Genomic DNA, 57,671 nt, shown 5'->3' with positions numbered 1-57,671 from the left:
CCAGGTCTTTGACTATCTGACCGGCGTTGAGGCCGCGCGACTTGATGAGGCTGTCGGGCAGCATCACGGCGAGTTGCGGTTTGCCGTTGATGTCGGCACCCAGCACCAGGGCGATGTTGTCTACTTTGGCTTTCAGGTCGTAGGCCAGTTGCTTCAGTGCATCGGCGTTGGGCACGGTTACGCGCTCCACTAAGAAGCTCAAAGCTGCTTCTGTTTTTCCTGCACCAGTTGGAGCTTCAATTTCTGAATCTTTTACGAAAATAATTTTTCCAAGCAACTCATTTTTAAGCTGTTGTATCTTTTCGTTCTCCAGCAACTCCACCTGCTTCTGCAACGCGGCCCGTTCGTCCAGCAACGTCTGCACAGCCTTGACTACGTCTTTGGGAGCCTTCAACAACTCTTTCAGCGCGCTATTCACGGCTAACTGTTCATTGATAACCGTCCAGGCGCCTTCCGACGTTTTAGCCTCGATCCGGCGAACGCCTGTTGACACCGATCCTTCCGAGGTGAGTTTGAACAAGCCGATTTGGCCCGTACTGGGTACGTGGGTGCCGCCGCAAAGTTCTACGGAATAGGTAGGGTCGAAGGTGATGACGCGGACGAAGTCGCCGTATTTCTCGCCGAAGAGGGCCGTGGCCCCCATAGCGCGGGCCTGATCGATGGGCACATTGCGCTTTTCATCGAGGGGAATATTCTGCCGAATGCGCTCATTCACAATAGTTTCCACACGGTTGATTTCCTCGTCGGTCATCTTGCCGAAATGGCTGAAGTCGAACCGAAGGGCATCGGGACCTACGTACGAGCCTTTCTGCGCTACGTGCGGTCCCAGCACCTCGCGTAGGGCCGAGTGCATCAGGTGCGTAGCCGAGTGGTTGTCGGCAATCAGTTCGCGGCGGTGGGCGTCTACTTCGGCAGATACACCGGCCGCGTGCTGTCCGTCGGCGAGTTGGAGCAGTTCGTCCAGGCCGGGTTGATCGGCCAGGATATGGATAGTCAGGTTGTTTTCTTTGCGCGTATCGAGCACCGGCACCGAGGTCATCTCGCCGCCGTTGTCGAAGTAGATATCGAACCGGCCTGTGTCGCCAATCTGCCCGCCACTTTCGGCGTAGAAGGGCGTCTTGTCAAGCACCACCTGCACCTGCGTACCCTGCTTGTTTTGCACCCGCCGGTACTTCACCACCTGCGACCATGAACTAAGCTGGTCATAACCCACAAACTCCACTGTATCCACGTCCTGCAACTCGATCCAGTCGCCTGCTGAGTAGGATGCATCTTTGCGCGAACGCTGTTTCTGGGCTTGCAGCGCCGTTTCGAAGCCCAATTCGTCAATCGACAGCCCCTTTTCGCGGGCAATGAGTGCGGTCAAGTCGGCGGGGAAACCGAAGGTGTCGTTCAGTTCAAAAACCGTTTCGCCGGGAATCGTTTTGGCCCCGCCAAGTTGCTCGATGATCTGATCCAGCCGCGTGAGGCCTGTGCCCAGGGTGCGCAGGAAGGCCGTTTCCTCTTCGCGGATGACCGTGGCTACAAACTCCTGTTGCGCGTCCAGTTCGGGAAATACGTCGGCGAATTGGTCGGCCAGTAAGGGCACTAGTTTGCACATAAACGGCTCAGTGAAGCCCAGGTACGAATAGCCGTAGCGGATGGCGCGGCGCAGAATCCGACGAATCACGTAGCCCGCCTTGGCATTGCTCGGCACCAGCCCGTCGCCAATGGCAAAGCTCACCGCCCGGATATGGTCGGCAATGACGCGCATGGCCACGTCACTCTTCTCCATCTTGCCCGTGTAGGTACGGCCCGATAGCTGTTCAATCAGGTTGATCGTGCCCGAAAACACGTCGGTGTCGTAGTTGCTCTGCTTGCCTTGGATGGCCATGCACAGCCGCTCGAAACCCATGCCGGTATCGACGTGGCGGGCGGGCAGTTCTTCCAGGGAGCCGTCGGCCTTGCGGTTGAACTGCATGAACACGTTGTTCCAGATCTCGACAACCTGCGGGTGGTCGGCGTTCACCAGTTCCTTGCCCGATTTTGCCGCCACCTCTTCCGGCGAGCGCAGGTCGATATGGATTTCAGAGCAGGGACCACAGGGGCCGGTGGCACCCATTTCCCAGAAATTATCTTTTTTGTTGCCCAGAATAATCCGGCTGTCGTCCGGTTCGCCGGACCGCCCGATAATGCCTTTCCAGATGTCCCACGACTCCTGATCGAAGGGTACGCCGTCGGTTTCGTCGCCCTTGAAAACGGAGACGTAAATGCGGTCTTTGGGCAGCTTGAAAACGTCCGTTAGCAGCTCCCACGACCATTCCAGGGCCTCTTTTTTGAAATAATCACCAAACGACCAGTTGCCCAGCATCTCGAACATGGTGTGGTGGTAGGTGTCGAACCCCACGTCTTCGAGGTCGTTGTGTTTGCCACTCACGCGGAGGCACTTCTGGGTGTCGGCTACGCGCTTGGCGGGGGGCGTACCGTTGCCCAAAAAGAAGTCTTTAAACTGCGCCATCCCCGAGTTGTTGAACATTAGGGTAGGGTCGTTTTTGGCCACAAGCGGGGCCGAGGGGACAATGAGGTGGCCTTTCGAGCGAAAGAAATCGAGAAACTGGCGGCGTATTTCGGAAGAAGTCATGTGCGAAGAAAGTGACCCCACCCCCAGCCGAATCGTCGGACCGCCCTCCCCCTAAATACAGGGAGGGGAGCCGTACACCCTAGTATTTTAAGTACAGAGCCGACAAGGCGAAGCTCTTGTAGAACGGCTCCCCTGTATTTAAGGGGAGGGCGGTCCGACGATTCGGCTGGGGGTGGGGTACCACAAAATTACGCTATTTTCGCCTTTGGGTTGGCATCCACAGGCTGTAAAGGCCGTCAAATCATAACGTAACGCAGGTATGGAATCGGGCGAAAAGCGGTACTACAGCATTCGGGAAGTGGCCGATATGTTCAACGTGAACATCTCGCGGCTGCGGTATTACGAAAAAGAATTCCCGACGCTCAGCCCCAAAAAAAACCGCTCCGGCGACCGCGTGTACACCAAAACGGAGATAGACCACCTGCGCGAAATTCTGGATCTGGTTGAAAACCGCGGGTTTAAGCTCCAGGGTGCCCGCGAGTACCTGAACAAAAAACAGGGCGTACAAAACGAAACGGCGGCCGTGCTCGACAAGCTCAAAGAAATCCGTCAGTTTATGGTCAGCCTGCGCGGGCGAATGAACGACTGACCCCAGCCTTGCCCTTTGCAACTCAACGAATAGATGAAAGCCTTTTACTGCATCCTGCTGCTCACGCTGTCTAACATCTTCATGACGCTGGCGTGGTATGGCCACCTTCAGCTGAAACAGTACCCCACGCTGGCCAAACTCTCGCTCTTTGGCATTATCATGCTTAGCTGGGGTCTGGCCTTTTTCGAGTACATTTTTCAGGTGCCCGCTAACCGCGTCGGCTCGGTCGAGACGGGCGGGCCGTTTTCGCTGTTTGAGCTAAAAACCATCCAGGAGGCCGTGTCGCTGACGGTCTTTACGCTTATTACGGTCTATTTTTTCAAAACCGACAAACTGGCCTGGAACCACCTGGTGGGCTTCTTCTTCATGGTCGTGGCCGTGTTTTTTATCTTCAAAAAGTGGTAGGTGCCCCGCCAGCTATGGCAGTTGCTCGGCGGTATACCGTTTAAACACCCGACCAATCCGCAAGGTCTGCGCTCCCACCTGCACATGATCGGCGTCGAGTCGCTGAGCCTGGGTCAGGTTAACAATGTGCGACTTACTGATGCGGACAAACTGATCTTTGGGTAATCGCAATTCGGCCTCCTTCAGCGTCATCCTGACCACATGCATCTGGCCCGCCATGAAGATCTTGATGTAATTCTCCAGCCCTTCCACATACCGGATGGTCACCACCGGAATCTGCTGCGGCACCCCGTTGACGAGACATGACAGATACGTTGGTTCCGTTGGTAGCGGAGTCTGCGGCGCAATGGATGCCGGAGGGTTGGCAGAGGTGGTGGTTAAGTAGCGGTAAGTCACGTAAACGCCCAGCCCCGTTACGGTGTCGGAATAATAGCGCAGCAGGTGCGGCACCACGTTATCAACACCAAATAGCTGCCGAAGAATCAGCGTCATGTTGACCGTGCCAACAAGCATACATAGCCCCAGCCAGCCGAAGTAAGCAACGCGGTTGCCACCCAGAAACAGCCGCTCGAACAGCACACGGTTGTGAAACACAATCCAGCCGTACATCAGCACAAGAAACAAGTAAGGAGCGTAGTCGGTCCAGTCGGTGCCGCCATGCAGTATATACTGGTCCACAAAATTATGAGCAAGCAACAGGGCCGATAAGCCGAGCAAGTTGCGCCCCACAAACGAAAGCCATTTCATCTTGCTAAAATACGCTGCTAAACGCCTGCCCTGCCGTGGCATCTGCCGGGATGTGACAACCGGCTTTTGTCAATAACCACCGCCCAACGTCACACAAAACGGCCGCAATTGGATTGGTGAGTCGAGTTTTGTCTGTCGCCGGGCCAACACCTCCCGGTGCCATAAATAGCGATGCACTGGCTACATACGGTAAACATAGTGATTCATGTCGCCTGCGGAACGGCGGCGTTAGGGGTTGGGCTGGTGGCTCTTTGGCTCAACAATCGGCCAGCCGCACACAGGCGTTGGGGGCGGTTGTTTCTGCGGTTACTCGTGGTTGTTATTGTGACGGCAGCTTTGGGGGCCGTTGGCTTCAAGCCCAGGCCTTTTCTGATTATCTTGACCGCTTTGGCTGCCTATCAGGGCTATTCGGGTTATCGGGTGGTGCGTCGGCGCGAGCAACGGATGGTTCCTTTCGACCGATGGCTGGCGGTGGCCGTACTTACCTGCGGCGTTGGCTACGGTGTCTTGCTGCCGCGCTCGGGCGTGACCTGGTCACCCACCGTTATCTACTCCACTATTGGGGGGCTAGTGGTAGTGGCCGGCTATGACAGTGTGAAGGCCTTTTGGCTGCATGAACGGTTGAAAAGGGGCTGGCTCAACGAGCACATCTGCAAACTGCTTGGTGCCCTCGACGCACTCACCTCAGCCTTTGCCGGCAATGTGTTACCTGCCTACCAGCCCTACAGTCAGCTTGGGCCAACACTACTTTTTCCGCTTGTCATGGTCTATTTCATACGGCTCCGCCGTCGCCAACAACCACATCAGTCCTCGCTAGTAAGTTGCACAGACAGCCTGCTGGAAATAAATATACCTGCGCGTTTCGCTGATAAATCCGTCGATGACAATAGCCGATCTGATTGGTTTGCCGGCCGCAATTGACGAACCGTTGCAGATAGTTTAACAAAAATGCCCCAGACGCTTGTCTGGGGCATTTTTGTTAAACTATCTGCAACGGTTCGTTAGAACAGTCGCCCTAGAAAGATTAGTACCACAGCCCCGCCGAAGGCGATGAGCAGGTTCATAAACAGGCCGTCATTTTCGGGGTCGTTGCCCAGGCGCTTGGCAATGAAGCCGCCCACCAAACCACCCACAATACCCAGGATGATGTTGACCAGCATCGTGTTGTGACTGCCCATGAAGCGGCTGGCCAGAAAACCGGCGATGCCACCAATGATAATTGAATACAGGAAACCCATGTGTGTAGTTGTTTTAGGGTGAAAGGAAAAATGCTACTTGCAATGAACTAACTTACGAATGCTGGAATATGGCCCGAAACTTGAGCAAACGGCCTGATTTTGACTAACTTGCTGTGGCTGATATACCTACCAACGATCTGCCAAAGTAATGCATAACGTATTAATCATCAATCAGTTGTTTTCCCTCGTCATGAACTCACGTCTTTGGTATATACCCTGCCTGCTATTGCTTGCTGCCCCGGCCGTGGCCCAGCCCGCTATGCAGAAGAAAATCCAGACCGACCTCATTATGGTCGAAGACGGGGCCACGGTAGATCTGCCTGCCGGGACGTTTTCGCTAGCCAGCAGCCTATCCTTGCAGGACAAGAAGAACGTGACCATCCGGGGGGCGGGCGTGGGTAAAACCGTGCTGTCGTTTAAAGGGCAAACCGAAGGGGCTGAGGGCCTGCGCGTGACCAACGGCACCAACATCACCATCGAAAACATGACCCTGCAGGATTCCAAAGGCGACCTCATCAAGACCATGAACGTAGACGGTATCACGTTCCGCAACCTGCTGGTCGAGTGGACCGGCGAACCCAAAACTACCAACGGCTCGTATGGCCTCTACCCGGTGCAGTGCCAGAACGTGCAGATCCTGAGCTGCACCGCTGTGGGCGCCTCCGACGCAGGCATCTACGTGGGGCAGTCGCGGCAGATTGTGGTTCAACATTGCACGGCCTGGCACAACGTGGCGGGCATCGAAATAGAAAACTCTATCGGGGCCGACGTCTCTGAAAATCATGCCTACGAGAACACCGGGGGCATTTTGGTGTTCGACCTGCCCGATCTGGTGCAGAAAAAAGGCGGACAGGTGCGGGTGTTCAACAACCTGGTGGAACACAACAACCTCGACAATTTTGCGCCGAAAGGCAACATCGTGGCCCGCGTACCGGCGGGTACGGGTATGATGATTCTGGCCACCAACGACGTCGAGATTTTTAATAATCAGATCATCGACAACAAGTCGCTGGGCACGGGCATTATCAGTTATTTTATCACCGAAGAACCCATCCGCGACAGCCTATACAACCCATACCCCACCAATATTGCCATCCACGACAATACCTACAGCCGCCTGCCGGGCTACCCCACCCGCAAAGGGCGCATGGGGCTGATGTTCCGGTTTAAACTGCGCTTCGGCAAAAACGTGCCCGACATTATCTGGGACGGCATAACCGACGACAAAGCCCCTGCGGGCCAGCGTACTGTCTGCCTGAAAAACAACAAAAACGCCACCTTCGCCAACATCGACGCGGCTCATAATTTCAAAGCCATCTCGCGCAATGCCGCCCCGTATACGTGTGATCTGCCCCCGGTAGCGGGAAAATGAGTGGAGAGGCGACACGGAGTGGGTTGTTGTCGCACGGCCCTTAGACAGGCCGTGGCTGTGCCAGATTTGCAATCTGGCACTTTTTAACAGCGCGTTTGTAATGCGCGTTATGCAACAGCAGTTGTTTTTAGCAGTAAATCAACGCGCGTTACAAACGCGCTGTTAAAAAGTGCCAGATTGCAAATCTGGCACAGCCCCAATCTATGCAGACTAAAAAAACCTTATTGCTGGCTTGCTGCGGCTTGTTTCTGGGGATCGCGCTGTTGTCCATGCGCCACCGCCCAGCACCCACAGCCGTGCCCGACCGGCTATCAGCTTACGGTTTTTTTGCGGGCAACATCGCCGATCAGCGGCCCGCTGAAGGTGTGGTACCTTACCGGCTTAACACGCCCTTATTTTCTGATTATGCCGAGAAACTGCGTTTTGTCAAACTGCCCGCCGGACAGGTCGCCCGCTACAACGCCACCGAGGTCATGGACTTCCCGGTGGGCACCACCATTATTAAAACCTTCTATTTCCCCACCGATTTCCGCGATGCCACCAAAGGCCGACGGCTGATGGAAACCCGGCTGTTGGTGCGGAACGAGGCCGGTTGGAAAGCCCTGGAGTACGTCTGGAACGACGACCAGACCGATGCCGTACTGGAGGTGGCGGGCGACCGGAAAACGGTGGCCTACACCGATGCCGAGGGCCGTAAACACGAGCAAGAATACGTGATGCCCAACCTGAACCAATGCAAAAGCTGCCACAACCGCAACGAGGTCATGACACCCATTGGTCCCTCGGCGCGGCAGCTAAACGGCCTATTGGATTATGGACAAGCGGCTGAAAATCAGTTGACTGCGTGGCAAAAACGTGGCCTCCTGACCGATCTGCCCGACCTGGCCAGTGTGCCCAGGGCACCCGTCTGGAACGACCCCACCACCGGCACCCTGACCGACCGCGCCCGGATCTGGCTCGACATCAACTGTGCGCACTGTCACCGGCCCGAAGGCCCCGCCGGCACCAGCGGCCTGAACCTGTCTGTGCACGAAAAAAGCCCCGCCGCCCTGGGTATCCTGAAGACACCCGTGGCAGCGGGGCGTGGGTCGGGCAACCGTCGGTATGACATCGTGCCTGGCCATCCCGACCAATCTATTTTACTCTACCGTCTCGAATCGACTGACCCCGGCGTTATGATGCCCGAAGTGTCACGGAAGGTGACCCACCGCGAAGGCGTGGCGCTGGTTCGGGAGTGGATTCAGTCGTTAGACTGAGCCAACTATTTGGGCATCAGTACACTGTCGATAGCATGAACAGTACCGTTGGTGGCCTGAATGTCGGCAGTGGTCACGGTGGCCGAACCACCTTTGGCGTCTACCAGCATCACGGCACTGCCCTGCTTGCGCACGGTAAGTGTACCGCCCGATACCGTTTTAATTTTCTGACCATCTTTCAGGTCAGCAGCCATCACGTTGCCAGATACCACGTGGTAGGCCAGAATGTTGGCCAGCTTGGCCTTGTTGGCGGGCTGCGTCAGAGTCTGCACCGTACCGGCGGGGAGCTTGTCGAAGGCGGCGTTTGAGGGCGCAAACACAGTAAACGGACCAGCTTCTTTGGCGTTGCTGCTTAAGCCAGCGGCCTGTAAGGCTGTTTGCAGGGTTGAGAAATCGGTGGCAGAAGCCAGGCTACCCGCCAGGTCTGTGCCGGTTGATTTTGAACTCATACCCGATTGGGTGGGCCGATTTGCCGAATCCGACATAGTCGTTGACGGCGTTGAACCTACCGGCGTTGGGCGGTTCATGGTGTTGGTCTGGGCCAGGGCCGAGCCTGCCACGAGCGTAATAGCCGAGAGGGCTACAATGTTCAGGAGCTTTTTCATACACTTAAATTCTATTAAATCTATTGAGTTAATTTACTGTGATTATAACTAGCTCATTCCTAAGATTGTTTGCCTTTTTTTGTTTTAGCCACAGCACCAGTACAAACTAGTCAGCACGTCGTTAAATCAATAGTCGACAGGGGGTAGGCCCTTTTTTTTACCTTTGGCAGGGAAGTATTTCTATATACAAACCCGGTTGTCATATGCGCTCACACGTTAGATCATTGTTTTTTGGGGGAATGTTATTGGTAGTCATGCTGTTTGGCTGCAAGAAACCCACAGACCCGGTAGGCCCCACCATCCCCGACCCCATTACCCCCACGCTGGTAGGTAACTGGGGCATCACTGCCATCACGTTCAGCCCCGCCTGGGTTGAGTTTACCAACGCAACCCCCGTTCCTGATTACATTCCTTACCTGACTGCCAAGGGCCAGACGTGCCTTACCGACTTAACCGTGTCGTTTACGGCGGCAGGGGCGTACACCACCAATTCGGCCAACTTGCCAGTCTGCGGGAACGTGCGCGATTCTAAAATAATACTGGATTATCTCTTTGGCGAAGGCCGAACGTTCACCGAAACCAACACTAGTGCGGTGCTCTACGCAAAAGATAAAGCCTCGTCGATTCCAGTTGTTAAGTCAGGTACAAACCAGGTGCTCTCACTCCAGTTTGTGAACGATCAGGACCTGAGTGGGCAGGCGGTGAAGACCACCTACACCGTTACGCTGACCCGCCGATAGTGGCACCTTGCGCTGTTTGCCTCTACAGCGACTTTAGAAACGCTACAATGGCTTTTTTCTCAACTGATGTCAGGTTCAGTTTGTCACTGGGTAGGGTCTGATTGGGCAGGTTGAACCCCAGTCCCACACCCCCACCCCGGTCATAAAAATCAACCACCTCGGCTAGTGACTGGTACACGCCGTTGTGCATGTAAGGGGCGGTGTTAGCCGTAAAACGAACCGTGGGTGTTTTAAACGAATGCCGGTGCAGGTTGATGTGAGTGTTGCCAAACTTGCCCAGATCGGGGTCGAGCGTTTGGTTGGCGGCTGTGGCGGGCGTACCCAGCACTTCGCTTTCCGTTTTCTGAAATGTGGGAGGCACCGTACCGTTGAACAGCGGATAGAAATGGCAGGTACCGCATTTGGCTTTGCCCATAAACAGGTTAAAGCCCAGTTGCTCCTCAGCCGACAGCAGGGTTTCCTGCTCTCGTTTGTCGGTGGTGCGCATGGCCCGGTCAAGGCGGGTGTCGAGGCTGGTGAGCGACCGGATATAGCTGGCAATGGCATTTTTCAGGTTTCGCTCGGTCACGCCGTCGGGGTAGGCCCGCACAAAGGCCGCCCGGTAGGTGGCGTTGGTCTTCAGGGCGGTCACGGCCCTGGGCAGCGAGCCGTGCATCTCGTCCTGATTCTGAATTACGTCGCCTGCCTGATCTTCCAGAAACACCACCCGCGAGTCGGCAAACTGAGCGGCCTGAAACGCTGCGTTGAGCACCGTGGGTGTGTTGCGCCTCACCTGCCGACCACCTACGGCGAGGTGTTTGGTTTGTCCGTCGGTAAACGTGTTGGCGGGCTGATGGCAGGTAGCACAACTGCGGTTTGGCGCGCCCGACAAAATTGGGTCGTAGAATAGCTGCTTGCCCAGGGCCGTTCGGCTGGGGGTAGCGCGGTGGGCCGTGGCATCGACAAAATAGCTGGGGTCGAAAGCGTCGGGGTCGTTAAGGGTACGTGCAGCTGCCGACAGCAACCTGCTTTCCTGAAATACCGGGATAGACAGGGCTTGCTGGGCGTCCAGTAGTTTGCTGCTCAATACGTTGGCGTGATGCTGGATAAACGTCAGCCGGTCGAAGCGGTTGAAAGAACTGGCCTGGTTCAGGTAGGTTATGGCCCCGGAAAACGCCTGTTCCAGTTGCTGCGTCAGTGCACTGTTGTGGTCAGGCAGGGGATAATAGGCCAGGTGCCGTTGCATACTGGCCAGGGCCTCGGCGGTTTCGGGCAATGACGTGTTGGCAATGGGCGCATCAAAACCCGTAATCCCCAGCGTAATAAGCCGGAAAACCTCCAGCCGCAGCGCATCGAACACGTGGCTGTCGGTCATGGGATTACTTACCGACACCTTGTGCAGCCGCCGCACCGCCGATTGCAACACGCCCGCCTGCTGCACCAACTCGGCCCGATTGACCGGATCGTAGGGAAATAGTCCCTCTTCAAGTACCTGTAGGCCAGTGCCCTGTAGTTCGTTTTGCAGGCCGTCATCTTCCTCTACTTCAGCCAGGGCCGGTCCGTTAATGGCCTTCGACGTTTCGGGATTATACACCTCGGCCAGCCATTCAACCCGTTTCCAGGCCAGCCGGGTTTGCCTGAGAGATTGTTGCAACGCCACTGCCGGTTGGTTGGTAGCCAGCAGACGGTGCAGTTGCGTAGTGGCCGAATCGAGCGCGACAATGTCAGCCAGGTACTGTTTCCGCACCTGCTCAAGTGGGGTAGGAGTGGGGTGTGTATAGCGGTACAGCCCAGCCACGGCAGCCACGAGCATACTAACCCGTAGCCACCACGACTGGGTGCGCTGAACCCGTTTCGCTTCTATTGGCGGAAGCGTTTGTTCCATAACTAAATACAAAATCCTGATAATGATGTGTTTACCATTTTATCTAGGCAAGCCACGCACTAAAATCAACTGGCTGGCCTGCTGATTTGATACATCACTCGTGCTTTTCACCGAGCGTAGCTTACCGCCATCTGGACCCAGGTACTGGTCGCCGATCCAGGTGTGGGGCTGGAGTGAAATGATGAAGGAGTCAGGTACGCCAATTGTCTCCGACACGTCGATCATAGCGCCGTATTCCCAGGTACCAAACTTCGACAGCCCCCCTACGTTATACTTGGCGGCATCAGTAGCGGTGCGGCGGTGGTCCAGGATGATGGCGGGCTTCAACGCGCCCGTAGCCAGATTATACTGGTAGATGTATGAGTCGTGGGTTTCGTCGCCGTAGCTGTTGGGGTCTTCCTGCACATAGAGGTAATTAGTGCCCACATAGATGTTGTCGACGTTCTGAAACGTTTTGGCAATGCCGTTGCGGTCATCGCCATCCAGAATCACCTCCAGCGAGCCTTTCAGCGGGTCGTTGGCATCCATGGTGAGGCGGTATGTACGGCCATATTTAGAGCGTGAATAGTCGGCGTTTACACCCGTATTGGCTTGTCCTGTTACGTTGAAAAACACTTGCCGGTTATTGGCGGCGCTCCCTTTCCGGTAGTCGATATCTTCCACCCGACCAAATTTGATACCTTTCAGGTCATTAACCAATGCGTTGATCTGCGCACCCGTCAGGGTTTTGTGGTTGGCGATCTGCACAAACTCAACGTCGAATTTGGTGCCCGCTTTCATGTCCATTTCGCGGGCGTTACCGTCTTTCCGGCGCAGCATATAGAGCGATCCGTTTTGCAAATCGCCCACGGTGTTGGTCAGGTAGAGGGCCAGTTGACCACCGTTGGCACCGCTGTCGTCGTCGCCGATTAGGATGGCCGTTTTGCCAGGGTAGGCGTTTTTGTTCAGCGGAACGGCGTTTTCGGCACTCCAGCGGCCCAGCCCCTCCAACTCACGGCTGATGGCGTTCTGGCTGGCGTCGCCGTAGGGGTTCACGGCGTGGGTACGCGATTCCTGCCCACTCTCGCCGCAAGTGAGGTAAAGCGGACCAAAGCCGTGTTCGGCGGGGGTAGCCATCGTGGCCGAGCAAAGCCGCCATTGCCCCCCGTCTGAGTTCAGAATGTAGTCGCCTTTAACGGGCTTCAGCGTTTTGTCAAACGTAAGGCGCGACACGGAAAAATTGTCTTCGTGGTTCACCAGCATCGTAAACGTGCCGTCGGCATTTTTCAACAGACCCGACCCGTCGGCCGATCCGCCAAAGACAAAGTTCGGCGACTGGGGGAGCTTGTCGTCGCTGCTGATGAGTGAGTACACATTCGCCGATTCGAAACCGGGCATTGTCTGGGCCAGTACGGGGTTCACCGACTGATTCACTAGCTTGATGTCCAGATTGGGATTCTGGGGCCTGTCGAGGTGGTCGCAGCTTTGCAATGAGAGCAGGAGCGCGGTGGCAGCTACTCCGTAAAGGGAGAAGTGGCGGTTGTACATGTGGGGAGTCTATAAGTTTTGCCCTCAAAGTACGCCCCCAGTTGTTAACCCCATTTTAATGTCAGATTACCATATGGTCAAGTTAATCAAGCCAAGCTAATGTATAAGTTATGTTAATATAACATATAGATAACCGTCTGATTATATGGCACTTACTATCTATCTCATAAGATAAAATTAATGAACTGACTGGCAGATAAATAGCGATAGTAAGCGATGTATAGACGGGCACAAAAAAACCACCGCCGTCTGCTAACTAAGCAGCAGGTAGGGCGGTGGCGTTACGGGTCGGGGTACAGAATCGGCACTTACTTGGGCATTAACACACTATCGATGGCATGCACGGTGCCGTTGGTAGCCTGGATATCGGCGGAAGTGACCATAGCCGACCCGCCTTTAGCGTCGGTCAGCATCACGGAGTTACCTTGTTTGCGAACCGTCAGCGTACCACCACCCACGGTTTTTAGCGTTTGGCCGTCTTTCAAATCGGCTGCCGCAAAACTGCCCGACACCACGTGGTTGGCCAAAATTCCGGCCAGTTTAGCCTTGTTGGCCGGTGCCGTCAGCGATTCCAGGGTGCCAGCGGGTAGTTTATCAAACGCCTCGTTCGACGGGGCGAAAACGGTATACGGACCCTGTTCTTTAGCTTTATCGGCCAGGCCAGACGCGGTCAGGGCCGATTGTAGGGTCGAAAAATCGGTAGCACCAGCCAGACTACCGGACAGATCTTTATTGGTAGCTTTCGCTGATGACTGGCTGGCAGACCCCGCCGACGCAGATTTGATCGTGTCGTTTTGGGCATAGGTGCCACCCGCTACCGCCAGGAAAGCCAGCAGGAGAATAGGCTTGAGTTTCTTTTTCATTGGAAAAGTAGTTTAGTCCTATCAACAATATCGTCTTATTCTAAAAACTGCCTGCCTGCATTTAAAGTATACCGTTAGATAAGTGGGACGCTGGACATTGGATGCTGGATATTGGATGATGGACGTTGGACATTGGTAGATGATTTGGCTCAGCGTCCAATGTCCAGCATCCAATTCTTTTAGCAATTCAGGGCGGAAATGCATATGATTGTAGATCAGGATTTTCCACCGTAACACCGCTCGTGCCTACCTATAATATCCACCAGATTGCGCTCTCGCTGGTACCCGGCGTGGGCGGCGTACTCATCCGGCAACTCATCAGCTACGGTGGCTCAGCCGAGGCTATACTGGCCATGCCCCCGGCCCGGCTCATGAAAATTCCGGGCATTGGCGAGGTCACGGCCCGCGCCATCCGCCAGCCAAACCTGCTCCCCGATGCCGAAAAGGCCGTTCGGCTGCTGGAAAAAACGGGCACGTCGGCCCTGTTCTACACCGACGCCGACTACCCCGCCCGCCTGAAAACGCTCTACGATGCCCCGGCGCTGCTCTACAAACTGGGCAACGCCGACCTGAACGCACCGCGCACCCTGGCCCTGGTAGGTACCCGGCAAGCCACCGACTATGGCAGGCGCATTACGGAAGAGATTGTGCAGACCATGCAGCCCTACGGTGTCTCCATCATCAGCGGACTGGCCTACGGCATCGACATTGCGGCGCACCGCGCCAGCCTCGCGGTGGGGTTGCCTACGGTGGGAGTAATGGCCAGTGGCATCGACATTATCTACCCGGCCACCCACGCCCGCACCGCCCACGAGATGCAGGAACTAGGCGCTTTATTAACCGAACACCTGCCCGGCGTAAAACCCGACCCGCGCTTTTTTCCCGCCCGTAACCGCATCATCGCGGGCTTGTCCGATGCCATTGTGGTAGTAGAAGCGGCTGCCAAAGGGGGTGCGCTGATCACCGCCGAATATGCCAACAACTATAATAGGGAGGTATTTGCGGTGCCGGGGCAAGTGACGCAGCAGTTCTCGGCGGGCTGTAACAAGCTCCTCCGCGAAAACAAAGCCCAGATCTACACCAGCCCCACCGACCTGATCGAAACTCTGAACTGGGACGTAGACCCCGCCCAGCAGGTAGCGGCCAAATCGTCGGCCTCCACGCCGCTGCCCCTCGATTTCACCACTCAGGAAACGCAGGTGGTGTCGTTGCTGCGCCAGAACCCCGCCATCCACGTTGATGAGCTAAGCTGGCAGTCGCAGATTCCGATGGGGCAACTCGCCTCGCTACTCCTCAGCCTCGAGTTTCGGGGCTACGTGCGCACCCTGCCAGGCAAGCGCTATGAGGTGGTGTATGTGTAAATAAGTCCCGCGTCCGGGCCAGCCGTCAGCCACTACAGCGCGAAGCCACTTACGACTTTTTTACGACTATCCCTCCACGTCAATATCCTCGTAAACTGCTGTCATTGATAGCGTTACGTCAATGTTGGTGAGCGAAATTTGCGTGTCGATGCCTTCATAAATGCGGTACGCCCAAAAGTCGGCAGCGCGTTCGTAGACTTCCACTTTATAGGCATCCTGATGCACTAACAGGTAATACTGGAGCGTGGGAATTTTAAAATAGTGCAACTGTTTTTTGTGGTCATCATCGGCCCCCGTCGAGTCCGATAATACCTCGATTAGGAGGCATGGGCTCGTAATATAAATACCCTGATCGTCTTTCAGATCGTCCGGCTCGCAGGTGTAAATCACGTCTGGATAAACGTACTTTTCGCTCGCTGGTAGCCGCATCCGTACGTTCTCAGAAAAGGCTTGACAGCCGCTTCTACGGGCAAACGCTCGGAGACTGAACGTGACATTTTGCACCAGCACGTTATGCCTCTTGGTGGCTCCGGCCATAGCGACAACGTCGCCATTCCAAAACTCATAGCGAATACCTTCTGCGCGTTCCAGCGCCAGGTATTCATCAAACGTGTACTTCTTTTTCGGAATGGCTACCATACTGGATTGGCTTGGATGGCGAAAAACAATTCGGCTCGGGCGGGCACGACCGATTCGGCCCGGCCCGCCCCTACGGTTACCGCTGCGTGTAATCTGACAACGGCATGGGGTCAGCGTCTTCGTTGAGGGCGTCGAGCATGCGTTCTACTTCCTGCATCCGCACCTTGTCGCCGTTGCGGTCAAAGGAGAGCATCAGGTTGCGCAGCGTACGGCGGATAATATCGACGTTGGAACAGGGCTGGTAGAAGATAGGAGCCGGTTTCAGGTTCAGCTGGGCAATGTAATGATCAATGTCTTTGGTCGAAAACACCAGGCCGCGGTTAAATACGTTGATATAAAACTGCACACCCGTGGGGGCTTTGTAAGTCAGTACAAAGAGGTTGGGCAGGTTGACGCCGTAGATGGGTAAGCCCAGTTTCTGGGCAATCATCATGTAGATCAGGCAGAGCGAAATGGTGTTGCCCTTCCGCGTTTCCAGCACCTGATTAATCATCGAGTTGGCGGGCGAATGGAAGTTTTTGGTGTTGGGCGAAAACTTCATTTCGTTATAAAACACGTTGTTCAGCCCCTTCACCTGATCGGCCGGATGCACGTCGGTGCGCACCACCAGCCAGGCATCGTAATAAAGCTGCTCCAGTGTTTGCCGAAGTTTGTCGAGCGACAAATCGGGGTATTGGTAGGTGGCCACGATCCAGAGGCCTTCCAGCAGGTCCATGCCGCCGGTTTCTTTCCAGGTCAGCAGCCGTTCCAGTACGGTGGTATATTGCAGGTCGTGGATCAGTTCCTCAATGCGCTTCTGCAAAAAGGGGTTAAAACTGGTTTCCCACTCGGTTTCCAGAAACGGAATGGCCGAGTGCCCAAGCTGGCGAATGCGGCCTTCCACGTGCTGAGTTACTTCCTGATCGTCATCGTCGAGCAGCGAGACGAGGGCTTTTATTTCGTTATCGTTCATTAGCAATGCGCGTAGGAGAGAGGGCCTTACACGAAATTAAGGTTTTCCAATCGTTGCGTTTTGGTTAGTTTTGCCCCACTTTTCGAGGCCTGCCTGTTGCAAGTAACAACAGAAAATTACAAAAAACGATTTGGATTCCCAAGCCACAACCACCCCTAAAATTATCGTAACCGGCGGGGCCGGATTCATTGGTTCACACACCGCCGTAGCCCTGGTCGAGGCGGGTTTTGAACCGATTATTGTCGATAATTTTTCCAACTCCGAGCCATCGGTACTCAGCGGACTGAAAACCATTTTGGGTCGTGAACTGACCACCTACCAGATCGACTGCAACGACCGCGCCGCCATGACGCAGGTGTTCGAGCAGCAGCAGGTGGCCGGTGTCATTCACTTTGCGGCCTCCAAAGCCGTAGGCGAATCGGTGGAAAAACCGCTGATGTACTACCGCAACAACCTCGATTCGCTGCTGCTGTTGCTGGAACTGATGCCGCAGTATAACGTACCGAGCCTGGTGTTTTCGTCGTCGTGTACGGTCTATGGTCAGCCTGAAAAACTGCCCGTTACCGAGCAAACCCCCCGGCTGCCAGCGCAGTCGCCCTATGGCAACACCAAGGCCATTGGCGAAGATATCATCCGCGACAGCGTAACGGCTAAACTGCCCGTTAAGGCCATTGCGTTGCGGTATTTCAACCCCATCGGCGCGCACCCATCGGCCCTCATCGGCGAACTACCACGGGGCGTACCGGCCAATTTGGTGCCGTATCTGCTTCAGGTGGCGGCAGGCAAACGCGCCAACCTGACTATCCACGGCAATGACTACAACACCCCCGACGGCACCGCCATCCGCGACTACATTCACGTGATGGACCTGGCCGAAGCCCACGTAAGTGCGCTTACCCTGCTGAACAACAGCGCTGAAACGTCGCTGTACGATATTTTCAACATCGGTACGGGCCGGGGTGCGTCGGTGCTGGAACTGATAAACACCTTTGAATCCGTTACGGGCATCAACCTGCCTTATACCCTCGGTCCGCGCCGGGCTGGCGACGTCGAGCAGATTTACGCCGACGTCACTAAAGCCACTACCGGACTGGGTTTCACCACCCAACGCTCCCTCGCCGAAGCCCTCACCGACGCCTGGCGCTGGCAGCAGAAAATCAGTTCAACGTCCAAAGTCTAAGGTTTAACGTTGCTCCGCACGTTACAGTAGGGTGCGGAGCAACGTTAAACCTTAGACTTTGGACGTTGAACAGCAAGCTATGAAAACAATCACCATTACCGGCGGGGCCGGGTTTATTGGGTCGCATGTGGTGCGGCTGTTTGTGAACAAGTACCCCGACTACCGCATCGTCAACCTCGACGCGCTCACCTACGCGGGTAACCTCGCCAACCTGAGCGACATCGAAAACGCACCGAACTACACCTTCGTGCGCGGCGACATCACCGACGCGGTTTTCCTAAGTCAGTTTTTCGCCGAATATCAGCCCGACGGTGTCATTCACCTCGCCGCAGAGTCGCATGTAGACCGGTCCATTACCGACCCCATGTCGTTTGTGATGACCAACGTGGTGGGCACTGTTAACCTGCTCAACGCCGCCAAAGCTCACTGGCAGGCTGGCAGTGGTTTTGATGGAAAGCGGTTCTACCACGTCTCGACCGACGAGGTGTATGGATCGCTGCACAATGACAACGAGTTTTTCACCGAAGCCACCGCCTACGACCCTCAATCGCCGTATTCGGCTTCGAAAGCAGCCTCGGATCATTTCGTGCGGGCCTACGGCAATACGTACAAACTGCCCGTGGTACTGAGCAACTGCTCGAATAACTACGGTCCGAATCACTTCCCTGAGAAGCTGATTCCGCTCATGATTCACAACATCCAGACAAACAAGCCCCTGCCCGTATACGGCAAAGGCGAGAACGTCCGCGACTGGCTGTATGTGGTGGATCACGCCCGCGCCATCGATGTTATCTTCCACAACGGCAAGCCAGGCGAGACCTACAACATCGGCGGTTTCAACGAGTGGAAAAACATCGACCTCGTCCAACTGCTTTGCCGGATTATGGACCAGAAACTCGGTCGCCCCGAAGGCACGTCGGCCCAATTGATCACCTACGTCACCGACCGCGCCGGCCACGACCTGCGCTACGCTATCGACGCCCACAAGATCATGAACGAACTCGGCTGGCAGCCCTCGCTCCAATTCGAAGAAGGCCTTACCAAAACCGTCGACTGGTTCCTGGCTAACCAGGACTGGCTCCACAACGTCACGAGTGGTGCGTATCAGGGGTATTACGAAGGCATGTACGCGAATCGTTAACTGCGAAAGGGTGAAAGACTGAAAGAGTGGTCATTACTTCTGCGGGTCATCACCTAGGGAGATAAGAACCACTCTTTCGCTCTTTCGCTCTTTCGCTCATTCACAATCATGAAAGGAATTATACTCGCCGGCGGTTCTGGAACTCGCCTCCACCCGCTTACACTGGCTGTGTCGAAGCAGCTAATGCCGGTTTACGACAAACCGATGATCTACTACCCGCTGTCTATTCTGATGCTGGCAGGCATTAAAGACATCCTCATTATTTCTACTCCCCACGACTTGCCTCATTTCGAGAAGCTCCTCGGCGATGGGTCGCGCATTGGGTGTACATTTACTTACGCCGTGCAGCCCGAACCCAACGGACTGGCGCAGGCATTTGTGATTGGAGCCGATTTTATTGGTACCGATAAAGTGGCCCTGGTGCTGGGTGACAATATTTTCTACGGGTCAGGCCTCTCGAAGCTGCTACAGGCCAACAACGACCCCGACGGTGGCGTGGTGTATGCCTATCAGGTGCAGGACCCCGAACGCTACGGCGTGGTCGAGTTCGATGCCGATTTCAACGTGTTGTCGGTAGAAGAAAAGCCAGAGAAGCCCAAGTCGCACTACGCCGTGCCGGGGCTGTACTTCTATGATAACGACGTGGTGGAGATTGCCCGGAATATTGCCCCATCGCCCCGTGGTGAATATGAAATCACTGACGTAAACCGGGTGTATCTGGAGCGGGGAAAGCTGAAAGTAGGCGTGCTGGACCGGGGTACCGCCTGGCTCGATACTGGCACGTTTGCGTCGCTGATGCAGGCGGGGCAGTTCGTGCAGGTTATTGAAGAGCGGCAGGGATTGAAAATCGGGTGTATCGAAGAGATTGCCTATCGGATGAAATTCATCACTAAAGAGCAACTGATCGACATTGCCAAGCCGTTGGTGAAGAGTGGTTATGGGCAGTATTTGCTAAGCATTGTGTAACCATTTGTTCCACTGAGGTTCCAGCCCAGAAACAACTATCCCCTGCCAATCAGAACGTTAGCAGGGGATAAGCTACCTAACCTATGAGATGAGAAAACTTGTACGCGTAGAAAAAACTGTTGCTGGTGTGGATGCAGCCGGATCAGTTATCCGCTGATTGTGAGACAAAGGTAAGTGACCCTGGCGGGCAGCGTCAGCGCATTATTACCCATTTTTCTACAATTGTAAACAATGCGGGTTTACCCGTACTCGAACACGTAGTTCTACGTAACCGATTAGTTAACGGGCAATAAATCAACCGCATAGTCAATCCATTGGATGGTCATTATTGAGATTGAGTCGGTTTAGGTAGCTTGCCACCTAAATCACAATGTAACCTTCCAATGACCGACAGAAAAGACAAATTCCACGGCGACGTGGGTAGTTTCATTACGGGCCACGACGCTCGTGCCCGCACTACGCGCTTCAAAAAACGCAAAGAAGAGCAAGGCTACAAACCTGACACGTTCACGCGTGCTGAGTTTTTCGGTAGCAACCGCATCAATCATCTCTTGGGCCGCAAAGACTGCGTAGGGATTCGAATTTACTACGGCAAACGCCACGAAGACGCCGACGAAAATCCCGTTGGCGATGGTGAAGGCGAGCTCAAATCGCGCATGGTCATCGTGGGCGTCCGCGCCGACGGCTCCGATATTTTCGACGACCCCACCGGCCTCAAAGACGGCGGCGACGGTGATGCATTAGCCGATGGAAATACATGCCCTCGGCATTGTCCAACACGTTAACCGACAATTATGACAGAGCGGCTAATCCACTTTTTTCTCAAGTATCCGTTCGATTTTATCAGTAATATTTTTTTGCTTCTGCCTGTATTTATTGGTATATACAGGCAGAAGTATCTGACCACTGTGCTTAAATTATTTTTGATTGTTTTCTTGGTACGTTTTGTCGAAGAAAGCGTTTTAATTTATGCTGCCCTGGCCAATGGAACTAATATTGCTGAGCAAAAAGTAATCATGCTGATTGACGTTTTACTGATTTCAATACCATATCTATTACTGTTCAGACACAAACCATCTTACCTTAAAATAACCTACTTCATTGGTGGTATAGTTGAAATAGCACTGCTGGTATATGTCATTTTTTATGAACAAACTGGCCTTAGTGGATCAGTGATGCGCCTTTTTATCATTGTCATATCCTTACTTTACTATAATCTTATTTTGGCTGAAAATAAGATAAAGAACATACTGCATCATAGCATGTTCTGGATCAACGCCGGTATGCTAATATATGCTATGGGTACCTTTATGACTTTCTTATTTATTGATTACTTGTACGATCCATCGAAAGTGTCGGATCAAAATTTTGATATATTCTGGAACCTAAGTCAGCTCATTGTTTGTATACAATGCATTTTGACTGCCGTTGGTATGTATTTCGCCAAAGAAGAACGTACTAATCAGCTTAGTAGAATTTAGAAATGAGAAGCAAGAAGTGAGAAACAAGAAATAAGAGGCACGTCCACAGTTCCTGTTCCTTGTTTCTCACTTCTTGTCTCTCATTTCTTGATTCTCACCTCTCAAAACGCTACTGCTTTCAGACGCAATCCAGCATCTTCAGGGAGGCCGAAGACGAGGTTCATATTCTGCACCGCCTGCCCCGACGCGCCTTTGGTGAGGTTATCGATAACGCTGCTGATGAGCAGCTGGCCGTCATGGTGTTCCAGGCTCAGCAGGCACTTGTTGGTGTTCACCACCTGCTTCAGATCAACCGGCGCACCGCTCACGTGCGTGAACGGGTGGGTAGCGTAATAGTCCCGATAAAGCTGCTTAGCTTCGTCGAACGTGCCGGAGAACGGGGTGTATACGTTGGCCATAATGCCCCGCGTGAAATCGCCCCGGTAAGGCACAAAATTGATGGCCTCGCCGAAGGGTTGCAGACTGCTTAGGCTCTGGCGAATTTCGGCCAGGTGCTGATGCGTAAAGGCCTTGTAGATAGACAGGTTGTTGTTGCGCCAGGTGAAGCCTGTGGTGGGCACCAATGCCTGCCCGGCACCCGTGCTGCCCGTTACAGCGCTCACGTGCACGGCATCAACCAGCCGCCCGGCATCGGCCAGGGGTAGCAGGGCCAGCTGAATGGCGGTGGCAAAGCAGCCTGGGTTGGCAATACGCTCGGCCTGCTGAATGCGTTCGCGCTGTAGTTCGGGCAGGCCATAGACGAAGTCGTTGCTCTCGTCGCGGAAATCGGTGCTGAGATCAATAATCGTAACGCCATCGGGCACCTCGTTTTCGGCCAGAAACGCCGCCGACTGCCCGTGGCCGGAACACAAAAACAGCACATCCAACTCACCGTCCAGCAGGGGTTGTACGGCCCCGCCCGCAAACGTCAGGTCGGTGTCGCCCAGCAGGTCGGTGTGGGTAGCCCAGACGGGTTTACCGGCCTGACTTTGGCTGTGGATGAAGGCGATAGACACAAACGGGTGGTTGAGTAAAATGCGGAGCAGTTCGCCGCCGGTATAGCCCGCGCCGCCAATAATACCTGCGTGAATGGTCATGGACTGGTCAGTTTTCGGTATAAATCAATGTGTTGGCGGGTGTACTTTTCCCACGAAAACAGCTTCGCCCGCCGCAACGAATCGTCGCTCAACTGCTTCTGCAACGTGGTTGACTTAACCACCCTGAGAATGGCCTGACACAGCGCGTCGGCATCAGTGGGGTCAACAAGCAGGGCGGCATCGCCCACCACCTCGGGCAGCGACGACACGTTGGACGTGATGACGGGCACGCCACACTGCATGGCTTCGAGCGGGGGTAGGCCAAAGCCCTCGTAGAGCGACGGAAAAACAAACGCGGTGGCGGCAGAATACAACGGGGCGAGAGCTTCGTCGGGCATATAGCCGGTGAAAATAATGCGCGCCATCACTTGTTGATCTGTCTTTAAGTCGCTAAGCCAATCAGCTGTTTTCCAGCCTTTTAAGCCCACAAGTACCAGCTTCAGTTCGGCTGGTAGCGCGTTTTCGGCTACCAGCCGCCCGAAGCAACGGATTAGGTGGCGTATGTTTTTGCGGGGTTCCAGGGTGGCAATGCTCAGCAGGTAGGGTTCGCCGTGCAGGCCATAGCGTTCCTGAGTTTCCTGAAGCCGGCGGGGGTCGGTGACGGGGTAAAACAACTGCCGCGAGGCTGCCAGGCAAATAGGCACCACCCGGCCGGGGTCAACACCGGTATATTCGCAAAACTCGTTTTTGGTCGCCTCCGACACCGTCACCACGTGGGCATCAGCAGAGAGGGTGCTGATGGCCTGCCGCACCGCCTGTTCGCCCGACAAAAACCATTCGGGGTGGTGAATGGGAATCAGGTCGTGCACGGTCAGCACCTTTTCAATGCGCCGGTCGGCCCCGATGTTGGTGGGAATGGCAAAAAATGGCGAATGGTAGATGGTCCGCGCCGGGTACCTGTCGAGTACAATCTTTGAGGTGTCGAGCCGGAGCATCCAGCGGCCTTTGTAGAAAAACCAGCGCAGTATTTTCGACCCTATACTGCTCTTGTCGAGTCCCTGAAGCAGTTTTTTCTCCACATCGGCCACTTTCATTTCCAGCGGATTGTTGGCAAACGGCAGTCTGTAGTCGGGCATTACGTCGTGTGCCCAGCTCAGGGTTTCGCTCAAGTGCGATGGAGCCGCTAACGACAGCGTCACGTCGGGCGAGTCGGCCAGGCCCCGCACCAGGTGCTCGGCTACGCGGTTAACGCCCGTTCGCGCCTGCGGGTGGTACTGGCCTAAGCCCAGCAAACTGGCATCAAGAATGACGTTCAAAACTTGGGTAGATGGTAGATACTGGATGTTGGACGTTGGACTGCTTTCCGACATCCAGTATCCGACATCCGGCGATCTTGTTAATTATCTGCTTTTACTCGTTCGTAGATCATCACCTGGTTAGAGGCTACCTTCGAGAAGCCGCGCACGTCGTCGCCGGTCCAGGCGTTGTTCATTTCGCCATACGACCCAAACTTCGCCGACATCAGATCATAGGGTGATTCGATGCCCAAGACCATAAACCGATACGGCGCCAACTGCACGTGTACTTTGCCCGTTACGTGGCCCTGGGTGTCGGCCAGGAACGTTTCGATGTTGCGCATTATGGGGTCCATAAACTGCCCTTCGTGCAGGGTGGTGCCGTAGAAATTGGCCAACTGCTCTTTCCAAGCCAGTTGGCTTTTGGTCAATACGTGCTTTTCCAGGGTGTGGTGGGCTTTTATGATAATCAGCGGAGCGGGTGCCTCGAAGCCCACCCGGCCTTTGATGCCAATGATGGTGTCGCCCACGTGGATATCGCGCCCAATGCCATACGGACCCGCCAGCTCGGTCAGGCGTTGGATAGCTCCCACCGGATTCGGGAATTTTTCGTCGCCATAGGCCTCGCTCCTGATGCCTTTCAGCTCACCGTGGGTGAAGGTCAGCGTGATCGTCTCCTCGCCCGACTTGGTCACCGGCGTTGGCCAGGCCGATTCAGGCAGGTATTGGTTGGAGGTAAGCGTTTCTTTGCCTCCTACCGACGTGCCCCACAGGCCTTTGTTGATAGAATAGGCCGCTTTGTGCCACTCCTGATCCACGCCTTTGCTTTTGAGGTACTCAATTTCGGCATCGCGCGAGAGGCGCAAGTCACGGATGGGGGTGATGATCTCGGCTTCGGGCATGATAATCCGGAAGGCCATGTCGAACCGCACCTGATCGTTGCCCGCGCCGGTGCTCCCGTGCGCAATGGCCGACGCCCCAATCTGCCGGGCATATTCGGCGGCGGCAATGGCCTGAAAAATCCGCTCGGCCGATACACAAAGGGGGTAGGTGTTATTTTTCAGGACGTTACCAAACACCAAAAACTTGAGGCAATCCTGGTAATAGTCGTCGGTTTTGGTCACTACCGCGTGCGACACCACGCCCAGCGAGTAGGCCCGTGCTTCGATGGCGGCAAGGTCGTCGGCCGAAAAGCCGCCCGTGTCCACCAGCACCGAGTATACATCCATACCCCGACCGCCCGCGGCCCGATCTTCGGTGAGATATTTTACACAAAACGAGGTATCGAGACCCCCACTAAATGCCAGTACAACTTTTTGCTTATCAGCCATCTACAAAACAATTAATCTTACTCCCCAATGCGCTTTTCTGCCAATGACAGCGGATGTTTTCGACCAACCTGTTGGTCTGAATGAATGGGCAAATATCGGGCGCTTAGGCGGATAATCAGCCCCCAACGACCAACAATTGCCCCGTCGGTCGGGTTGACTTACCAAAATGATCTGACACCATCATGCACCGCACGTTCAGCGTTTCGCTGCCCAGTAGCCATACCGATCGCCTGCTTGACCAACTGCGCCCACTTGCCTACGTGGTTGGCTTAAGTATAGAACGGGGTTCGTCTATTAAACCCCCCGGCGACGTGCTCACGATACAAGTGCTCAACCGAGGTGCCGACGAGGTGCTGCGCTGCGTAGCCGACGTGTGTCAGCAGCAGTCTTTCTCCGTTGCCACCGCTGAACTTGCCAGCCTGATTGACCTGGAAAATCACGCGCTGATTGAAAAAGATTATGACGAGGCCGTTTGGGAAGAAATCGAGACAGGCCTGCGGCACAACGGGCGCTTAACCCCAAACTATGTGGCGCTGATGGGCATTGGTGGCGTAGTGGCGGCGGTAGGGCTGGTGTCTGACCCCGCCCCGCAGGCCGTAAGTATTGTGGCGGCGGCGGTGCTTGCCCCCGGTTTCGACCCGCTGGCCAAAGTGGCCCTGGGGGTGCTCAATCGTCGGAAACAGCTAATCTTAATGGGCTTGCGGAATACGCTTATTGGATACGGCGTACTCATTCTGTGTGCGGGGCTATCGTTTTGGCTTATGCGCCTGACGGGTGCTACCACGGTAGCTGATTTCATCAACAACCCAGAAGTAAAGAGCTTGTCTGACCCCGACATGAAGCAATACCTGATGTCGATTGGTGGTGCTATTGCGGGCGGCATCATCGTGGCTTCCTACCGCGACAGTTTCATTGCGGGCGCACTTATGGCGATGGCTTTCATTCATGCGGCAGCCATGGTTGGGGTCAGTTTGGTAGCGGGCCAATGGCACTACGCCGTGCAGGGCCTCGAACGATTTGGCCTGGATGCCCTGTTCATCGTGGTAGGGTGCTACCTGGTTTTTGGGCTGAAACAGGTGTTGGTACACAACCGGAAGCCTATTGTCTAACGCAAAAAAGGCCCGAAGGCCTTTTGCTGTCAAATTAGTGTAGCCCCACGCTCCCTAAGCCGTTTCCAGTTCGCGGTTGCGCTTTTTAGGAATGGGGCGGTCGGTAAAGCGGAGCAGGACGCGCTCTTTAAGACGCTGCCAGCGTTCGTACAATTTCGATTCTTTAAGGAAATTCCAGTGCGGCTGTTTCTCCGGCTTTTTCTGCTCGTCGGGGTCGTAGAGCATACCCGTGCAGAGGCAGTGTTTGCGCTCGGTGCGGGTCAGGATATCGTAGTTCACGCACGTCTGGCAACCCTTCCAAAAAGCCTCGTCGCCGGGTAACTGATTGAGGGTCACGGGCTGATACCCCAGGTCGCTGTTAATTTTCATCACGGCGAGGCTAGTAGTGAGGCCAATGATTTTGGCGTCGGGGTATTTTGTGCGTGACAATTCGAAGGCCTTGGCCTTGATGCGCGTGGCAATACCACTCTGGCGATAATCAGGGTGAACGATCAGCCCGGAGTTGGCCACAAACCTACCGTGGCTCCAGGTTTCGATGTAGCAAAAACCAACCCATTTGCCTGACAAGGTCTGGGCAATGATGGCTTTGCCTTCCAGCATTTTTTCGATCAGGTACAGCGGCGATCGCTTGGCAATGCCGGTGCCGCGGGCTTTGGCGCTTTCGGCCATTTGCTGGCAGATCGTATCGGCCAGGCCAATGTGATCCTGGCCGGCCACCTGAACAATGTACTCGTCGTTAACTATTTCGTGCGTGATCATCGTCATTTATTGAACGCCCGACAACGGGTCGGCGGCGGCCTCAAACGGAGACGTTTTTTATCCGGTGAAAAAAAAGATGAGCTAGAAAGAAAGGGGGTGTCGAGAAGGGCCTGCTACGAGGGCAGGACAGCGTTATAGGGTCCTCACGGACCTGAACCGGAAGGGCGTCGTGTGGCACATTGCCTGTATGTAGACGAACTGGTTCATATGCTGAAATTAACGCGGGCAATATTCGACAAATTGCCCGGTCTGTGCAATGAATAAACAGATTATAATTGTAATCGTTCAGCAACGTTGAGGCTGTGGCCAACGGAAAAGCCTGTTTGTCAGGTAGAATAAGTGGCAAACAGCCGTGGCCGCTCACCCATACATCAACGTGGCTCACAGGCTTATCAATTCGTTAACAGGCACTTGCGCCTCAGGCCCTTGTTTTCTATATATTTGTGATACAACGCATCCCTTTCGGATAATCATGAATAAGCTGACTGCCGACGATCTTATCTATGGCTACATCAACGGCATCTTCCCGATGGCCGATGCCGACGGTACGCTCTACTGGTACTCGCCAGACCCCCGCGCCGTTATCCCAATTGGGGGATATAAACCGTCAAAGTCGCTCCGGCCAACGCTCAACAAGCAGCAGTTCGATATCCGGATCAACGCCAACTTTGAACAGGTGATGCGTTACTGCGCTACCCCCCGGTCTATTGACGACAGCACCTGGATCTCCGCCGAAATTATTGAGGCCTACACTGACCTCCACCAAATGGGCCTGGCCCACAGCGTAGAGACGTATATAAACGACCGGCTGGTGGGTGGGCTGTATGGCGTAGCTATTGGCGGCGCTTTTTTTGGGGAATCGATGTTTCACCACGTACCCAATGCGTCGAAAGTGGCGTTTCATCACCTCATCCTGATTCTGCGCGAACAACAGTTTTCCCTGCTCGACACCCAGTTTATCAACGACAACGTGAAGCGTTTCGGGGCCATCGAAATCAGCAAGCGCGACTACGCCGACCAGCTCAAACGGGCACTCAAACAAAAAGCCCGCTTCTCTGAACCCGCCGTCGAACATTTGTTTAGAAGCCACGCGGGGGATTAGTGAAAGAGCGAATGGTGAAAGAGCGAATTGGCGCTGCTTAGGAAGGTAGCTTTACCTTTGCAGTACGCTCTTTCACCATTCACTCTTTCACCAAATGCCCCGCCCTGTTCTTGTTCTGAAATTCGGTACTGCGTCTATTACCAAACCCACGGGTGAACTCCACGAACCGGCGCTGGTCGATATTGCCCGGCAGGTGGCGGCCCTGCGCGACCGGTATGACGTAGTGCTGGTGTCGTCGGGGGCGGTGGGAGCGGGGCGGGGTACCATTCGCGATTACCGGGGCGAGATTAGTCAGCGGAAGGCGGCGGCGGCGGTGGGTAACTTGTTGCTGCTCAACGTGTATAGCCGGTTTTTTGGGGTCTACGGCGTCACCATTGCGCAGAGCCTGTGCGAACGCCACCACTTCGCCAACCGCGATCAGTTTCTGCAACTCAAGGACACTTACGAAGAGCTGTGGGCCAACGGTATCATCCCTATCGTGAATGAAAACGACGTGGTCAGCAACCGCGAACTGAAGTTTTCGGATAACGACGAACTAGCCACCCTGCTAGCCGTGGGGTTTGGGGCAGAGGTGCTTATGCTCTGCACGTCGGTGGGTGGGTTGCTGGACCCCGACGGTAACTTGATTCGCTACGTTCCCCGCCTGACAGAAGCTGTTTTTGCCGTGGTCCGTACCGACAAATCATCGATGGGGCTGGGCGGGATGGCTTCGAAGCTGACCTTTGCCAAACTGGCCACGCGCATGGGTATCCGGGTGGTTATTTTTGGCCTGGCCGAACCCGACAGTATCCGTAAAGCCCTTGACGGTGAGTTGGGTACGCAGATCGAACCGCAGCCCATTACGATGTCGGCGCGGAGCCGGTGGCTGGGTAGTGGCAGCCTGGTGGTAGGGCGCGTGCGGGTTGATGCAGGTGCGGCGGCGGCCCTGCAACGACGCAGTAGCCTGCTGGCAGTGGGTGTCAGCGAGGTGCTGGGCGAATTTTCCGCAGGCGAGGTCTTCGAGATTGTCGATGAGGCCGATGTGGCCGTGGCCGTAGCGCGGGCCAAACTGTCGTCGTTTGACCTGAGTGCACTTAGCAGCCGCCAAAACGTGGAGGTCGCCAACGCCAACGATATCGTACTTTTGTGAGCATGACGCCCATTACGCCCCTCCTGCAAGCCACCAAACAAGCCGCCGCCGCCGTTCGCCGACTGAGCAGCGACGAGAAAACGGCTCTCCTGAATCGCCTGGCCGATTTGCTGTTGGCTGAAGTTGAAACGGTACTGGCTGCCAATCAGTTGGACTTAGATCAGATGCCCGCAGCCGACCCTAAAAAGGATCGGTTGCGCCTAACGCCCACCCGCGTGACCGATCTGGCCGCGAGTTTGCGGCAGGTGGCCGTGCTGCCCGACCCGGCGGGGGTATTGCTGTTGCAGCGGGAGATTGAGCCGGGCCTGACCCTGAAAAAACTCGCCGTGCCGCTGGGTGTAGTGGGGGTGATCTACGAGTCGCGGCCCAACGTAACTATCGACGTGGCGGCGCTCTGTCTGCGGTCGGGCAATGCGTGCGTGCTGAAGGGTGGCAAAGAGGCTGACCACTCAAACAGGGCACTGGTAGGCCTGATTGGGCAGGTACTGGCCGAATTTGGCGTACCTCAGGAGGCGGTGTTGCTATTGCCACCCGACCGCGCCGTGGTGAACGAACTGCTCACCGCCACCCGCTACGTAGACATCCTGATTCCCCGCGGCTCGGAGTCGCTGATTCAATACGTGCGCACTCATTCGCTCATTCCAACCATTGAGACCGGCGCGGGTGTTTGCCACACATATGTAGAAACCTCGGCCGATCTGAACATGGCTGCCCGCATTGTGATCAACGCCAAGGTATCGCGGCCTTCGGTCTGTAACTCACTCGATTGTGTGCTGGTGGATGCCGCCGTAGCCGCCCATTTTCTGCCCAAACTAATGCCCGATTTTGGGCAGTATAACGTCGACGTCTTTGCCGATGAAGTGGCCTTCGACATCCTGCAACAGGCTGGCTATCCCAACCTATACCCCGCCAAACCCGCCGATTTTGGCCGCGAGTTTCTTGATTATAAATGTGCCATCAGGGTAGTCAATACCTTCGATGAGGCACTGTCGCACGTACAGGCCTATTCATCCCGGCATTCTGAAGCTATTGTCTCCACAAATCCGGCGCTGATCGAGCAGTTTCTGAGCGAAGTGGATGCCGCCGCCGTCTATGCCAACGCCTCTACCCGATTTACGGATGGCGGTTGCTTCGGGCTGGGAGCTGAAATTGGTATTTCCACTCAAAAGCTTCACGCCCGCGGCCCGTTTGCGCTGGAAAAACTCGTGACAGAGAAATGGGTAGTAGCAGGTAACGGGCAGGTTCGTTGAGGTCACTATCTCCACGGCAATTCATTTTCCAGTAAAGCAGCTTTCTACGTATATAATTAGCGACTGAAGGGGAATATAAACTCTGCACCGGTACCGATAGAACTATTCCAATATAATTTTATACGCAGAGTAATATGTGGGAGTACTTTCCTTAGTAGTTTTAGGCAACAGCTTGTTCTGAGTTGCTATTTCTACTTAACTCCTAACGTAATCTCTCTATGAAAATTCTACCTCAAGTGACCACTTGTTGTGGGGTGCCTGTATCCAGAAGGGGACGGTACCTTTCCCATTGGCTGGCGCTCTTGCTTGTCGTTATCTCGTTCACGACATCTTTAGCAGCCAGGCCCGTTGATATAACGATCAAGGGTAAAGTGACAGACGAAGCCGGGGCCACGTTGCCAGGCGTTAGTGTAGTAGAGAAGGGTACTACCAACGGAGCCAACACTAACGTCGATGGGCAGTTCACGATCAATGTGAGAAGCAACAAATCGGTGCTGGTGTTCTCATTTGTTGGTTACAAGGCGCGGGAAATAACGGTGGGGGCCGAGACAAACCTTAACGTGTCTTTGGAGCCTGGTACGGCCACCCTTGATGAGGTGGTGGTTGTGGCCTACGGGACGCAGAAAAAGGCGACTGTAACGGGGGCTGTGGTGGCCGTGCAGGGCGACCGGTTGGTTCAGGCACCTGTAGCCGAACTGGGTAGCGCACTGGCCGGGCGCTTGCCAGGCCTGGTGGTAGTACAGACAAGCGGTGAACCTGGTCGGGACGCCGCCGCTATCAACATCCGAGGTACCAATACCCTCGGCAACAGCAGCCCGCTTGTGGTTATCGACGGTATCCCTGACCGCGACGGTGGGCTTAGCCGTCTGTCGCAGTTCGATATCGCGTCGATTTCGGTGCTGAAAGATGCCTCGGCAGCTATTTACGGTGCCCGCGCTGCCAATGGCGTAATCCTGGTGACGACCAAGCGCGGCAAATCGGGTAAACCGACTATTAGCTACGACTTCAACCAGGGCTTTACCCAGCCAACGGTGATTCCGAAGATGGCAAACTCATTCGAGTATGCCAACATCATGAACGAGTTGCCAATCTACAAGTCTATTCCTCCGGGCGAATGGACTGCTGCGCTGAGCGCCATCAAATCGACGGGTACGTACACCTCACCTACGGCGGGTATTACGCCACTGAGTGCCAACTTCAGCCCCGAAGCCGTGAAGAAATTTGCCGACGGCTCGGACCCCTGGCGGTATCCTAATACCGACTGGTTTGGCGATGCGTTCAAGACATGGGCACCCCAAACGCGGCACAACCTGAGCATTTCGGGCGGGTCCGAAACTATACGATACGCCGCATCATTGGGCTATATATATCAGGATGCTGTGTATAAAAACTCGGCAACCAACTATAGCCAGTATAACCTTCGGGTGAACGTGGACGCCAAAATAAACCAGTATATCTCGGCCAATATTGGTGTGATGGCCCGCCGCGAACAACGCCGCCTCCCGACGGAAGGCTCTGGGTCCATTTTCAGGATGCTGATGCGAGGCCGCCCCGGCGAACCCGAAGTGTGGCCCAACGGCCTGCCCGGCCCCGACATTGAGAACGGTCAAAATCCCTACGTGATTACGACCAACGCCACAGGATATGTTGATAACCCAACCGACTACCTCCAGACCAACGCCGCCCTCGACATCACGAACCCCTGGGTTAAAGGGCTGAAATTGACGCTCTCGGCAGCCGTCGATAAGAATAATCAGGTGTATAAGACCTGGCAAACACCCTGGAAGCTGTATTACTGGGATAAGAAAACGTTTGAAACGGATGGCGTCACGCCAAAACTCGTGGGTGCCACCCGGTCGAACTTCACCGACCCCCGTCTGCAACAGGAATATAGCGACGTGCTCAACACCAACCTGACGGGCCTGCTGACCTACGACCTGAACTTCGGCGAGGGCCAGAAAATCAACCTGCTGGCCGGGGTTACGAAAGAAAACTTCAACGGTTCTAATTTCTTAGCCTACCGGCGTAATTACATCTCGCCCGCTATCGACCAATTGTTTGCGGGCGGTACACTCCAGCAAAACACGGGCGGTAGTGCCTACAACCGGGCGCGGCTGGGTTATTACGGGCGGGCGCAGTATGCTTATAAAGAGAAGTACCTCGCTGAGTTCCTGTTCCGCTACGATGGCTCGTACATCTTCCCTGAGTCACAGCGGTTTGGGTTCTTCCCTGGTGTATCGGTGGGCTGGAACATCAGTCAGGAGCCGTTCTTCAAGGTACCAGCCATCGACTACCTGAAACTGCGCGCCAGCTACGGGCAGATGGGGAACGACCAGGTAGCGTTTGACCGCAATAACAATGGCGTGATTGACGCGGGTGAACTACAGGAATATGCGTACCTCTCGACCTACGGCTTCGGGCAGTACCCCATCAATGGACAGTTGGCAACAACACTACGCGAAACGATTTTGGCAAACCCCAACTTCACCTGGGAACGGGCCAACAACTATAACATCGGTCTCGACGCGACGCTGTTGAACAATATGTTCGACCTCACACTGGAGTTTTTCTACAACAAGCGCGACCAGATTCTGATCCAGAAAACAGGGTCAACGCCTGCTTCGTCAGGAATTACATCGTTGTTACCGCCCGTCAACGCGGGCCGGGTTGACAACCGGGGCTTCGAGTTTAGTCTGAACTACAACCATAAGACAACCAGTGGCCTTTCGATGCGGATGGGTGTCAACGGTGGCTACGCCAAAAACAAGGTCGTCTTCATGGACGAAGTTCCCGGCGCACCCGACTACCAGCGGCAGGAAGGCAAGCCTATTCTGGCTCCGCTCGTATTTCAGGCCGATGGGGCTTTCCGCGATCAGGCGGCCATCGATGCCAACAAACTCGATTACAGTGGCGTAACGGGTAAATTGTTGCCCGGCGACCTGCGGATTAAAGACACGAACGGCGACGGTAAAATCACCGCCGACGATGCCGTGCGAAGCGACAAGAACAGCACGCCGACATTCAACTTCGGGGCTAACTTCGATTTCCGCTACAAAAACTTCGACCTGAACATCCTGTTTCAGGGTGCAACGGGGGCTATCTTATTTATCCAGACCGAGTCGGGCGATATTGGTAACTACCTGAAATACAGCTACGACAATCGCTGGAGTATCGATAAGCCGAGCGATAAGTACCCACGTTTAGCCAGCCGGGGCGATACCTACTATACGGGTGGCAATTTTGGTACGAATACCAATTTCATGTTCAGCAAAGACTACGTTCGGTTGAAAAATATTTCGCTGGGCTACACGCTACCAAATACGCTGATCAGCCGCGTTGGGCTAAGCAACTTGCGGGTGTTCGTGAGCGGGCAAAACGTGCTGACGTTTGCGGCGCAGGACATCTATGACCCCGAAAACAATGTTGGTAGCGGACAGATTTACCCGCAGCAACGCATTCTGAACACTGGTGTTTCGGTCAGTTTCTAAATCATTCTCAGACTATGAAAAGAATAATCAATTCAACGCGGGTCCTCATTATTTCGACCTGTGCGCTGGTGGCAGTGGTGGTATCCTGCAATCAGAATTTTTTGAATACGCAACCCTTAGACAAGATTTCGAGCGATGCAGCTTGGGGCGACGGTGCCCTCGCACAAGCGTTTGTCTTCAATATCTATTCGTTTCTAGGCTATGGTGGCTACGAAGAACAAGCTCTCGCAGCCTACACCGACGAGGCGATGTTTACGCACGCAGGCCGCAACATCAATACCTTCACCGAAGGCACCGAAACGCCCGGCAACCTTGCCTGGACAAGCGCGACCTATGAGTGGGGGAATATGTACCTCGCCATCCGGCAGGCCAACGTAGCTCTCGATAAACTCCCCAACTCGTCGTTTGCCGATAAGGGCCTGCGCGACCAACTGATGGGCGAAGCCTACTTCATGCGCGCCTATTTCTACCAGCAGTTGCTGCGCTTCTACGGTGGTGTTCCGCTCATTAGCAAGCCCTACGGCCTCAACGAAGACTATGCGGTGGCCCGAAATACGTATGACGAATGCGTGAAATTCATTGTCGCCGACCTCGACAATGCCGCCAAGCTGCTCGACGGCAAGAGCCCGGAGGCGGGCCGCGCTACGAAGCTCGCTGCCCTGTCGCTGAAGGCCCGTGTGCTGCTCTATGCCGCCAGCGACCTGCACGATGCCGCGAAGGCCAAAGCAGCGATACCGGCCCTTGCGTCGGCCACGAACGCCGAGTTGTTTGTCTATACGTCGGGTGATCAGGCTTCACGCTATCAGGCAGCCCTTACGGCTTGCAAGGCAGCCCTCGACGCGGGCACCGGCCGGGGGTACAAACTGGGCCTCACGGCACCAGCAACGGCTTTAGACGGGCGCAACAACTACGTTGCTATTGCGATGGGTGGGCAGAGCGGCGCAGCAGATGCCTCGGCAGCGTCGGAACTGATTTTCTTCCGCACGTTGTCGGCTCTCTGGACGGCAGAAAGCAACTGGCCGCTGGGCGGGCTGAACTACGGCATCAACAACGGCCCGAACGGCTATCACAACTGGGCTGGCAACACACCCGTTCAGCAACTCGTAGACGACTACGAGATGATGGACGGTACAAAGTTCGACTGGAACAACGCAACACAGAAAGCCGCGCCCTTCACGAACCGCGACCCACGTTTCTACGCCACCATTCTGTACGACGGAGCCGACTGGAAACCGCGCCCCTCAGACGTAGCGGGTCTCGACCCGGCGAATCAGGTGCAGACGGGTTACTACGACGATGGTAAAGGCGGTACGGTGAACGGCATCGACACCCGCGAATCGGCCGTCGAAAACTGGAATGGCACCCGCACGGCCTATTACACCCGGAAGTTTATCGACCTGAATCCAGCCCTGCCCGACAACCAGTCGAACACGCAGGTTATTCCCTGGCCGTTTATCCGATACACAGAACTGGTGCTGAACTACGTAGAGGCGGCGCTGGCAACGGGCAACGAAGCCGAAGCCCGGACGTGGCTCAACCGCATCCGGTTCCGGGCAGGGATGCCCGCCACCACCGAGTCGGGAGCTGCCCTGCTGGCTCGCTACCGCAACGAACGGCGTATTGAACTTGTCTATGAAGAGCACCGCTACCACGATGCCCGCCGCTGGCTCATTGCCCCTACCACCGTAGGCCGGGGCATCAAGTCGATCAATACACGGGCTAAGTTGAAAGCTGGTGCGGTGGCCAATAGCCCATATAAGTTCGACCGGACGAAGTACGACTACACGTATACTGTGGTCGACAATACGCAGAATGAAACGCGGAAATGGGTCGATAAGATGTATTATCGGCCTGTAAGCCGCAACGAAATGAACCGCAACGCGAAACTGACCCAGAATCCAGGATATTAAGGTAGTTTAGAGTTTTCAGTTTAGATGGAGTACGCTTGCGTCAGCCAACTCTAAACTGAAAACTCTAAACTGAAAACTCTTTTTCTTTAAAAGACGCTATTTCCCGATATTGGGGGGTAGCGTCTTTTTTACTTGTACTATGCCCACCCTATTTAGATTGATACGTCTTGTATTGCCTCTTTTTGCCCTCACTATACTGCTGGCCTGCCAGGATAAACCTAATGCCGATGCCGGTGAGGCTGGCGATGCTGCCTATGATGGCCCGACCTTATTTGCGGCACTACCCGCTGAACAGACCGGCATCACCTTCCAAAATACCCTTACCGAAGGCCTCAATACCAACATCTTGCTCTACGAATACTTCTACAACGGCGGCGGCGTAGCTACCGGCGACTTCAACGGCGACGGCTGGATCGATGCCTATTTCACCGCTAACCTAAGCGACAACAAACTGTATCTGAATAAAGGCAAAGGGCAGGATTCGCTGCAATTTCAGGACGTAACCGACGCATCGGGCGCGGGTGGGCGGCCGGGGCCGTGGAAAACAGGCGTGACCGCCGTAGACATCAACGCCGACGGTAAGCTAGACCTCTACGTCTGCTATTCGGGCGCGTTGCCTCCTGAAAAACGGACGAACCAACTCTTTGTCAATCAGGGCAATGACGCTAGCGGTATCCCCCATTTCGAAGAGCAGTCGGCCCGTTATGGGCTGGACCAGCCGGGTTTTAGTAACCAGGCTTATTTTCTGGATTATGACCGCGACGGCGATCTAGATATGCTGTTGCTGAACCACAACCCCAAAAACCTGCCGATCCTAAATGAAGCCAGCACCGCCGAGTTGCTGAAAACCGACGACCCCGAACGGGGGATGCGGGTGCTGAAACAAACCGCCGGGCATTTCACCGACGTGACGCAGCAGGTGGGCGTGAACGGGTCGGCCTTGAGCTACGGGCTGGGGCTGGGCATTGGCGATTTCAACGACGACGGCTGGCTCGACTTCTACGTCTCCAATGACTATGCCGTGCCCGATTACCTCTACATCAACGGGCAAAACGGCACCTTCCGCAACGACGTGCAGCAGAGTATGGGCCACACCAGTCAGTTTTCGATGGGCAACGACGTGGCCGACGTCAATAACGACGGTCGCCCCGACATTTTCACGCTCGACATGCTGCCCGAAGACAACCACCGGCAAAAGCTCCTGCTCGCCCCCGATAATTTCGCCAAGTTCGACCTCAACGTGCGGAGCGGTTTTTATTACCAGTATATGCGGAATATGTTGCAGGTGAATACAGGGGGAGGAAGGGGAGGAGAGGGACAAAGGGGAAGAAAGGGATTGCTGACGCGTGATCAAAAATCCCCTTCTTCCCCCTCCTCCCCTTCTTCCCCCTCCTCGCCTCTTTTCTCAGAAGTGGGCCAACTGGCGGGGGTATCCAATACCGACTGGAGTTGGGCGGCGTTGCTGGCTGATTTCGACAACGACGGCTGGAAAGACCTCTACATCACCAACGGCTATTTCCGCGACTATACCAACCTTGACTTCATCAAGTACATGGACGATTACGTGCGCAGCAAGGGCCGGTTGCAGCGCGAAGACGTGCTGGAGATCATCAGCCACATGCCCGCCTCGAATGTGGTCAACTACGTGTTTCAGAATCAGCAGGGGGCTTCGTTTGCCAACCGCACCCAACCCTGGGGCATGAACACGCCTTCCAACAGCAACGGCGCCGCCTATGCCGATCTGGACAACGACGGCGACCTCGATCTGCTGGTCAACAACATCAATCAGCCCGCGTTTGTGTACCGCAATGATGCCGACAAATTAGCCAAAAGTCACTACCTGCAAGTGCGGTTGAAAGGGGCTGCGGGCAACACCCTGGGCATTGGCACGGGTGTGACAGTATATGCTAATGATCAGCAGCAGAGCCAGCTACAATCACCCACGCGGGGGTATCTGTCGTCGGTGTCGCCGGTGTTGCAGTTTGGGTTGGGAGCAGTAAGCAAGGTTGATTCGGTGGTGGTGACGTGGGCGGGTGGTAAGCGCCAAACCCTGCGCAACGTACCGGGTAATCAGGTGCTGGACCTCGACGAAAGCAAGGCTAACGAACGTCGAAGTACGGCCCCAATTGCTCCTGCGCTGGCTCAGGCGGTGCCCTCGCCGGTGGCGTTTGAGCAGCCCGTTCAGCCAGTGAATGACTTCGACCGGCAGCCGCTGCTCACGCGGGAACTGTCGCACGAAGGGCCGTGTCAGGCGGTGGGCGACGTAAACGGCGACGGGCTTGCCGACCTGTTTGTGGGGGGTACGCCGGGGCAGGCCGCCGCGCTCTTTGTGCAACAGGCCGGTGGTCGATTTGCCCGGCAGAACATACCGGCACTGGAGGCCGACAAAGCCCATCAGGATGCTGCCGCAGCCTTTTTCGATGCCAACGGCGATGGCACTACCGACCTCTACGTGGCGAGTGGCGGGTATCATAACCTGACCCCCACCGACCCTTTGTTACAGGATCGGCTCTACCTGAACGACGGGAAGGGCCACTTTGCCAAAAGCCCCAATGCCCTGCCGTCGATGCCGACGAGCAAAGGGTGCGTGGCTGTGCAGGACATCAACAACGATGGCCACCCCGACCTGTTTGTGGGTGGGCGCGTGATACCCGGCCGTTACCCCGAAACGCCTACAAGCTACCTGCTCATCAACGACGGCAAGGGGAAGTTCACAGATCAAACCGTTCAATTAGTCCCTGATTTACAGCGAATTGGCATGGTGACTGACGCCGCCTGGTCCGACCTTGACGGCGATGGAAAAACGGAACTGGTGGTAGTGGGCGAGTGGATGCCGGTGTCAGTATTTGGCCGGACAGGTGCCAAGCTGGCCAACAAAACCACCACCTACCTGGGCAAAGCCTACACTGGCTGGTGGAACAAACTGACCCTGGCCGACGTCAACGGCGATAAGAAGCCCGACTTGCTGGTGGGTAACTGGGGTGAAAACTCGCAGGTGCGTGTCAGCCCCACCCAACCCGCCGATCTGTACTACGCCGATTTCGACAAAAACGGCTCGGTCGAACCGGTGTTGTGTTGCTACGTGCAGGGCAAGAGCCACCTGTTCCTTACCCGCGACGAACTGCTGAATCAGATTGGTGGCTACCGCGCCCGCTACCCTACCTACGCGAGTTATGCCGACGCCACGGTGAGCAACGTGTTCGAGGGTGATGCATTGTCGGCGGCGGGGCATTTAAAAGCTAACCGTCTGCAAACCAGCTTGTTTCTGAGCAGCGCAACGGGCAAGTATACGCTGGGTACGTTGCCCGCAGAAGCCCAATATGCCCCCGTACACACGATCACGGTGCTCGACGCCAACCACGACGGGCAGTCCGACGTGCTGTTGTGCGGCAACGACAGCCACGCCAAAATCAGGCTGGGCAAGCTGGATGCCAACTACGGGGTGTTGCTAACCGGCGATGGGCGGGGTGGGTTCAGGTACGTGCCGCAGCCACAGTCGGGCTTTGAGATCAAAGGCGACGTGCGCAGCGTGACCTTGTTCAATAACCTGCTCCTGTTTGGCATTAACGAACGCAAAATGGTTGCCTATACACTCAGAAAATAGCTGGTTATGAAGCACTTATTGCTTTGTTCTCTGCTGGCGGTGCTGCTTGGGGCAGGGTGTTCGGCACCCAAAAAACCACCGCTGACCGACTCCGACGTGGCCACGGCCTGGGCCGATATGACGCTGCGGCTCACCAAAACCACGCCCGCCAACACGCCCACCTACGCTTCGCGTTGCCTGGGCTACATTGGCCTCACGATGTACGAATCGGTGGTGCCGGGCTACCCTGCTTACCGGTCGCTGGAGGGGCAGCTCAATGGCCTCGACAGCCTGCCCAAACCCGAAACGGGCAAGCCCTACAACTGGGTGCTGGCCTTGAACGCCGGGCAGGCCTACATCCTTCAACACATCTACAACCAAACCTCCGACGAGAATAAACACCGCGTCGATTCGCTGGCGCAGGTAGTGGCGGATCAATTTGCGGAAGATGTTGATAAAGAGATTATTACGCAGTCTGTTGAATTTGGGCAGGCCGTGGCCGAGCGCGTGTTTGCCTGGTCGAAAACCGATGGTGGGCACCGGGGCTATCTGAAAAATTTCGACAAAACCATGACGTACCCGGACCACCTGGGTTGCTGGAAACCACCACTCTATGCGCAGTCGTTCAGCCACTACCCGCTGCACCCGCACTGGGGCAAAAACCGCACGTTTCTGGCGCAGGACGCCCGCATTCCGGCCCCGGCCCGCATTCCCTACAGCACCGACAAATCGTCGGCTTATTATCAGCAATTTCTGCAGGTGTATGAGAAAGAGAAGACACTCACTCAGACGGAAAAAGAGATTGCGATCTGGTGGAGCGACGACCCCGACGAGACCTTCACGCCACCCGGTCATTCGTATTACATGGCCACGCTCGCTGTCAGGAAAGCGAAGCCAAGCCTGATTCGCGCTGCCGAAACCTACGCCCGCGTGGGTATGGCCGTGGCCGACGCGTTCATCGACTGCTGGAAGTGGAAATTTCAGTTTTTCACCGAACGACCCAACACCTTTGTGCCGCAACACATTGATCAACAGTGGGATTCGTTCTGGCCCGACCCGCCGTTTCCCGCCTTCCCGTCGGGCCACGCCATTCAGGCCGGGGCCACCGCCACCGTGCTTACCGACCTCTACGGCAACCAGTTCGCCTTTGCCGACAGTGCCCACGTGGGCCGCAAACCCGACCGCCTGCGGCAGACCAAATTCAAAGCCCGACAGTTCACATCCTTCCGGCAAGCCGCCCAGGAAATCGCCGATTCCCGCTTCTACGGCGGCATCCATACGCCACAAGACAACCAGGCCGGTCTGGAGAAAGGCGATGCTATTGGATTGAATATCAATAGGTTGAACTGGAAGAGGTAATTTTTGAAAATGTTGACCTGATGTTAATCTGATATGCACTACCACCCTAGCCTGCACACCCGCACACCCTGGCCTGTGTCTCCACAGGCCTGCTCTGGCGCAAGCAATATGAACGCGTAGGCTGACGCGAGCGTAGGCCTGTGTCTCCACAGGCCAGGGTGCGCGCTGACGCGTATGGTTTCGCGTGCGGGCCCCACCCATCCCCAAAACCTACCAAACATGAACCCCAAACCACTACTCATAGCCCTACTTTTCCTCTCCACCCTTGCCAATGCTCAGACGCCGTTTACCGACGTGACGCAGGCGGCGGGGATCAGCCACCAGTTTCGGGTGTTCGAGGGCATGTTTGGCGGCGGGGCCTGCGTGCTCGACTTCGACAAAGACGGTTTTGAAGACGTCTTCCTGACCGGAGGTATGAACGACGACATGCTGTATCGCAACAACCACAATAGGACCTTCACGAACGTCTATGCCAAGTCGGGCCTGACCGGGTCGCGGGGATTTGTGACGCAGGGGGCTACCGCCGCCGACGTAAACCGCGACGGGTGGGTGGATTTGTTTATCACCACGATTACGACCAAAAACAAACGCCAACCGCGCGGCGGACCGTCCATTCCCCGCGCGGCTAACCTGCTGTATCTCAACAACGGCAACGGGACCTTTCGTGACGTGACTAAAGAATACGGCCTCGACCAGTTGCAGTCGTTCAGCACCGGGGCCAGCTTTGGCGACGTGAACGCCGACGGTTATCCTGACTTGTACGTGGGCAACTATTTTCAGGAGTTCCGGGGAGAGCTGAGCGTGATCAGCGATGCCACCGTGGTAGGGGCCAACCAAATTGCCAAAGGGTACCTGCTGATTAACCAGAAAGGCAAGTCGTTTGTGGACGCTTACGAAGCTTACGGCCTGACACACAAAGGGTTCGGTTTCGGCGGCGTGTTTACCGACTTCGATAACGACGGTGATCAGGACCTGCTTATCAACCACGATTTCGGCTACAAACGCACGCCCAACCTGTTGCTGGAGAATGGGTATTCGTCGAAGAAATTCGTGGACGTGGCCGAAGCGCGGAAGATGGATCTGGGCATCAACTCGATGGGTACGGCCGTGGGCGACTACAACAACGACGGCTGGATGGACTACTATTTCACCAACATCCGGTTCAACCAGTTTATGGTCAGCGGCGGGTCGGGCAAGCCGTTTTTGAACAAAACACAGCAACTAGGCCTGATGAATTTTGCCATCAGTTGGGGGGCTAACTTCGCCGATTTCGACCACGACGGCGACCTGGACCTTTTCGTAGCCAACGGCGACCTGAACCCCAACTGCGTTCCCATGGCCGATTTCTATTACGAAAATACCAACGGCCACTTCACCGACAATGCCCGCGCCGTGGGCCTGAATGACTATGGCATTGGTCGTGGGTCGGTGGTGTTCGATTATGATAACGATGGCGATCTTGATCTGCTGGTGGTCAATCAGACGCCCGTTCTAGCCTATCCCACGCACTCGGTCACGCACCTCTACCGCAACGATATGGCCCACGGCAACTGGCTAAAAGTGGCTCTGCGCGGCGTGGAAGCTGAATCGCATGGTATTGGCTCCCGTATTGAGGTGGTGGCGGGTGGTCGACATATGACCCGCGAAATCGATGGTGGCGCGTCGAGCCATATTTCGCAAAACTCCACCATCGCCCATTTCGGTCTCGGTACCGCGACCATCGCCGACTCCATCATTATAACCTGGACAGGCGGCAACCGGCAGGTGCTGACGGCCCAGAAAATCAACACGCTGCTCACTATCACTGAAGTCCCCGCCCCAAAAATGCCTGTTTGGGTTTGGGGATTGCTGGGGTTGGCGGTAATGGGATTGGCGGGGTACTGGTTCTGGCGGCGGGGGAAGGAGTAGGGGTGGCAGTAGGCAGTGGCAGTGAGCAGGCAGTCCCGCGTCCGGGCACGTAGCGCGAAGCCTGCTCACTGCCACTGCCTACCGCCCCCCCCCCCTTTACTCCACCAATAACCGCCCTTCTACGGCCCCCTTTGGCGTAATGATGCGGTAAACATAGATGCCTTTGGCCAGCGATTGTAGGGCTATGTCGGCTTGTTGCTGGAAATGGCGGCGGAGGCGTTCGCGGCCCAGCACATCATACAAAATCACGTCGTGGGGGCCGCCCAGGCTGGTTTCTACCCGAACGGTCTCGCTGGCAGGGTTGGGCAATACCGTCACAACCGGCCCGGCGGCGGGGTCAACAGCCAGCAACGGAATCACTGTGATGGTTTGTTTACTCGATACTGTACCTACGCCGCAACTGTTGGCCACGGTCGCTACGGCATAAGTGGAAGTTTGGTCGGGCTTGACAGTCAATTCTTCGGTGGCGGCGTTGGCTACACCGGCGGTGCCATTGGTGAGCGTGTACTGAAACGGGGCCGTGCCCGTAAACGTAAGCCGAAGGCGGGCGGTGCTTGTCTGCACAATACTCGAATCGCCCACCGCCGCGATGGTGGCCGTGGGTTTCACATTGATGGCGAAAGCCGGGCCGGGCGTGGTCTCCACCCGTTCGGCGGTGTTGCCGACCACCCGCAGTCGGTAGCCAGCCCCAGCGCTCTGCCCTTCGGCAATAGAAAACGACAGCGGGCTAGTGGCACCAGAACCCACCACTGTTGGTGCCGCAAAACTGCCCGATGCGTCGGAAAGCTGCACCACGTAGCTCGTCGAGCCGTTAAATGTACCACCCTGAGCGGCTGATAATGAGCCGGTTTGCCCCGCGCAGATGGCGGGTAAAGCAAAGCCTGTAACGGCCAGCGTAGGAATCACCACAACCCGCACGTTCCCCGTAGCCGTGCCATTGCCGCAGACGTTACTAACCGTCGTGAGCGAGTAGGAGGTACCCCCCGTAGGCGATACCGACCGTACCACGGGGCTTGTTGTTGTGGTGCGCAGGCTGTCGCCGTTGAGGCTGTACGTCCACGGGCCGGAACCGCCAAAGCCAATGGTCAGGCTAGCCGACTGCCCAAAAATAACCTCGGCAGGGCCGTTGATCCCGCCGTTGGGCAGCGTCAGCACAGAGAAGGCCGCCGAACTGTCGGCGGTGGCGATATTGTTGTTGCGCAGCACCCGAATCAGGTAGCCCCGCCCCGCCGATTGACTGGCCGGAATGGTGACCGAAGCCGACGTGGCCCTAACGGTGGTCAGGGTTTGGGGGTTGGCAAATGACCCGGTGGCGTCGGAGAGCTGGACGCTGTAGTTATTGGTGCCGCCTGTGCCTTTCGACACCAAAAAACTCACTACCAGCGCTGCCCCGGCACATACCTCGGTCCGGTTGGTGGCCAGCGCCGACACCTGTCCCACGGGCACGGCCAAATCGGCCTCCCACACGCCCCGGCCCTGCGTGGCGGCCTTCACTTTGCCACCGCTATAGTCGAGCCGCAGGTCATAGACGGGGGCGTTAGGCAGGGCGGTACCGTAGCGTATCCATTGCTGCATACCGTTGTCTTTGTAGTAAACCCCCTGATCCAGTGCCACATACAGGCCGTCATCGGTGCCTTCTTGGTAGGACATGGCGTTGCTGGCCAGGCGCGGCAGGTTGCCGTTTATCTTGGTCCAGGTACGCCCACCGTCCGCCGATTTCATGATGTAGTAGTAAAAGTCGGTCACGTCGTAGCGGCAGGCCCAGAGCGTTTTGGGGTCGGCGGGGTGGATGACCAGGGCCGTCACGTAGCCGTCGAAGCCATCGCCAAGCACTTTTTCCCAGTTGGTACCACCATCCGTAGAGGCATAGACGCGGTAGTTGTTGACCGAATTTTTAAACTGGTAGGTGCGCACGTAGATCGTTTTCACGTCGGAAGGGGCCACCCAGACATCCTGAATAATCTCCTTTTCATCGAACGTATATACCTTTTCCCAGGTCGACGAGTAGCTGCGTTCGTCTTTTCGCCAAAGGCTGTTGGAGCCTAGAAACAGTGTTTTGGTGGCCTGGTGGTAGTCGAGCGGGCTGTAGAAACTGGTGTTGTCGGACGTTACGCCAGTGGGAGTAATGTAGCTCTGCGCGCCATTGACGGTCCGGTATAGCACGCCGTTTTGCGACGTCACGTAGAACACGTTTGGGTTGGTGTCATCGATAAGGCAGCTGATGCCGTCACCACCACCCACCTGTTGCCACTCAGTGCCGGTAAACAGTTTGGTGCCGTTATCCTGCAAGCCGATCACCATCCGATTGGCCACCGTAGCCGACTGCGCCAGGAAATAAATCTGCGACACGGCGATGTTGTTGAAAAACCGAAACGCCGCGCCTTTCTTACCCGTGGCTGCGTTGAGGCCCCCGTCGGAGGTGACAAACAAGCGGTTGGTGCCGGGCTGAAACTCAATGCTGCTCACGTCCGAATGCACGTCGCCCGACCGGTTGGTAGCCCATCCGTGGCGATATTCCCAGCTTTTGCCCCCGTCGTAGCTCGACATCAGCGGGATCATGCCCACGTGAATTTCGTTGGTATCGGCGGGCGAAATGTTCATACTGAGGCAGTAATACAGTTGCGTATCGTCGCGGGTTTGCTGGCTGGTGGCGAAGTTTTTACCCCTGGCTACCACCACGCGCAGGTCGTTGGTGGCCGTATTGAGCCGGTACAGGCCGCCGTGGCGCTCGGTGCCCATGGTGGTGAGCAGGTACAGAAAATCGGGTGCCGCCGCCGACACCGCCAGTTCCACGCGGCCTACCGTGCCTACCTCAACGGCATCGGGCAGCGGCAGTTGCGTAAACGTTTTACCTCCGTCTGTCGAGCGCAGTACCTGATCTTTGCCCGCCCCCCCCACATACACCACCGAAGGGTCATTGGGCTTGAACTCTACGTCCCAGTAGTCGGCCAGCCGGTCGGCGGTAGAACTGGTAGATTTCTGCCACACCTGTCCGCCGTCGGTCGAGTACATGATAGCGCGTGAACAGAGGGCAATCAGGTGCTTATCGTCGGTGGGGTCGATAAGGATATTGGTGGCGCGGGGCACGTTGGCTTTGCTGCCCGTGGCGTTGGTTTCGTACTGAAGTTTAAACGAGGTAAACACCCAACTTACCCCGCCGTCGTTCGACTTGAACACGCCGTAGCCACTGGCCCCGCCGCCGGTGGTCGAGGCCCCAAAATAATTGCCGGTGGCAAAGACCGTTTGCGGACTTTTGGGTGAAACGGCTACGTCGGTCAGCACCATGTGTTTACCCTCGTCAAAGAGGGGCGTCCAGGTGGTGCCACCGTCGGTAGTGCGCCAGAGACCCCCGGCGTTGCTGCCGCCCCGGCCACTGGCAATGACGTAGATCGTGTTGGCATCGGTGGGGTGAAAGGCCACCGCCCCCAGCCGTCCTACGTTGTAGCCCCAGAGGTAGTTGGCGTTATTGTTGGTAGCCGTGGTTTGGGTCGAAAACGGCCCCAACTCCTTCCATTGGGGGTTTGCCCGCCGGGCGTTGGGCTGCTGAACTAGCTGCGTGGTCGGCTGACTTTTGGCAAAACGGGCCAGTTCTTCTGGTTCGCGGGCGGGGTCGAAACGACCGTTGGGACCCAGGTGCCGGAGCATCCACTGTTCCCAGCGGTAAAACTTGGCTTCGTCTTCGTTCTCCTCAAATTCAGGTTCGGGCAGTCCCCGCCGCCGTGCCTGCCGGATGGCTTTTTCCTGCGCTTTTTCTTCCGCCGCGTGCTCTTTTTCGAATGCCTTTTTGACATCGATATACCGCACGTCGGGGTCGTTCATGAGTAGTTGGTAGGGCCGTCGCTGAGCGTGTGTGGGTAGCGCAACGCACACATTAAATAGCCAGCAGAGTAGCAGAAAATGCTTCATCGAGTAAAACCCTTCAGGGCTGGTAGACGCTGTGAGCCTGCAAGGTAGCCCATTCGGGTTATTCGCTAAAATGAGTTGATTGACCGTGTGAACTGTTACAAAAAAGGGCGTTCCCGTCATGGAAACGCCCTTTTTTATGGGTAAGCGACCATTAGTTCCAGCCGCCCTGCACGTCGTTGGCCAGCACGGGGTTGGTATCTTTTTCCAGTTGGGGAATGGGTAGCAGCAGGTTTTTGTCCTGGAAAGGCTGCGCGCCAATCTGTAGCTGTTTCTCGGCGTTGATCACGGGCTTGATGGTACCCCAGCGCAGCAGATCGAAGTAGCGGGCCTGTTCGCCGGTTAGCTCCAGCCGCCGTTCCAGCATCAGTTTATCCATCGCCTGCGTCTGGGTGCCCAGGTTCGTGTAGGGGAATGCCTTCACCCGCGCCCGAACGGCATTGACCAGGGGGAGCGCGTCGGCTGCTTTGCCCGTGTTGATATAGCATTCAGCCAGCATCAGCAGCACGTCGGCATACCGGATTACCTGCGAGTTTACGTTGCTTTGGGGCTGCGTGCTCTGTTCGGCGGTCTCGTAAGGCTCATATTTGCGGAACCGGTAGCCGTTGCTTTTGTCGAAGGGGTAATTGAATGCTGTAGTGCCGTCGGCCAGTTTGATCTGTTTGTAGCTGGCCCCCGTCACGGTAGGCTGGCCGGTGCAGGTGTTGCAGAAATCGGTGTCGCCGCCGCTGGCTGCATCGCCGTAGAAAGTCAGTTTTGCCCGCGGGTCGATGTACTTTTTCCCGGCTTCGTCGGTGTAAGTAAAGGCTTTCACGGCGGCGTCGGAGATGAATACGTTGCGCCAGTCATTCCAGCCATACTCCTGCGCCCGGCCTGTGTGGGTAGCCTTGCCACCCCAGGCTTCCTGCCCGCCAAACATATAATAGGCGTTGCCCTGACCCCAGCCACCCCAGAAGTGGGGCACGTCGAAGATGGTTTCCGGGCTGCTGCCGTTCGTTTCCGAAAACTGGTTGTCGTAGCTCGGATTCAGCTTGTAGGCAAATGGGGTTTTGGTCAGCTTCTCGAACTGCGCGGCGGCCTCGGCGTATTTTTTCTGAAACAGCAAAGCCTTGCCCAGCATCGCTATGGCAGCTCCCTGGGTAGCCCGGCCCCGGTCGGCGTCGGCATAGGTCAGGGGCAGATCGGTGGTGGCCGCCGTGAGGTCAGCGATGGCGGCTTTCCAGCCATCGGCCACGCTGGCACGGGGGGCGAAATAGTCATTAGCGCTGGCGTAGTCGGGCCGGAGCGGTACCCGACCCCAAAGTGTCACAAGCATCATTTCGGCATAGCCTTTCATAAAGCGCGCCTCGGCCACATACTGCTTTTTCTTGGCGGCGTCGTCGGCCAGGGTGGCGTTCCATTGCGCGGCTTTGTCGAGCACCAGGTTGGCCCGGAGAATGATTCGGTAGAGCCCTTGCCAGAGGCTGGTAATCTGCTGGTGGCTGGTACCGAAACTGTAATCATGCAGTTGCAGCAGATCGCCCAGAAGGGGTGCATCCCGTTCGGCATCATTGCCCATCAGGTCAAACAGGAAATAGTAATCGCGGGAATATAGGCCGTTACCAAGCAGAGGAGCATAGGTGGCAATGACCGCCTCGTTAAACTGAGGGGCATTTTTGAAATACGTGGCGTCGCTGTACTGACTCTGGTTTTGCAGGTTTACGATGTTTTCGTTGCACGAACTGACCGACAGCGTCAGGGTGGCTAGCAGCAGGGGTAATCCATATCGTTTCATAATGATTGTTGTTGAAAGCAGTGGTTGATTGATGCGTGTGGCTTAGAAACCCACCTGCAAGCCGAAAATAAACGTCCGGGCCTGGGGATAAGACCCCTGGTCGATGCCCCGGTTGAAGAGAAAGTTGCTACCACCGTTGTTGTTGGGATCAATAGAGCTTACCTCCGGGTCGTAGCCGCTGTAGTTGGTGATGGTGAGCAGGTTCTGCGCCGTAACGTATAGCCGCAGGTTCGACACGGTGTTGTTGGTGAGTTTGCTCAGCACCGGCACGGGAAGGCGGTAGCCCAGCGTCACGTTGCGAATACGCATGTAATCGCCGTTTTCCACAAACCGGTCAGAAGGCCGTAGGTTCAGGTTGCCATTGGCGTTTTGCCCGGCTTTGGGGTAGACAGAGATGTCGCCCTCTTTGCGCCACCGACTCAGCAGGGCCGCCGAACTATTGAAGGGGCGGGTGGTGCCTTCGGTCCAGTACTTCAGGGCATTCACGATCTGCACCCCACCAACACCCTGAAGCGACAGCATAAAGTCGAAATTCTGGTAGTCGAGGTTGAGGTTCAGGCCGTAGTTCCAGGCGGGAATGGGGCTGCCCAGAAAGGTCTGGTCTTTCTCGTCGATCTTTCCGTCGGCATTCAGATCTTTGAAGATAATGTCGCCCGGCAGCAGTTTATCCTGGTAGGTCGAGTTGCCTTTGTCATCTACGCCATATTTGGCCACATCGGCTTTATTGATGGCTACGTGGTCTACTTTGTAGCCGTAGAATGACCCAATAGGTTGGCCAATGTCGGTACGGGTAATGGACGCAACGCCCTGAAAGCCCCCCGCAATGATGGGTATGCTGCCTTCGCTGCCCAGCGACGTGACCTGGTTTTTGTTGTACGACGCATTGGCACCCACGCTGTAGCGCAGCCCGCCCGCGTTGCCATTCACGCCCGCCGTAATCTCGAACCCCCGGTTATACGCCGACGCCGCATTGGTGGGAATGATGCCCGTGCGGTCGTAGGGGCCACCAAAGCCGGTCGATAGCGGAATGTAGACGTTGGTGAGCAGGCCGTTGTTCTGCCGGTTGTAATAATCGAACGTCAGCGTCAGCCGATTGCTAAACAGGGCCGCGTCGATACCCACGTCGGTCTGGACGGTCTCTTCCCAGCGAATGTTGGGATTAATGGCCTGGTTGACCGTGCTACCCTGCACGTAGCCTTTGTCTGGCCCCAGCGAGTAAACGATGTTGTTGGCAACCCCTTTCCATACGTTGGTCGAGGTGCGGAAATAGCCGATGTTGTCGTTGCCTGCCTTACCATAGCTGGCCCGTAGCTTCAGTTCCGAAACGAAGGGAATCTCTTTCATGAATGCCTCTTCGTGCAGTTTCCAGGCTACACCCACCGCCGGAAAATAGGCATTGGGGTTGTTGGGAAACGCCGGGCTGCGGTCGCGCCGGATACTGGCCGTCAGCAGGTATTTGCTCATGAACTGATACTGCACCCGGCCGAAATATGACAGAAACGCATCCTGTCCCACCGAGCCACCCTGAATGCTACTGCTGGGTGCCACAATGATGGCCTTGATGTCGTCATTCGGGAAATTGCTGCCATTCAGGTTCACGTTGCGGTACAGGGCACCGTCTTTATAGGTATTGCCCGCCACAATGTTGAGGTGGTGCGGCCCAAAATCCCGGTTGAAGGTCAGGAAGTTTTCAATTAGCGGTGTCACGCCGAAGCCGTAATACTCACTAATGCCGTTGGGGTTGGTGAGGTTGCCGTTCTGGTTGGCCTGTTTATAGTTATAGTTGCCGTATGACGAGAATGTGAGCGACCCCTGGGTGCGAAACGTTAGCCCTTTGGCCAGATCTATTTCGCCAAAAAGCTGCACATAGGTCAGGAAATCGCGGTCGCGGCGCTCGCTCAGGTATACGTCTGTGAGGGGGTTGTAGGCATCGTTGAGGTCATTGATGGTTGTCACTTTCGCGAAACCACCCAGGTTGTTGGCATCGTAGATGGGCGCGTAGGGTGGCATCCGGGTGGCGGCAATGAAGTCGGGGGTATTGCCATTATTCACCTGGTAGCGGAAGTTGATGTTCTGCCCCAGCCGAACCCGGTTGGTTTTGCCTATCTTTTCTTCCAGTTGAAAACGCAGGTTCGACCGTTGAAAATTGCGTCCAATTACCGTGGCATCCTGGTTGGTGTACCCCAGTGAAGCCAGGTAGGTTACCTTCTCGGTGCCGCCGTTTACGTTCAGGTAATGCTCCTGCCGCTGTCCATTGCGGAAAACGGCATCCTGCCAGTCGGTCCGGTCAATGAGCGCATCGGGCGATGAGAGCTTGGCGGGCAGCGTGGTCTGTTGCGAACTGGCAATGTCTTTCACCAGGTCGACGTACTGGGCCGCGTTCATGAGGTCGAGTTTTTTCCAGGGCTGAGCAAAGCCTACGTAGCCGCTATAGCTCACCCTGGGGGCACCGGTTTTGGCCCGGCGGGTGCTCACCAGCACAATGCCGTTGGCTCCTTTAGCCCCGTAAATGGCAATCGATGAGGCATCTTTCAGCACCGTGATGCTCTCTACGTCCTGCGGATTCAGGGCGTTGAATACGCCGCCGTCGCTCTGAATCCCGTCGATGACGTAGAGTGGATCTGAGCTGGTGAGCGACCCCGTGCCCCGGATCACGATCTTGGTGCCTGAGCCAGGCAGGCCATCATTATTGACCACCTGTACGCCCGAAATCTTGCCCTGGATGAGCTGACTGGCGTTCTGCACGTTTACGTTACCGAACTCTTTGCGGCCCGCAATGGCCAGCGAACCAACTACATCCTGCCGCGAGGCCGTGCCGTAGCCAATATTGATCTGTACTTCCTGAAGCGTTTTCACGTCGGTAGCCAGCGTCAGGTTCACCACCGACCGGTTGCCTAAACTCACTTCCTGTGGTACGTACCCGATATAAGAGATAATCAGGACCACGTTGTCGCCGGGTACGCTGATCGAGTAGTCACCGTCGGCGTTGGCCGACGTGCCCCGGCTGGTACCTTTCACGGCGATGGTGGCCCCCGCCAGACCAGCCCCATTCTCGTCGGTAATGCGCCCCGTAACGGTTCGGTCCTGTACGAGCGCATTAACAAACAGGCCCGCCCGGCTAATGCGGCTTTCGAGGTTCGGACTGATAGGTAAGCTGCCGATGGCCTGACCGGTGCGGGCGAAATCGTTTCCCCCGGCGTTGTCGCCCGATAGGCCCGCCCGCTTCAACTGGCGTAATGTTTTGTCCTCTTTCTGTTCTTTCGACCGGATGATGTAGAAGTCAGCGCGGACCTTTTCGAACGTCAGGTGATTAGGCTCCAGCAGGTTGGTCAGGTCTTCGTGCAGGTGCCCGGTCATGGCTGGTGGAGTCAGCACGCGCATGTCTACCAGTTCGCTCCGGTAGATGAATGATATGCCATGCCGTTTCTCCAACTGAGCAAGGGCCAATTTGAGCAGACTTTTGGTGGCATTGTCGGTGGCCGACACCGGAGACGGCTGCGCGACGGGTTGCGCCCGTTGACCAGCGTGCCGACTGGTCGAGGCCAGTACCTGTGCCTGCGCGGGCAGGGTCATCTGGCTGCTGACTGCCAGGCTGATAGCGATGAGTGATAAACAGTTTTTCATTGAGTTTAGCGCGGTTAATTGGTTGCGTTAATAAAGATGGTGTTGCCTTGGCGGCGAATTGTCAACCCGAAAAGCCGGGCCAGGCCGTCAGTCAGCATAGTCACGTTGTTGTTGGGCACCGAGCCCGAAAAGCGTTGCGTCAGCAGGGCCGGATCACTCACCACCACCTCCAGGCCGTAAGTGTCTTTTAGCCGCTGTACCATGTCGGCCAGACTGGCGTTGTCGAAGGTGAGTCTGGTGGTTTGCCATGACGCGTCAACGGCCGGATCGACCCGGCGGCGGCTGACGTGTTGGGCCTTACCGTTGGTTTCTACCAGTTCGCCGGGTTGCATGTCCAGTTGCTGACCCGATGCGTTGGCCAGCCTGATGTGCCCGCTGCTAAGCACCACCCGCGCCCGGCTTTCGCGCGCCATGACATTAAATTGGGTACCCAGTACCTCAATATTTAGCTTGTTGGGTAAATGCACTACAAACCGCTCATGGCTTTTCTGGTGCCTCACCCGGAAAAAACCTTCGCCGTCGAGCCACACCTGCCGGGTTTGGCCGCTTTCCCAGTGTGGACTGTAGCGCAAACGGCTGTTGCCATTGAGCGTCACCGTCGAGCCGTCGGGTAGGGTTAGCGTCTGTATGATGCCAAAAGCCGTTTGTTGTAACACGTCGGCAGGGTAAACCTGCCGATAGGCAACGTAAGCCCCCGAAGCCAGCAGCAGCGTACCCAAAAAGGCGGCGGCCCACCGCAGTGGTTGCCACCGACGCAGGCTTGGCGTGCGGTCAATGCTGAAAGGTTGCGCTCGTTGCCGGATGGCGGCCAGCAGCCGGTCAGGGTCGGGCGTAGGGGCATTGGGCGGGGCGTGCCAGTTGGGAGCGCCCAACTGTTTGTCGAGCCGGTGGTTTAAGTAGACCTGACCAGCGTCTGTGTCGAACCAGTCCAGCACGTGCCGGGCTTCCTCAGGCGTGGTTTTGTCAGCAAAATACCGGTTTAGTAGTGCTTCGGTCATGGGTGTGCGTGGCTTGTTTGCTCACTATACACCGCCCAAAGCGAGAAGTATTACCGGAAATGAAAAAATAATTCAGGGTTGTGTCCAAAAAATCCCCAGCAGGAGCACCATGGTCTCAATACCGGCATAGTCGCGGAGGTATTCGCGCAGGAAACGACAGGCGTGGTAATAATGCACTTTCACCGTGCTGACGGAGAGTTGCAGTTGCGCGGCCACCTGCTCGTTGGTCAGGCCCTTTTCCGACCGCAGCGTAAACACCAGGCGTCGTTGAGCGGGTAGTAACCGTAGCCCATGGCTTACCACGGTACTGTAGTCATTGAACGTAAGCTCATCTTCGGTGCTGGTATCGGCATCGGGCCGCATGGCCTGATGGTCGATGTGGCGCAGTACGGCCCTTTTGTCGTGACGGAGTTGGTTAAGCACCTGATGCCGCATGGCCATGGCCAGGTAATTTCTGACCGACTGCCCTTCATCTATAGTTTCCCGACCTGTCCATAATTTCAGAAATACGTCCTGAAGGGCATCTTCGGCCAGAGCCGGGTCTTTTACATACTGGATTGCCACCGAATAGATGTACCGGTAATGCCGCCGGAACAGTTGCTCGAACGCCACCTGATCGTGGTGTTTCAAGCGAAGCGTCAGTTCAGCGTCTGTCGGTTCCATGCTGGTAAGCAGGCATTTAGAGGGCCCTTTCCGTCAAATGTAGAAAAGATTTGTCGTAGCCGGAAAACGCTATTTTTTATTTATTCTGTGCAACATACAGCCTGATTTGGCCGTGTGCTGTTTTCTGCCCAAGGCTCATTCCCATGGATCTACATCGACTGCTCTATTTGCTAAAGACCCAAAAAAAGGGATTGACACGCCTTATCAGTGGCGCATCAATCCCTTTCTACTCCGAATACGGTTCTGTACCTTACAACCGCACAATCTCGGCACCGATGGCATTTAACCGGGTATCGATATGCTGATAGCCCCGGTCGATCTGCTCGATGTTGTCAATGATGCTGGTGCCGTTGGCCGAGAGTGCCGCGATCAGCAGCGACACCCCCGCCCGGATGTCGGGCGACGACATCCGGATGCCGCGCAACTGCATCTGCCGACCCAACCCCACCACTGTGGCGCGGTGAGGATCGCAGAGGATAATCTGCGCGCCCATCTCGATGAGCTTGTCCACGAAAAACAGGCGGCTCTCGAACATCTTCTGGTGAATGAGCACCGTGCCGCTGGCCTGAATGGCCGTTACCAACACAATACTGAGCAGATCAGGCGTGAAACCGGGCCAGGGTGAGTCGGCTACGGTCATCATGCCACCGTCCAGAAACGTGTCAATCTGGTACAACTCCTGCGATGGAATATGGATGTCGTCGCCCCGGAATTCTAGCTGAATACCCAGCCGCTTAAACACGTCGGGGATGATGCCCAGCTCAGGGATTTGGCAGTTTTTGATTGTCACCTCGCTCTGCGTCATGGCCGCCATGCCAATAAACGAGCCGATCTCGATCATGTCGGGCAGCATGGTGTGGTCAGTGCCGTTTAGCTCCGACACCCCCTCGATGATGAGCATGTTAGACCCTACACCCGCGATCTTGGCCCCCATGCGGTTGAGCATCTTGCTCAGCTGTTGCAGGTAGGGTTCGCAGGCAGCGTTGTAGATGGTGGTGGTGCCTTCGGCCATGACCGCAGCCATTAGTACGTTGGCCGTGCCCGTTACCGAGGCCTCGTCGAGCAGCATGTACGCACCCTTGAGGTGTTCGCCTTCTACGCGGTAGAAATCGCCGTCGAAGTGGAAGGTGGCACCGAGTTTCTCGAAGCCTAAAAAGTGCGTATCCAGCCGCCGACGGCCAATTTTGTCGCCACCAGGCCGGGGAATGCGCCCTTTTTTGTACCGCGCCAGCATCGGCCCCAGCAGCATCACCGACCCGCGCAGGGCGGCGGCTTTACTCTTGTAGGCGGGCGTGTCGAGGTAATCCAGGTTCACATCCGACGCTACAAACCGGTACGATCCTTCACCGATTTTAGTCACCCAAACGCCCATATCGCCCAGCAGGTCGATGAGCTGATTGACGTCGCGGATGTTCGGGATGTTGTGAATGGTGACGGGTTCTTTGGTGAGCAAAACGGCACACAGAATCTGCAATGCCTCGTTTTTTGCCCCCTGCGGCACTAATTCGCCCGACAGCCGCCGACCACCCGTAATTTTAAAAGAAGCCATTTCTAGGAATTAAGAATGCAGAATTAAGAATTAAGCTGCTTCGGCCATTGACCATTCTTAATTCTTAATTCTTAATTGATTTTACCTCCCCCGTCGCCGGTTGTTGCCGCCGCCGTTGCCGGGGTTGTTGCCGCCGCCCCGGAATGGGTTGCGGTTGTTGTTATTGGCATTGTTGCCGCCACCGCCCCGGAACTGCGACCGGTTATTGTTGCCGCCACCGTTGTTGCGGTCCTGCCGGTTGCGCTGCTGCCCGTAGTTGTTGCTGAACCGATTGTTCTTCTGCGCCGTAATGCGTTGCGGCTGCTCGTCGGCCCGCTCGATGGGCGAACTCTCGATCAGGCCCTCACTGCGAATGAGCGCAATGTCGGGGGCGAGCTTACCTTTCGAGATGTCCAGGATGCTTTGGTAGATGGTCTCATCTTCTACGTTTTCCTTATTCCAGGTCGTGTAGAAGGTACGCATCAGCCGAACAAGGTAGGAGACAAACGCCCGCCGTTCGTCGGCATCGTCGGTGTTGAAGGCGCGGTCGATGAGCAGGTTTATGTTCTGCCCAAAGTGCTTGTACTTCAGATTATGGTACTGATAACCAACCTTTTGGGGTTTCTTACCCAGCACGTCGGGTGAGGGGGGCGGATACGGGCTGTCTACGTCGAGCTTAAAGCCGGAGATGATGTAGAGGTCGTCCCAGAGTTTATTATAGTAATCCTGCCCGTCTTTCATGGCCGGATGAAGTTGCCGCATCAGTTCGACCAGGATGTGCGCCTGACGGGTGCGCGTGACCCGATCTTCGATGGTCAACAGGTAATTGACCATCTTCTGGATACTACTGCCGTATTCTTTCAAGCGATGAGTGGCTTAACTGTAAAAAACAAAGGTAGGGAAAATGGGGGAGGAAAGGAGAAAAGGGAGAAAGGAGGAGGGGGAAGAGAGGGAGAAAAGGGACTGTTTACCTTTGCAGCCCAGTGCCCTTTCCCTCTCTTCCCCCTCCTCCTTTCTCCCTTTTCTCCTTTCCTCCTTCTTTTTATGACCCTCCGCGCCAACCTAACTGATACGCTTCGCCTGAGTATTCCCATCGTGATTGCTCAACTCAGCACTACGCTGATGGGGTTGACTGATAACCTGTTTGTGGGGCGGTTGCTGGGGGCGGTGCCACTGGGCGCGGCGGGGCTGGCCAATTCCATGTCGTTTTTGCTGTCGAGCATCGGCATCGGGGGGCTGTCGGTGGTGTCGGCGCTGGTAGCGCAGGCGGCGGGGCGGCAGGCTGCGGGCGAGATCAATCAGCTCTACCGGGCGGGGTTGCGGGTAGCCGTGCTGCTGAGCATTGCGCTGGGTTTGGTGGTGGCGGTGCTGGCGCTGAACTTCCAGTGGCTCGGCCAAACGCCCGAAGTGAACGTTATTGCCCGGCCGTTTATGCTCATTCTCAGCGCCTCAAACATCCCGCTGTTTATCTTCATTGCCGCCCGCCAACTGTGCGACGGGCTGCGGTTGCCGCGGGTGGCCATGACCATCACCATTGCGGCACTGGTGCTTAATGCCCTGTTCAATTACGTTTTCATCTTGGGCATTGGCCCATTTCCAAGGCTCGGTGTACAGGGGTCGGCGCTGGCCACGCTGCTGTCGCGGGTGTTTATGGCCGGGGCTATACTGGTTTACATTCACCGGTCGGGTACGTTCGGCGCGTACGTCCAGGCTGCTTTCGCCTACCTGCCAATCCGCCAGCAAGTACTTGATATTCTTAGGATTGGCTTACCTAGCGGGCTGACGTTTTTCTTTGAAATAGCCCTTTTTACGGCCGCCATGGTCATTATTGGCTGGCTGGGCGACGACCGGCTGGCGGCACATCAGATTGCCATTAACATGGCCTCAAGCACCTATATGATGGCTACGGGCATCTCGTCGGCGGCATCCATCCGGGTGGGGTCGGCGCTGGGGCGCGGCGACCGCGACGGGGTGCGGCGGGCGGGCCTGGCGGCGTTTCTGTTGTCGGCCCTGCTCATGGGTACGGCCGGGCTGGTGTTTATTTTATTTGGCACTACGCTGGTCAACCTCTACATCACCGATGCCCCCGACGTGGCCCGCATTGCGGCCACGCTGGTGTTTCTGGCGGGTTTCTTTCAACTTTCCGACGGCATTCAGGTGGTAGGCATTGGTGCCCTGCGCGGCCTTTCCGACGTAAACGCCCCCACGCTCATCACCCTCTTTTCTTACTGGCTCGTGGCCCTGCCTACGAGCTATCTGCTGGGGTTCACCTTCGGCTACGATGCCGCCGGTGTCTGGATGGGCCTCCTCGTAGGACTCAGCGTAGCGGCGGTGTTATTGACGGTACGGTTTTTCCGCTTGGCAGGAGCCGCGGCTAGTGGTAAGTGATGAGTGCG

Annotated in this window: 42 protein-coding genes (1 of these 42 running past the window's edge); 22 read left to right on the top strand and 20 right to left on the bottom strand. The window is 56.0% G+C overall.

The annotated features are described in order from the left end of the window. Positions 1 to 2,620: the 5' portion of an alanine--tRNA ligase gene (gene alaS, locus J2I48_RS23660; protein WP_207337991.1), read on the bottom strand. The gene continues 116 nt to the left of window position 1, outside the view; 2,620 of the gene's 2,736 nt are visible here — the first part of the coding sequence; it begins with the start codon at positions 2,618 to 2,620; its stop codon lies off the left edge, out of view. Positions 2,621 to 2,879: 259 nt separating this feature from the next. Between alaS and J2I48_RS23655 the strand changes: the two genes are divergently transcribed. Both J2I48_RS23655 and J2I48_RS23650 read left to right on the top strand, forming a co-directional pair. Next, positions 2,880 to 3,209 carry a MerR family transcriptional regulator gene (locus J2I48_RS23655; RefSeq protein ID WP_207337990.1) on the top strand — a complete coding sequence of 110 codons (330 nt, stop codon included), beginning with the start codon at positions 2,880 to 2,882 and terminating at the stop codon, positions 3,207 to 3,209. A 33-nt stretch (positions 3,210 to 3,242) separates the two neighbouring features. After that, entirely contained in the window at positions 3,243 to 3,614 is a 372-nt protein-coding gene (locus J2I48_RS23650) for a DMT family protein (protein WP_207337989.1), read from the top strand. A gap of 12 nt (positions 3,615 to 3,626) precedes the next feature. On the opposite strand, the gene J2I48_RS23645 is transcribed toward J2I48_RS23650, so the two are convergent. After that, positions 3,627 to 4,361, bottom strand: a complete 735-nt coding sequence (locus J2I48_RS23645) for a LytR/AlgR family response regulator transcription factor (RefSeq protein WP_207337988.1) — start codon at positions 4,359 to 4,361, stop codon at positions 3,627 to 3,629. Between the two features lie 198 nt (positions 4,362 to 4,559). On the opposite strand from J2I48_RS23645, the gene J2I48_RS23640 reads away from it, so the two are divergent. After that, positions 4,560 to 5,282 (top strand): DUF2306 domain-containing protein, encoded by a 723-nt coding sequence (locus tag J2I48_RS23640; RefSeq protein ID WP_207337987.1) that lies wholly within the window; start codon positions 4,560 to 4,562, stop codon positions 5,280 to 5,282. A gap of 80 nt (positions 5,283 to 5,362) precedes the next feature. Here J2I48_RS23640 and J2I48_RS23635 read toward each other — a convergent pair whose 3' ends face one another. Then, positions 5,363 to 5,599, bottom strand: coding sequence for a GlsB/YeaQ/YmgE family stress response membrane protein (locus J2I48_RS23635; RefSeq protein WP_207337986.1), 237 nt, complete (start codon positions 5,597 to 5,599; stop codon positions 5,363 to 5,365). Positions 5,600 to 5,789: 190 nt separating this feature from the next. Here J2I48_RS23635 and J2I48_RS23630 point away from each other — a divergent pair, with 190 nt between their 5' ends. Both J2I48_RS23630 and J2I48_RS23625 read left to right on the top strand, forming a co-directional pair. Next, positions 5,790 to 6,971 carry a parallel beta-helix domain-containing protein gene (locus J2I48_RS23630; RefSeq protein WP_207337985.1) on the top strand — a complete coding sequence of 394 codons (1,182 nt, stop codon included), beginning with the start codon at positions 5,790 to 5,792 and terminating at the stop codon, positions 6,969 to 6,971. A gap of 203 nt (positions 6,972 to 7,174) precedes the next feature. Further along, the gene (locus tag J2I48_RS23625; protein WP_207337984.1) at positions 7,175 to 8,227 is read left to right on the top strand and encodes an SO2930 family diheme c-type cytochrome; all 1,053 of its coding nucleotides are present in this window, start codon (positions 7,175 to 7,177) and stop codon (positions 8,225 to 8,227) included. Between the two features lie 5 nt (positions 8,228 to 8,232). Here J2I48_RS23625 and J2I48_RS23620 read toward each other — a convergent pair whose 3' ends face one another. Next, complete coding sequence (locus J2I48_RS23620; protein ID WP_207337983.1) at positions 8,233 to 8,832, bottom strand: fasciclin domain-containing protein; 600 nt, start codon at positions 8,830 to 8,832, stop codon at positions 8,233 to 8,235. Between the two features lie 203 nt (positions 8,833 to 9,035). Here J2I48_RS23620 and J2I48_RS23615 point away from each other — a divergent pair, with 203 nt between their 5' ends. Then, on the top strand, positions 9,036 to 9,572 hold the full coding sequence (locus J2I48_RS23615) for a hypothetical protein (RefSeq protein ID WP_207337982.1): 537 nt from the start codon (positions 9,036 to 9,038) through the stop codon (positions 9,570 to 9,572). Between the two features lie 22 nt (positions 9,573 to 9,594). Here the strand turns inward: J2I48_RS23615 and J2I48_RS23610 are convergent, their stop codons facing one another. The 3 genes from J2I48_RS23610 to J2I48_RS23600 form a co-directional block, all read right to left on the bottom strand. Continuing rightward, entirely contained in the window at positions 9,595 to 11,436 is a 1,842-nt protein-coding gene (locus tag J2I48_RS23610) for a cytochrome-c peroxidase (RefSeq protein WP_207337981.1), read from the bottom strand. 39 nt (positions 11,437 to 11,475) lie between these two features. Next, positions 11,476 to 12,963, bottom strand: coding sequence for a hypothetical protein (locus J2I48_RS23605; RefSeq protein ID WP_207337980.1), 1,488 nt, complete (start codon positions 12,961 to 12,963; stop codon positions 11,476 to 11,478). Between the two features lie 308 nt (positions 12,964 to 13,271). Beyond that, a complete protein-coding gene (locus tag J2I48_RS23600) occupies positions 13,272 to 13,826 on the bottom strand; it encodes a fasciclin domain-containing protein (RefSeq protein WP_207337979.1) in 555 nt (184 codons plus the stop codon). A 242-nt stretch (positions 13,827 to 14,068) separates the two neighbouring features. Here J2I48_RS23600 and dprA point away from each other — a divergent pair, with 242 nt between their 5' ends. Further along, positions 14,069 to 15,187, top strand: coding sequence for a DNA-processing protein DprA (dprA, locus tag J2I48_RS23595; protein ID WP_207337978.1), 1,119 nt, complete (start codon positions 14,069 to 14,071; stop codon positions 15,185 to 15,187). Positions 15,188 to 15,253: 66 nt separating this feature from the next. Here dprA and J2I48_RS23590 read toward each other — a convergent pair whose 3' ends face one another. Further along, entirely contained in the window at positions 15,254 to 15,826 is a 573-nt protein-coding gene (locus tag J2I48_RS23590; RefSeq protein ID WP_207337977.1) for a Uma2 family endonuclease, read from the bottom strand. A gap of 76 nt (positions 15,827 to 15,902) precedes the next feature. Beyond that, positions 15,903 to 16,778, bottom strand: a complete 876-nt coding sequence (locus tag J2I48_RS23585; RefSeq protein ID WP_207337976.1) for a transglutaminase-like domain-containing protein — start codon at positions 16,776 to 16,778, stop codon at positions 15,903 to 15,905. A gap of 130 nt (positions 16,779 to 16,908) precedes the next feature. Here J2I48_RS23585 and galE point away from each other — a divergent pair, with 130 nt between their 5' ends. The 5 genes from galE (at position 16,909) to J2I48_RS23560 (ending at position 21,546) form a co-directional block, all read left to right on the top strand. After that, entirely contained in the window at positions 16,909 to 17,958 is a 1,050-nt protein-coding gene (galE, locus tag J2I48_RS23580) for a UDP-glucose 4-epimerase GalE (protein ID WP_207337975.1), read from the top strand. 79 nt (positions 17,959 to 18,037) lie between these two features. Beyond that, positions 18,038 to 19,099: a dTDP-glucose 4,6-dehydratase gene (gene rfbB, locus J2I48_RS23575; RefSeq protein WP_207337974.1), complete on the top strand. Its 1,062-nt coding sequence runs from the start codon at positions 18,038 to 18,040 to the stop codon at positions 19,097 to 19,099. Between the two features lie 108 nt (positions 19,100 to 19,207). Continuing rightward, entirely contained in the window at positions 19,208 to 20,065 is an 858-nt protein-coding gene (gene rfbA, locus J2I48_RS23570; RefSeq protein WP_207337973.1) for a glucose-1-phosphate thymidylyltransferase RfbA, read from the top strand. A 383-nt stretch (positions 20,066 to 20,448) separates the two neighbouring features. Next, complete coding sequence (locus tag J2I48_RS23565) at positions 20,449 to 20,850, top strand: hypothetical protein (protein WP_207337972.1); 402 nt, start codon at positions 20,449 to 20,451, stop codon at positions 20,848 to 20,850. A gap of 9 nt (positions 20,851 to 20,859) precedes the next feature. After that, entirely contained in the window at positions 20,860 to 21,546 is a 687-nt protein-coding gene (locus J2I48_RS23560; protein ID WP_207337971.1) for a hypothetical protein, read from the top strand. 101 nt (positions 21,547 to 21,647) lie between these two features. On the opposite strand, the gene argC is transcribed toward J2I48_RS23560, so the two are convergent. The 3 genes from argC to J2I48_RS23545 all read right to left on the bottom strand — a co-directional run bounded on the left by argC (position 21,648) and on the right by J2I48_RS23545 (position 25,188). Then, a complete protein-coding gene (argC, locus tag J2I48_RS23555; RefSeq protein ID WP_207337970.1) occupies positions 21,648 to 22,622 on the bottom strand; it encodes an N-acetyl-gamma-glutamyl-phosphate reductase in 975 nt (324 codons plus the stop codon). Then, complete coding sequence (locus J2I48_RS23550) at positions 22,619 to 23,878, bottom strand: glycosyltransferase family 4 protein (protein WP_229376723.1); 1,260 nt, start codon at positions 23,876 to 23,878, stop codon at positions 22,619 to 22,621. Before J2I48_RS23550 ends, argC begins: the two co-directional genes overlap by 4 nt. 80 nt (positions 23,879 to 23,958) lie before the next feature. Continuing rightward, positions 23,959 to 25,188, bottom strand: a complete 1,230-nt coding sequence (locus tag J2I48_RS23545) for an argininosuccinate synthase (protein ID WP_207337968.1) — start codon at positions 25,186 to 25,188, stop codon at positions 23,959 to 23,961. Between the two features lie 182 nt (positions 25,189 to 25,370). Between J2I48_RS23545 and J2I48_RS23540 the strand changes: the two genes are divergently transcribed. Next, the gene (locus tag J2I48_RS23540) at positions 25,371 to 26,297 is read left to right on the top strand and encodes a DUF389 domain-containing protein (protein WP_207337967.1); all 927 of its coding nucleotides are present in this window, start codon (positions 25,371 to 25,373) and stop codon (positions 26,295 to 26,297) included. Positions 26,298 to 26,351: 54 nt separating this feature from the next. Here the strand turns inward: J2I48_RS23540 and J2I48_RS23535 are convergent, their stop codons facing one another. Further along, positions 26,352 to 27,056 (bottom strand): GNAT family N-acetyltransferase, encoded by a 705-nt coding sequence (locus J2I48_RS23535; protein WP_207337966.1) that lies wholly within the window; start codon positions 27,054 to 27,056, stop codon positions 26,352 to 26,354. Positions 27,057 to 27,528: 472 nt separating this feature from the next. Between J2I48_RS23535 and aat the strand changes: the two genes are divergently transcribed. The 8 genes from aat to J2I48_RS23495 all read left to right on the top strand — a co-directional run bounded on the left by aat (position 27,529) and on the right by J2I48_RS23495 (position 42,785). Next, the gene (gene aat / locus J2I48_RS23530; RefSeq protein ID WP_207337965.1) at positions 27,529 to 28,158 is read left to right on the top strand and encodes a leucyl/phenylalanyl-tRNA--protein transferase; all 630 of its coding nucleotides are present in this window, start codon (positions 27,529 to 27,531) and stop codon (positions 28,156 to 28,158) included. Positions 28,159 to 28,252: 94 nt separating this feature from the next. Further along, entirely contained in the window at positions 28,253 to 29,287 is a 1,035-nt protein-coding gene (gene proB, locus J2I48_RS23525; RefSeq protein ID WP_207337964.1) for a glutamate 5-kinase, read from the top strand. A 2-nt stretch (positions 29,288 to 29,289) separates the two neighbouring features. Continuing rightward, a complete protein-coding gene (locus J2I48_RS23520) occupies positions 29,290 to 30,537 on the top strand; it encodes a glutamate-5-semialdehyde dehydrogenase (RefSeq protein ID WP_207337963.1) in 1,248 nt (415 codons plus the stop codon). Positions 30,538 to 30,755: 218 nt separating this feature from the next. Continuing rightward, positions 30,756 to 34,025 (top strand): SusC/RagA family TonB-linked outer membrane protein, encoded by a 3,270-nt coding sequence (locus J2I48_RS23515; protein ID WP_207337962.1) that lies wholly within the window; start codon positions 30,756 to 30,758, stop codon positions 34,023 to 34,025. A gap of 14 nt (positions 34,026 to 34,039) precedes the next feature. Then, entirely contained in the window at positions 34,040 to 35,935 is a 1,896-nt protein-coding gene (locus J2I48_RS23510; protein WP_207337961.1) for a RagB/SusD family nutrient uptake outer membrane protein, read from the top strand. 139 nt (positions 35,936 to 36,074) lie between these two features. Next, on the top strand, positions 36,075 to 39,539 hold the full coding sequence (locus tag J2I48_RS23505) for a VCBS repeat-containing protein (protein WP_207337960.1): 3,465 nt from the start codon (positions 36,075 to 36,077) through the stop codon (positions 39,537 to 39,539). Between the two features lie 6 nt (positions 39,540 to 39,545). Next, positions 39,546 to 40,877: a vanadium-dependent haloperoxidase gene (locus tag J2I48_RS23500; protein WP_207337959.1), complete on the top strand. Its 1,332-nt coding sequence runs from the start codon at positions 39,546 to 39,548 to the stop codon at positions 40,875 to 40,877. Positions 40,878 to 41,096: 219 nt separating this feature from the next. Further along, positions 41,097 to 42,785: a CRTAC1 family protein gene (locus tag J2I48_RS23495; protein WP_229376721.1), complete on the top strand. Its 1,689-nt coding sequence runs from the start codon at positions 41,097 to 41,099 to the stop codon at positions 42,783 to 42,785. 96 nt (positions 42,786 to 42,881) lie between these two features. Here J2I48_RS23495 and J2I48_RS23490 read toward each other — a convergent pair whose 3' ends face one another. The 7 genes from J2I48_RS23490 to J2I48_RS23460 all read right to left on the bottom strand — a co-directional run bounded on the left by J2I48_RS23490 (position 42,882) and on the right by J2I48_RS23460 (position 56,139). Further along, entirely contained in the window at positions 42,882 to 46,604 is a 3,723-nt protein-coding gene (locus J2I48_RS23490; protein WP_207337957.1) for a T9SS type A sorting domain-containing protein, read from the bottom strand. Between the two features lie 238 nt (positions 46,605 to 46,842). Continuing rightward, complete coding sequence (locus J2I48_RS23485; RefSeq protein WP_207337956.1) at positions 46,843 to 48,462, bottom strand: RagB/SusD family nutrient uptake outer membrane protein; 1,620 nt, start codon at positions 48,460 to 48,462, stop codon at positions 46,843 to 46,845. Between the two features lie 42 nt (positions 48,463 to 48,504). After that, positions 48,505 to 52,086 carry a SusC/RagA family TonB-linked outer membrane protein gene (locus J2I48_RS23480; RefSeq protein WP_207337955.1) on the bottom strand — a complete coding sequence of 1,194 codons (3,582 nt, stop codon included), beginning with the start codon at positions 52,084 to 52,086 and terminating at the stop codon, positions 48,505 to 48,507. 14 nt (positions 52,087 to 52,100) lie between these two features. Then, positions 52,101 to 53,084 carry a FecR family protein gene (locus tag J2I48_RS23475; protein ID WP_207337954.1) on the bottom strand — a complete coding sequence of 328 codons (984 nt, stop codon included), beginning with the start codon at positions 53,082 to 53,084 and terminating at the stop codon, positions 52,101 to 52,103. A gap of 72 nt (positions 53,085 to 53,156) precedes the next feature. Then, complete coding sequence (locus tag J2I48_RS23470) at positions 53,157 to 53,747, bottom strand: RNA polymerase sigma factor (protein ID WP_207337953.1); 591 nt, start codon at positions 53,745 to 53,747, stop codon at positions 53,157 to 53,159. Between the two features lie 250 nt (positions 53,748 to 53,997). After that, positions 53,998 to 55,296: a UDP-N-acetylglucosamine 1-carboxyvinyltransferase gene (gene murA / locus J2I48_RS23465; RefSeq protein ID WP_207337952.1), complete on the bottom strand. Its 1,299-nt coding sequence runs from the start codon at positions 55,294 to 55,296 to the stop codon at positions 53,998 to 54,000. Between the two features lie 81 nt (positions 55,297 to 55,377). Beyond that, positions 55,378 to 56,139, bottom strand: a complete 762-nt coding sequence (locus J2I48_RS23460) for a DUF4290 domain-containing protein (protein ID WP_207337951.1) — start codon at positions 56,137 to 56,139, stop codon at positions 55,378 to 55,380. A gap of 180 nt (positions 56,140 to 56,319) precedes the next feature. Here J2I48_RS23460 and J2I48_RS23455 point away from each other — a divergent pair, with 180 nt between their 5' ends. Further along, positions 56,320 to 57,663, top strand: coding sequence for an MATE family efflux transporter (locus J2I48_RS23455; RefSeq protein WP_207337950.1), 1,344 nt, complete (start codon positions 56,320 to 56,322; stop codon positions 57,661 to 57,663). Positions 57,664 to 57,671 lie beyond the last annotated feature (8 nt).

The sequence above is a fragment of the Fibrella aquatilis genome (assembly GCF_017353255.1).
GTDB classification, from domain to species: Bacteria; Bacteroidota; Bacteroidia; order Cytophagales; family Spirosomataceae; genus Fibrella; species Fibrella aquatilis.
This window is presented reverse-complemented; position numbering and strand designations above follow the sequence as displayed.

Excerpts from the sequence above, each read along its gene's own strand:
- proB (WP_207337964.1), top strand. The coding sequence starts at position 28,253 with ATGCCCCGCCCTGTTCTTGTTCTGAAATTCGGTACTGCGTCTATTACC.
- rfbB (WP_207337974.1), top strand. The coding sequence starts at position 18,038 with ATGAAAACAATCACCATTACCGGCGGGGCCGGGTTTATTGGGTCGCAT.
- J2I48_RS23495 (WP_229376721.1), top strand. The coding sequence starts at position 41,097 with ATGAACCCCAAACCACTACTCATAGCCCTACTTTTCCTCTCCACCCTT.
- J2I48_RS23625 (WP_207337984.1), top strand. The coding sequence starts at position 7,175 with ATGCAGACTAAAAAAACCTTATTGCTGGCTTGCTGCGGCTTGTTTCTG.
- J2I48_RS23540 (WP_207337967.1), top strand. The coding sequence starts at position 25,371 with ATGCACCGCACGTTCAGCGTTTCGCTGCCCAGTAGCCATACCGATCGC.
- argC (WP_207337970.1), bottom strand. The coding sequence starts at position 22,622 with ATGACCATTCACGCAGGTATTATTGGCGGCGCGGGCTATACCGGCGGC.
- J2I48_RS23520 (WP_207337963.1), top strand. The coding sequence starts at position 29,290 with ATGACGCCCATTACGCCCCTCCTGCAAGCCACCAAACAAGCCGCCGCC.
- J2I48_RS23515 (WP_207337962.1), top strand. The coding sequence starts at position 30,756 with ATGAAAATTCTACCTCAAGTGACCACTTGTTGTGGGGTGCCTGTATCC.
- J2I48_RS23615 (WP_207337982.1), top strand. The coding sequence starts at position 9,036 with ATGCGCTCACACGTTAGATCATTGTTTTTTGGGGGAATGTTATTGGTA.
- J2I48_RS23485 (WP_207337956.1), bottom strand. The coding sequence starts at position 48,462 with ATGAAACGATATGGATTACCCCTGCTGCTAGCCACCCTGACGCTGTCG.
- J2I48_RS23635 (WP_207337986.1), bottom strand. The coding sequence starts at position 5,599 with ATGGGTTTCCTGTATTCAATTATCATTGGTGGCATCGCCGGTTTTCTG.
- J2I48_RS23505 (WP_207337960.1), top strand. The coding sequence starts at position 36,075 with ATGCCCACCCTATTTAGATTGATACGTCTTGTATTGCCTCTTTTTGCC.
- J2I48_RS23490 (WP_207337957.1), bottom strand. The coding sequence starts at position 46,604 with ATGAACGACCCCGACGTGCGGTATATCGATGTCAAAAAGGCATTCGAA.
- J2I48_RS23510 (WP_207337961.1), top strand. The coding sequence starts at position 34,040 with ATGAAAAGAATAATCAATTCAACGCGGGTCCTCATTATTTCGACCTGT.
- J2I48_RS23560 (WP_207337971.1), top strand. The coding sequence starts at position 20,860 with ATGACAGAGCGGCTAATCCACTTTTTTCTCAAGTATCCGTTCGATTTT.
- J2I48_RS23480 (WP_207337955.1), bottom strand. The coding sequence starts at position 52,086 with ATGAAAAACTGTTTATCACTCATCGCTATCAGCCTGGCAGTCAGCAGC.
- J2I48_RS23655 (WP_207337990.1), top strand. The coding sequence starts at position 2,880 with ATGGAATCGGGCGAAAAGCGGTACTACAGCATTCGGGAAGTGGCCGAT.
- J2I48_RS23470 (WP_207337953.1), bottom strand. The coding sequence starts at position 53,747 with ATGGAACCGACAGACGCTGAACTGACGCTTCGCTTGAAACACCACGAT.
- J2I48_RS23650 (WP_207337989.1), top strand. The coding sequence starts at position 3,243 with ATGAAAGCCTTTTACTGCATCCTGCTGCTCACGCTGTCTAACATCTTC.
- J2I48_RS23610 (WP_207337981.1), bottom strand. The coding sequence starts at position 11,436 with ATGGAACAAACGCTTCCGCCAATAGAAGCGAAACGGGTTCAGCGCACC.
- J2I48_RS23585 (WP_207337976.1), bottom strand. The coding sequence starts at position 16,778 with ATGAACGATAACGAAATAAAAGCCCTCGTCTCGCTGCTCGACGATGAC.
- murA (WP_207337952.1), bottom strand. The coding sequence starts at position 55,296 with ATGGCTTCTTTTAAAATTACGGGTGGTCGGCGGCTGTCGGGCGAATTA.
- J2I48_RS23620 (WP_207337983.1), bottom strand. The coding sequence starts at position 8,832 with ATGAAAAAGCTCCTGAACATTGTAGCCCTCTCGGCTATTACGCTCGTG.
- J2I48_RS23600 (WP_207337979.1), bottom strand. The coding sequence starts at position 13,826 with ATGAAAAAGAAACTCAAGCCTATTCTCCTGCTGGCTTTCCTGGCGGTA.
- J2I48_RS23565 (WP_207337972.1), top strand. The coding sequence starts at position 20,449 with ATGACCGACAGAAAAGACAAATTCCACGGCGACGTGGGTAGTTTCATT.
- J2I48_RS23630 (WP_207337985.1), top strand. The coding sequence starts at position 5,790 with ATGAACTCACGTCTTTGGTATATACCCTGCCTGCTATTGCTTGCTGCC.
- J2I48_RS23590 (WP_207337977.1), bottom strand. The coding sequence starts at position 15,826 with ATGGTAGCCATTCCGAAAAAGAAGTACACGTTTGATGAATACCTGGCG.
- J2I48_RS23475 (WP_207337954.1), bottom strand. The coding sequence starts at position 53,084 with ATGACCGAAGCACTACTAAACCGGTATTTTGCTGACAAAACCACGCCT.
- J2I48_RS23605 (WP_207337980.1), bottom strand. The coding sequence starts at position 12,963 with ATGTACAACCGCCACTTCTCCCTTTACGGAGTAGCTGCCACCGCGCTC.
- J2I48_RS23535 (WP_207337966.1), bottom strand. The coding sequence starts at position 27,056 with ATGATCACGCACGAAATAGTTAACGACGAGTACATTGTTCAGGTGGCC.
- J2I48_RS23455 (WP_207337950.1), top strand. The coding sequence starts at position 56,320 with ATGACCCTCCGCGCCAACCTAACTGATACGCTTCGCCTGAGTATTCCC.
- aat (WP_207337965.1), top strand. The coding sequence starts at position 27,529 with ATGAATAAGCTGACTGCCGACGATCTTATCTATGGCTACATCAACGGC.
- J2I48_RS23500 (WP_207337959.1), top strand. The coding sequence starts at position 39,546 with ATGAAGCACTTATTGCTTTGTTCTCTGCTGGCGGTGCTGCTTGGGGCA.
- rfbA (WP_207337973.1), top strand. The coding sequence starts at position 19,208 with ATGAAAGGAATTATACTCGCCGGCGGTTCTGGAACTCGCCTCCACCCG.
- J2I48_RS23545 (WP_207337968.1), bottom strand. The coding sequence starts at position 25,188 with ATGGCTGATAAGCAAAAAGTTGTACTGGCATTTAGTGGGGGTCTCGAT.
- J2I48_RS23645 (WP_207337988.1), bottom strand. The coding sequence starts at position 4,361 with ATGAAATGGCTTTCGTTTGTGGGGCGCAACTTGCTCGGCTTATCGGCC.